Raw genomic sequence first — 57,671 nt, 5'->3', positions numbered from 1 at the left:
CTGGGCTGGCCTCTGCATGTCTGGATGCTGGATTCCGGCGGTTCGCTAACTGCTGTGATTGCCTCCCACGCGCTGGTTTTCCTGCTTCTGGCTGTGCCGCTGGGCTCTGCGCCTGCGCTCTTTGTGGAACTGTTCCCGGAGAGTGACCGTCTCTCCGGTTATTCCGTTGCCTTTAACCTTGGGCTGGGGGTGTTTGGTGGTCTTACCCCGATGATTGCGACTGCACTGATCGCGACCACGGGGATACTAACCACGCCGGCAATGTATTTGGCCCTGACAGCCTTTATTGCCGTGCTTGCCCTGATGATGATGCCGGATCGCAGCCGGGAGCCTTTGCGTTGATGGACAGGCGCCAGGGAAGTGGAAGTAAACTATGCTGTATCAATACAAGCCAACAGGGACTAATAACCTGATGTTTCCCGGTATGTTTTCTGCCAGAGTGTTTCGTTCGTTCCCTTCTTTTCTGCTCATCGGTTTATTGAGCCTGCTTGCCGGCTGTAGCCAGGATGCCGACGAGCGTCTTGTCCTGTCCGGCACGGTGGAAGCCCGGGAAATAACCCTGGCGTTCCAGGTTAATGGGCGTATTGGTGAGTTGTTGGTGGACGAAGGCGAGGCCGTCGAAAAGGGGCAGGAGGTGGCCAGACTGGTCCGCGACGATTATCAGGAAATGGTTGAACGGGCGCGGGCCGAGGTGGGAGTTGCCGAAGCCACACTGGCCAGCCTTCTGGCGGGCACCCGTAAGCAGGAACTGCAGGTGGCGGAAACCAACGTGCAGCAGGCCACGGCAGAGTTGCGTTTCGCCGAAGAAGAAATGCGGCGGATCAACAGCCTGGCGGAAAAACAATTGGCTTCCCGGGAAGTGCGGGACCAGACCCGGATTAAGCTGGACATCGCCCAGGCAACCTTGCGCCGGGCAAAGCAGCAGTTGCAGTTGCTTCAGGAAGGGCCGCGTCAGGAGGATATTGACCGCGCCCGGGCGGAGTTGAGTGCCCGGCGAAGTGCTCTGAAAACCGCTGAACGACAGCTGGCATACACCATTTTGGAGAGCCCCGCCGATGGCCTGATCACACTGCGCCAGGCAGAGGCGGGGGAGGTGGTTGGTATTGGTCAGCCCGTATTCCGGATGGCGAAATTGAGCCAGCCCTGGATTCGGGCTTACATCAATGAGACGGACTTGCCGGATGTGCGCCTGGGACAGCCGGTGACGGTCACCGTGGATGGTCTGCCGGACCAGACTTTTTCCGGAACACTCAGCTTTATTTCGCCAAAAGCGGAGTTCACACCGAAATCGGTCGAAACCCGTGAATTACGGGTGGATCTGGTTTATCGGGTTCGGGTGCAGCTGGAAGACCCGCAAGGGGTGTTGAAGTTGGGCATGCCAGCGGATGTCGTGTTTGAGGAACAATGAACGCACTTATTCAGGTGAACAACCTGCGTTTTGCCTACGGTGATGCCCCGGTGCTTGAGGACATCAGCCTGGACGTGAATGCCGGGGAAATCATTGCCCTGGTAGGCGCTGATGGGGCCGGCAAAAGCACCTTGCTGCAACTGCTGGTGGGGCAGCTTAAGCCCGACGAAGGGGAGCTTAGGGTACTTGGCCTGAACCCGACCAACCCGGACCTGCGAAGCGACCTGGCGTACATGCCCCAGGGCTTCGGTTTGTATCTGGATCTTTCGGTGCAGGAAAACCTGGCGTTCTTTGCGGATTTGCACGGAATGGACCGGGAACACTCAGCGACCAAAATCCGTGACCTGCTGGCCCGCACCGGGTTGAACGGTTTTGAGGACCGGCGTGCCGGCCAGTTGTCCGGTGGCATGATGCAAAAGCTGGCGTTGGCCTGTGCGCTGGTCACCGAGCCCAAGGTGATGTTTCTGGATGAACCCACCACTGGGGTGGACCCAGTCTCCCGCCGGGCTTTCTGGCGTTTACTTGAGGCGGTTCGTAACGACGGAGTCGCCATACTTTACGCCACGGCCAACATGGACGAAGCGGAACGCTGTGACCGGGTCACCATGCTGGATCAGGGCCAGGTGATTCGCCAGGACACGCCACTGGCCCTGGTGGCTGAGACGGAGGGCCAGCTGGTGTCGGTTCAGGGGAAGGGCGTGCGCGGGTATCGCGATGCGTTACGGGAGTTTCCCGGGGTTGCCTTCGTTTTTCCGGTTGGTCCGAGGCTTAACGTCTGGCTGCACTCGGGTATTCGCCTGGAGACCTTTCGTGAACAGTTGGCATCAAACTTCTCCGGGCTGGAAGTTCAGCCGTTGACGCCAACCCTGCACGATGCCGCGGTGCGACAATTGGCGTCGAGCGAAGAGGCCGGCCGTGGAAGCTGAAGAAAGATCCAGCCAAGCGTCTGCCCTGATTGATGCCCGGGGTCTGACCCGCCGTTTTGGCGATTTCGTGGCCGTTGATGGCATTGATGTCACCGTTGGCCCTGGTGAGGTCTTTGGCCTGCTCGGGGCTAATGGCGCCGGGAAAACCACCGCCATACGGATGTTGTGCGGCACCCTGGCGCCCACGGCAGGCAGCATTATGGTCGCCGGCCAGGATATGGCGCGCCACGCTCGTCGTGCACGGGGCCAGATTGGTTACGTGGCCCAGCGTTTCGCGCTTTATGGCGACCTGACGGTGCGTGAGAACCTTCGGCTGCAGGCCGGGTTGTACGGCCTGGCGGGAGGTCGGTCCCGGGAGCGCATCCAGTGGGCACTCACTCATCTGGCGTTGGCGGATGTGGCCGAGCGGATGGCCGGTATGCTTCCACTGGGTTATCAGCGGCGCCTGGCACTGGCAGCGGCCCTGCTGCACGAACCCAAGGTCCTGTTCCTGGATGAGCCGACTTCCGGCGTTGACCCCATGGCCCGGCAACAGTTCTGGGAGTTGATTTACGGGCTGGCCGATTCGGGCATTGCCATTCTTGTCACCACCCACTACATGAACGAGGCGCTGTTTTGTGACCGCATTGCGTTGATGGACGCTGGCCGCATTGTTGTCGAAGACGACCCGGCTGCGTTGGCGCACCGTTCACTATCCACACCCATCCTGTCGCTGAAGAGCGAGGGTGGTGGGACGCTGGTGCAGGAGTTGCGGCAATGGCCCGAGGTATTGGAGATGATCCCATCGGCCGGGCAGTTACGCATTCGCCTGCGCGGGGGGTGTGATGCCACGGCCCTGGCATCCCGGATTCGCGGACTGGCTGACGAATCCGGTGTGGCCCCTTTAAAACTCGAGCAGGTGGACCCTGAATTCGAGGATGTGGTGGTGGCGATTCTGGAAGCCAGCCAGCAGGAGCGAAGCGCATGAAGCTGCAACACGTACGGGCTATTGCCCGCAAGGAGTGGTGGCACCTGCTGCGGGATTCGCGCTCACTGATGCTGATTCTGCTGATGCCATCCATGCTGTTGTTCCTGTTTGCTTACGCGCTCAGCCTGGATATCACCAATCTGCCCATGGGCGTCTTGCAGGAGTCACACACGGCACGGAGCAATGCCATTGTCGCGCGGTTCGATGGCAGCAACGCCTTTGAGGTGGTTGCCGAGTACACGAACCGACAACAGCTACAGGCGGACATACAGAGCGGTAAGGTCGCCGCAGCCCTGGTGCTGCCTCGCAACCTGGACCAGGACCTGGCCAATCAGCGAGGGCAGATCCAGCTTATTCTTGATGGTGTGGATGCCAACAGTGCCCGCCTGGCAGAGAATTACGCACAGGCGATCATTAATGATTATCTGCGCACCGAAGGACTGGTGAACCTGCCCATCGAGATAGAGGACCGGGTCTGGTACAACGAAGCCCGGGAAAGCCGCATGGCCATCGTGCCGGGCGTGATTGCTGTGGTGATGGCGGTGATTGGGGCGCTGATGACCTCGCTTACCTTTGCCCGGGAGATGGAGCAGTCGAATCTGGTGATGCTGCGGACGACCGCTCTCACCAAAAACGAGTTCCTGCTGGGGAAGCTCATTCCGTACTTTGTGATTGGTATGGGGGACTTTCTGGTCGCGACCCTGGCGGCGGTTTATCTGTTTGATGTGCCTCTGCGAGGCTCGCCCATTGCGCTGACGCTGGTTTCAGCGTTGTTCCTGATTGTGGTGATGTTGCAGGGGGCGCTGCTCTCTTTGATTGCCGGTACCCAGATGCTGGCGGCGCAGATGTCTCTGGTATCCACTTTCCTGCCGGCCTTCCTGCTCTCCGGGTTTGTTTTCGCGATTGAGAATATGCCCCAGGTGCTGCAATACCTGACGTTGATTGTGCCTGCCCGCTACTACGTGGCGTTGTCCAAGCTGATTTTCCTCAAAGGGGTTTCACCGTTGGTGATCTGGGTTGAAGTGGTGTCGCTGTGCGCGATTTTGCTGGTGCTCCTGCGGGTGGTGACCCTGAAGGCCCGTAAGCTGGGGTTGCTATGAACGCGGTACGGCTGAGCCTGATTCGTCTTTGGGCATTGCTGGGCAAGGAGTTCCGGCAGATGCTGCGCGATCCGCGCATGCGTTTTTTTATCATTGTGCCACCGTTGGTTCAGTTGGTGATTTTTGGCTACGCCGCCACCTTCGATGTGCGGGTTGCCGATGTTGCGGTGGTGGATGAGGCGAACATTGCAGCCAGCCGGGAGTTGATCGACGCAGTGGCGGCCACGGGGCATTTCCGCCTGACTCATGTGGGTGATATGGACGCAGCCGAGCACTTGCTGGAGCGCAGTGACGTGCGCGCAATCCTGCGGTTTCCCTGGGATTTTGATGGCACCGGTCAGCTGCAGCTGATTGGTGATGGTTCCGATTCAAACAGCGCCCAGTTGGTGATGGGGCAGTTGAGTGCCACCCTGCGTGATCATTTGTTGCAGAATCGGCAGCCGCCTCTTGAGCTGATAACACGCGCCTGGTTCAACCAGAATCTGGAAGACCGCTATTACTTTGTGCCCGGCATCATGGCCAATGTGGTGCTGATCGCCACGATGATTCTGGTGGCCATGACGGTAGTTCGGGAGCGGGAACACGGCACGCTTGAGCGTTTGATGGTGACACCGCTGGCGAAGCTGGAATTCATTGTTGGCAAGCTGATTCCCGTTGCGCTCATTGGCCTGTTCGACGTGATATTGATCACCCTGGTGGCGGTTTACTTATTTGATGTGCCGTTTCGCGGAAGCTTTATGGCCCTGGTTGCCGGCACCATGCTGTATTTGATGAGCACTCTGGGCATGGGGTTGTTGATTTCCAGCTACGCCTCCACCCAGCAGCAGGCCATGCTTACCGCGTTCTTTTTCCTGATGCCCATGGTGATTCTTTCCGGCTTTGCCTTCCCCATTCGCAACATGCCCGAGTGGATTCAGTACGTTACTTATCTCGACCCCCTGCGGTATTACCTGGTGGTGGTTCGTGACCTGTTCCTGAAAGGCGGTGGCCTGGCCTCGCACCCGTTCCAGTTCGGAATGATGGGCCTGCTGGGCAGCTCCGCTTTGGGGCTCAGCCTGTTCCGGTTGCGGTAGGGGCACGGCTGCACGTCAGTGGGCTAATCGGTCCGGCTCTCCGGTCATCTCGAGGATCGCCTTGCGTGCGCGGTCCCGCAGTTGGACGGCGGATTTCCAGTCATCGCCTTCGGGTTCGATGGGGTCGCCGACGGTGACGTTTAATGGGCCAGGGCGGGGGTTCCATCGGTCTGCGGGCAGTTTCCGACGGGTGCCTTTGATGGCCAGGGGGATGACTTCTTGTTTCATCGCGGCAGCGGTCATGAAGGCGCCCATGTGAAACGGACGCAGGCCTGGGGCCGCGTCAAAGCTGCCTTCCGGGAAGAACAGGAGGCGACGACCTTTGGCGCTTTCGGCGATCCGGCGGGAATCGCCAACGCTGCTCCGGGCGTCGCCGCGCTCCACGGGTTCTATGCCCAGGCGCGTGAGGAAACGCTTCAGGAAGCGAACATTCATCAGTTCTGCCTTTGCCACGAAGCTCACCGGTTCAGGGATCGCGGCTGCCAGTGTCAGTGCGTCCAGATAACTTGAATGGTTGGCCACAAGGACGCAGCCCTCCGGGAGGTTGCGGAGCCGATCGCTGGTTTGTACGTCCAGCCGGGTGCCGGTAAGCAGGGCAAGCAACCGCCCGGCCCAATGGGCAATTCGCCAGCGCAATGAAAACCCGGGCAGGATGTTGATCAGCGCCCAGGCGGGCACTGCGATCAGCCCCAGCACGGCCCAGGCCCAACCGGAATAGAGCTTGCGGCCGATACTTCTGAGGTTCTGCGATGCCTGCTGGCGCCAGGTGCCCCTGGTCAGCCGGATCAGCTGCCGCCAGACGGGTTCGTTGTCGTTCTCCAGCTCCCCACGTTCGTAGCGCAACCGGCAGTCGTTGCGCCGCAGTTTGCCGCTGGATGTTTTCGGCACGGTGTGGGGGCGGACCATGAGCACTTCGTCCACTTCGATGTCCAAAGCGTCCATGGCGATTCGGTGGATTTTGTCTTTCACTTCGGCCAGTTTTTTCTCGTCTTTTTCCCGTGTTTCCGCCACTACAATCAGCCTTTCCCCGGAACTTTCCCCCAGCCCCGAGGCGAAGGCCGCTACGCAGCCCGAACGAACCAGGTCCAGCTCGCCCACGGCTTCTTCGATTTCGCTGGGGTAGATATTGCGACCGGCGCGGACAATCAGGTCCTTGTTGCGCCCGCTCAGGTAAAGTTCGCCGTTGGCGATGTAGCCCCGGTCGCCGGTGTTCAGCCATTGGCCGTCGAACAGCTCGTTGGTGTCGTCTTCATTCCGGTAATAGCCCCGGGTGGCCGAGGGACCGGTGAATTGCAGGTTGCCTTCCTGCCGTTCATCCAGTTCGTAACCATCGTTGTCCACAATGCGGATGTAATGGTGGGGGATGGCTTTGCCGCAGCAGACGATCCGGAGGGCGGTCGTGTCGTCGGGGGAAGCCGGCGTAGCTTCGCCGTCTTTCTGGAATCGTTCCCGGTCTATGGTGTCAATCACCGGTTCCCGGGTTTTTTCGGGAAAGACCAGGGCCACACAGTTCTCGGCCAGGCCGTAGACCGGTGCCATGGCATTGGCTTTGAAGCCCCATTGGCTGAAGCGTTCGATGAACCGATTGACGGTATCCGGGCTGACGGTTTCAGCGCCGTTAAAGGCGTGACGCCAGGAACTCAGGTCCAGCCCCTCCATCTCTTCGTCCTTGATGCGCTTAAGGCACAGCTCATAGCCAAAGTTGGGGGAGGGCGAGAGGGTGCCGCCAAAGCGGTCAATGGCCCACAGCCAGTAGTGAGGCCGGGTGAGAAACAGTAGTGGCGACATGATGACCAGGTGCATGCCGTACCAGAGGCTGGACAGGCAAGTGCCGATCAGGCCCATGTCGTGGTAAAGGGGCAGCCAGCTGACGAACACATCATGCTGGTCGGCGTTCAGCACTTCGTTGCCGGCCCCGATGTTGGCAAAGAGATTGGCGTGGCTGAGGATGACCCCCTTGGGATTGCCGGTACTGCCCGAGGTGTACTGCAGGAAAGCAATGTCGTCGCTCTTGGTGCCTGAGACGGGGCGGTCCAGGGGTTTTGCCCATAGCTCATCGAGGGTCAGCACATGTTCCAGTGAGGGCACCATGCCTTTGATGACGGCAGCCAGCTTCCGGGCCTCGGGTACGGTGATCATGATCCGCGCCTGGGCGTTGTTGAGAATGGCCGCTTGCCGTTTTAAATGTTCCTCGATGGCAGAAGCCCGCATGGGCGGGTACAGGGGCACGGGGATGGCATTGGCATAGAGCGCGCCCATGAAGCTGTAGAAGTAGTCGTGGCTGGTGGGCAGCATCAGGGCGATGGTGTCCCGTTGCTCGATGTCGTGCTGGAACAGGCCGTTGGCGACCCGCAGCGCGCCTTTGTGCAGGTCGCCAAAGGTCAGCGACTGGACGTCGTCGTAGCTTTTTACCCAGTGCAGGTAGGTGCGCTCGGGGTGCTCCCGCGCGTGCCAGCTAAGGGCTTGCTGGAAGGTGTCAAAATCGGGAACGGAGAAATGTTCGCGGTTTTGCTCGCCGGAATCGAGTGCGGTGTCCGGGTCCTGGTCTTGTATTTGGTCATCCTGGGCGGGCGTGGCAGGAGGTTCGCCCTTGAGGCGCATGACTTCCTCAAGAATATCGCGGGGGGTGTCCGCCTCGCTGAGTAGCTGTTCGGGTAGTTGAACCCCGAATTTCCGTTCCACGGATACCAGCAGTTCTGCCCGGGTCAGGCTGTCCAGGCCCAGATCGCTGTCGAGTTTGCTATCCATGGTGACTTCGGGGTGCAGCTCCCGGCTTTCCGGCATCGCCTCGGCCATGGTTTCTGAGACGGCGTTCACCATGTCTCGTTCCAGGCTTTGTTGATTTCCCGGTTTCGCCATGGACCCTCCAGACAAAGGATTCACTGACAGTTATAGTGAATAATCATGGGCTCCCCAAGTATAGGCTTACAAAATCACTTCGGCCCGTCGGTATCAACGGATTGTCTGTATGCAGCATCGGCAAGAACAGCAGGAGAAAGATGGCGCCACTTCGGCGGTACGCCCAAGGGCTTTGTGGTCCTGGGCACTTTATGACTGGGCCAATAGCGCTTTCTTTACCATCATTCTTACCTTTGTCTTTGCCCGTTACTTCAGCCAGGCGGTGGTAGGCGATGAAGTCGCCGGAACTGAGTACTGGGGCAATATTGTTGGCATCGCCGGTGTCGTGGTCGCGATTGGCGCGCCAGTGCTGGGTGCCATTGCGGACCGGTCCGGCCGGCGCAAGCCCTGGTTGATTGGTTTCACGCTGTTGTGCGTGGCCGCTTGTGCCATGCTCTGGTTTGTGCGCCCCACGATGGACGATTTCTGGTGGGCATGCATCTGGGTTGGCCTGGGGATTCTGGGCGCTGAATTCGCGTTTATTTTCTACAACACCATGCTGCCGGACCTGGCAGCCCCGGAGAAACTGGGCCGCTGGTCCGGCTGGGGCTGGGGGCTGGGTTACGTTGGCGGCGTAGTCTGTCTGGTGGTTGCGTTGTTCGGCTTTGTGGAGGCAGATCCGTCGTTCTTGGGGCTGAACCATGACGAGGCGGAGCATGTGCGGGCCACCTTCGTGCTGGTTGCGGTGTGGTACCTGGTGTTCGCGCTGCCGCTGTTTTTTCTGACCCCGGACCAGCCATCTACCGGCCTTTCCGCTGGCCAGGCGTTGCGGGCAGGATTGGGCCAGCTTCGTCAGTCACTGGCCCAGGCTCGGGAGTACGGTCATATCCTGCGCTTCCTGGTTGCCCGGATGCTCTATACCGATGGCCTGGCCACGGTGTTCACCTTTGGCGGGGTGTATGCCGCCGGCACTTTCGGTATGAGCCAGACCGAAGTGCTGCAATTCGGCATTGCCCTGAATGTGACTGCGGGCATTGGTGCACTTGGTTTCGCTTGGGTTGATGACGCCATTGGCGGGCGCAACACCATTTTCCTGTCTCTGGCGGGGCTGGCGGCTACCGCCACGGCCATCCTGCTGGTGGAAACCGAGCTCTGGTTCTGGGTCTTCGGCATGGCGCTCGGGATCTTCGTCGGCCCGTTGCAGGCGGCCAGTCGCTCTCACCTGGCCCGGGCCGCGCCGGAGCACCTGCGTAACCAGATGTTCGGTCTGTTTACCTTCTCGGGCAAGGCCACCGCCTTCGCCGGGCCGCTACTGGTGGGTGCCGTTACCGCAGCCACCGGCAGCCAGCGCTGGGGCATGAGCACGGTGCTGGTGTTTTTCGCGGTGGGTTTCCTGCTGATGTTGACGGTGCCGGATGCGGGGACGGGGCGGATGGAAAAAAACCGATAGAACAACAAAGGTGGCCGGGGTATATGGGCAGATTATCCAACCCTATGGGTGTCCTAAATCGGGTACTGGCGTTCGTTTTCTGTGTTCTCGGGCCTGCCGAAAGCTATGCAGATAGCCTGAGCCCGGAAAGCTACGGCGTGCGCAGCCGTATTTCTGAAAAGACCCTGCTTGGCAAAGATGCTCCCGAGGATTTTGAAGTACAGGATGTGTCTGCGAATTTTCGATGGCCATGGCTGAGTGGGGCCCGGTGGGGCTGGGAAACTGGTAGCCATTTGCTCGTAAGTGCGGGGCATTTGCGTGGCGCAGGAAAAAGTGCGCTCGTGGTTTCTGCCATTCCCGCATTTAACCTGACGCATAAAGGCACCCGTTTTAAGTTGGATGCAGGAGTTGGCGGCGCGCTGTTCAGCCGATATCAGTTTGGGACGCAAAATTTTGGTGGGCCTTTCCAGTTTGCGCTGACGGTGGGAATCGGCGTGCCTGTATACCACAGGCTGGGTATCGGCTATCGCTTTCTACATTATTCGGATGCCGGTGTTAATGGCACGGGCACAACCGGTGCCGATTTCCATATGATTGAGCTCAGTTATGGACTCTAGGTTCGGAGGTTGGCGTGAGCTTGCGCCGCACCCAGGCGGCACAAGCTCATTCTGAGTGGCTGATAGTGGGTTTTACAGGGAGCCTTCGTCTTCCAGTATCAGCTCGACTTCTTCAGGTTCCAGCAGTTGTGCCTCGTACGTCAGGCCCTGGTCTTCAATGACCTTTACGAAGGCCCGGAGGTGGCTTTTTGAGCCATCAAGCAGGTTGGAGTAGGCAAGGATTATCGGGCGTTCGTCCGTGCGGTTGATGGCGGCAAGGATATCGCGCATGTCCTTCTCTTCGATCAGGGCGCCGACATAGAGCGCGTTGATGAAGGAGTTTGCCCCTTCCGCAATCAGCTTGTCGTAAAGCGCCTGGAGCTCTTCGTTGGTGAACTCACCGATGGTGTCACTTACCACGGGATCTTCCACGCCAAATTTATCCAGCAGGTAGTCGACGGTACTGGTGTGGGTGTCTTCGGACAGGGCGATTTGCGCGAATACCAGCGTTTGGTTACCCCAGTATTCATCCATGGTCATATAGACGTCTCGCGCAAGCTTTTCTTCCTCGCGCATGTAACGGAGATCGTCGGTTTCTGTGCCGGTTAATTCGCTACTCACATCCAAGACAGAGTCGGTGGTTGAGCTGTCTGTTGTGTCTTGTCTGCCCTGACCAGGTGCTCCGGCAGCAATTACGGCACTGCTGGCAATGGTGGAAGTGATCAGTGTTGCGCAGAGAAGCGTTTTCACATTCATGGTTAATCTCTCTGGTATCAATAGTTAAGGGTCAGATTGACCTCCCTTCACGCTAGCCATGTTTGAATTTTTTGATTCCGTTTTCTGTATTGTCTCATTTGTGTCGATAAACGTCGCCATTATGGCTTGAAAATGCGGCAACGTGTCGCAGGTTGTCGGGTCTCAGTGTTTGCTGCCAGTGAGGGAGTTCAGTGGTTGATCACATCAGGCAACAGGTGAGCGGTTAGCCCGCAGCTGTTATTCTCATGAAACTCATGCGGTGAGGAAGGTAAATTTGTCCCTCCTCATGGTTTTTTGGTTAACAGATAAGTTCATAGGGCATGGTGATGGAACAGGTCATAACGAAAAAGGTGGAACCGGAAGAGGTTCACGAGCGCGTCGCCGCAGGCGCGGTCCTGGTGGACGTGCGAGAGCACGATTATTACAGCCGCTTCCACCTTCCCGAGGCTATCAACATCAGCGTGCGGGCCATCAATCTCCAGGCGCCGGACGTGCTTACCGACCGGGACCAGGAAATCATCTGTTACTGCAACGGTGGCACCCGCGGCCCTCGTGCAGCCAAGGCACTGATGGAGCTGGGGTATCGCAATGTGGCGGTACTGGAGGGCGGCCTGCGCCGCTACATGAGTATGTTTGAAGGGCAGTAATACGGGAAAACCAGATGACACCGGGAATCAACCTCGCCAGGAAACAGAAAATCACCCACACGGTGCATGAGTACACCCACGATCCGGACAGTGAATCCTACGGTCAGGAGGCGGCGGACAAGCTTGGCGTGCCAGCCTCGCGGGTGTTCAAGACTCTGGTCGTTAGCCTCGATAACAAAACGTTGGCGGTGGCGGTGCTGCCGGTTTCCGGCATGCTGAGCATGAAGCAGATTGCGCGCGCCGCCGGGGCAAAGAAAGCCACCATGGCGCCGCCGGCGGATGTGGAGCGGGCCACGGGCTATGTGTTGGGTGGTGTGAGCCCTCTGGGCCAGAAGAAACGCCTGAAGACCATCATTGATGTTTCCGCTGCGGATTACGACACTGTGTATATCAGTGCCGGGCGTCGTGGGCTGGAAATCGAGCTTAGCCCGGACGATTTGAAAAGCCTCACCAACGCTGTGTTGGCGGAGATCTGTCAGTAAGCCGTATCAGATCCTGTTGGCACGGTGGTTGGGTGAATGTTTGTCTGACAACCGCTCACAGGAGCCGACTCCATGGCGAAAACGCAGCAAGATCCCTCCGGTAACGGCGAATTCCCCACCGATCTGGCCGAGGCCCTGAAAGCCCGGGTGCGCGGTGATGTGCGGCTGGAGCCGGCGGATCGGGCGCTTTATGCCACCGATGCCTCCAATTATCGCCAGGTGCCGCTGGGCGTGGTGTTGCCACGGGATGATGCCGATGTGGAAACCGTGGTGGCCCTGGCCCGTGAATATGAGGTGCCACTCCTTGCTCGCGGTGCCGGCACCAGCCTGGCGGGGCAGACTTGCAACGCGGCCATCGTGCTGGACACCTCCCGCTACATGAACGACATCCTGCACCTGGACCCGGAGGCCCGCCACGCCGATGTCCAGCCCGGCGTGGTGTGTGACCAGCTGCGTAACGCCGCCGAAGAGCACGGCCTTACCTTTGGCCCGGACCCCTCTACCCATACCCATTGCACCCTGGGCGGCATGGTGGGCAACAACTCCTGTGGCGCCCATTCGGTGATGGCGGGCAAGACCGTCGATAACATCGAATCCATGGAGGTGCTGACCTACGACGGCCTGCGCCTGACCGTGGGCCCCACCTCCGAGCAGGAACTGGAAGAGATTATTGCCGCCGGAGGCCGCAAGGGCGAACTCTATGCCGGCATGAGAGACCTGCGGGACAAGTACGCCGACGCCATTCGCCAGGGCTTTCCGCAGATCCGCCGCCGGGTCTCCGGCTATAATCTGGAAGCCCTGCTGCCGGAAAACGGCTTCAACGTGGCCGAAGCATTGATCGGCACCGAAGGCACCTGCGCCATCACCCTGTCGGCGCGGGCCAAGTTGATTCCCAGTCCGCCGCACCGGGTGCTGGTGGTGTTCGGGTACGACGACATCTGCCAGGCCGGTGATGAAGGGCCTGCGATCATGGAGACCGGGCCGCTGGCACTGGAAGGTATCGACGACCAGATTGTCTCGGATATGCGCCGCAAGGGCTATGGCCTGAAAGCGCTGGAAGGGCTGCCGGAAGGCGATGGCTGGTTGCTGGCGGAGTACGGCGGCGACACCTTCGAGGAAGCCGAGGAAAAGGCGGAAAAGGCCCTGAAACGGGTGGGCGAGCGCTGCCGGGACAGCCGTATCTATACCGATACCGCTGAGGCCAACCTTGTGTGGTCGGTGCGCAAGAGTGGCGCGGCGGCTACCAACGCTTTCCCAGGTGAGCCCGAGACCTATCCCGGCTGGGAAGACGCCGCCGTGGATCCGGCCCAGGTGGGGCAGTACCTGCGCGACTACCGGGCATTGCTGGACCGCTACGGCTACCGCTCCTCCCTGTACGGGCACTTCGGCGATGGCTGTATCCACGGCCGGGTGACGTTCGACCTTTCCAGCCACGAGGGTGTGAAAAAGTGGCGGGCGTTTACCGAGGAAGCGGCCGATCTGGTGGTCTCCTACGGGGGCTCGCTGTCGGGCGAGCACGGCGATGGCCAGGCCAGGGCAGAACTCTGGCCGCGCATGTTCGGCTCGGAGCTGATGCAGGCGTTTGCCGAATTCAAAGCGTTGTGGGACCCGGGCCACCGGCTGAACCCCCACAAGCTGATCGAGCCCTACCGCATGGACGAGAACCTGCGGGTGGGCCCGGACTCTAGCCAGATGGACCCGAAGCCGTTGTACTTCACCTTTCCCAAGGACCTGGGCAGCTTCGCCCAGGCGGCTGGCCGCTGCGTGGGCGTGGGTAAATGCCGCAGCGGCTCGGGGGGCATCATGTGCCCGAGTTTCCGGGGCACCGGGGAAGAACAGCACTCCACCCGGGGCCGGGCGCGGCTGCTGTTTGAAATGCTGGAAGGCGACCCGGTGGACACCGGCTGGAACTCGCCGGCCGTGCACGATGCTCTGGAGATGTGCCTGGGCTGCAAGGCCTGCAAGCACGAGTGCCCCGTGCAGGTGGACATGGCCACCTACAAGTCCGAGTTCATGGCCCATTACTACGAGCGTAACCGCCGCCCCAAACAGGCCTGGACGTTTGGGCGAATCCACGAATGGTCCCGGCTGGCGGGGTATGCCCCGAAGCTGGTCAACACCCTGACGGGCCTTCCGGGCATTAACCAGGCCGTGCGTGCCGCCACCGGCATGTCTGAGCATCGGGAGCTGCCGAAGTTTTCCGACCAGCCGTTCACAAAAAATTATCAATCACCGGTGCCCGCCAGGGGCGATCGTCCAACTGTGATGCTCTGGCCGGATACCTTCAACAACTTTCTGGATGCCGGCGTGCCAGGCTCGGCGAAGCGGGTTCTGGAAGCGTTGGGGTACGAAGTGCAGCTGCCGGGCAAGCCCCTGTGCTGCGGTCGTCCCCTGTACGATTACGGGTTCCTGGATAAGGCCCGCAAGCGTCTGGAGCAGACCATGAGTGTGCTGGAACCGGCGATTCAGGCCGGTATTCCGGTGGTGGGCGTGGAGCCCTCGTGCATGAGTGTGTTCCGGGATGAACTGCTGAACTTCTTCCCGGACGATGAGCGGGCCAAGTGGCTTTCTGAGAACACCTGGCTATTGCCGGATTTTCTGAACACTCTGGAGCTGCGGGCCTGGCCAACGCTGGAAGGCGACGTGCTGTTGCACGGCCATTGCCACCAGAAAGCCTTCGATGGCATGGACGGTACCCGGGCGGTGTTCGAAAAGCTGGGGTTGACGGTCAGCACGCCGGATACCGGTTGCTGCGGCATGGCCGGCGGTTTCGGGTTTGAGGCGGACAAATACGAGGTCTCCCAGCGTATTGCCGAGGACGTGCTGCTGCCGGCGGTGCGTAATAGTGGGGAAGATACGTTTGTCGTTTCGGACGGCTTCAGCTGTCGGGAGCAGATCCAGCGGGGTACGGACCGTAACGTGCTTCACAGCGCCGAGCTGCTGGAAAAGGCGTTCTGCCCGCAACAGAGCTGATCGTGATGGCTGAGTGATTCAGCGGACGCGCACCCGGTCGCCGTCAGACAGTTCGCGGCCCGGGTGGCGGACCACCTGGTCACCCTCGCCCAGGCCGTCTGTGACCGCCGTGGTTAGGCCATTGCTCTGGCCGGTTGTGATGGCTTGTAGGTTCGCCACGCCATCGCGGACCACAAAGACCGATTGCGAACCGTTGCGCTTGAACACAGCGGAGGCGGGCACCTGCAGGGTATCGTCGCTCTGCCAGAGGATAAAGTCGGCATCCACCCGGTAGCCATCTCCCAGTTGTGCCCACTGTTCGCGGGGGCTGACCATGTCGGCAATCACCTGCACCCGTTGTTCCTCGACGCCCAGTGCTGAAATATCTTCAAAACCCACGGGTTCCACTCGGCGAACCACCGCCTCCAGTGTGGGGCCGCCCCAGCCGCTGAGCCGCGCCGGCGTTCCGGGAGATAGTTTTACCGCATCAAAACTCAGCACATCCACCACCACTTCCAGGGCGCCGGGATCACCTACTTCAACGATGGGCTCACCGGCCTGGATCACCCCTTCGCTTTCCCGGGAGAGGTTCAGTACCGCGCCGTTCACGGGTGAGCGCACGGCCACCCGTTCGGCCGGTTTTTCGCCATTTTCATTGGCGGCGGAGATGTCGAGACGGGTCTGGGCGGCGGCCAGTTCGTGTTTGGCCACTTCTTCATCGAAACGGGCGGATCTGAGAATCGCGTTGGCCCGCGAGGCTGTGGTCCGGGCCTGCTGCAGTTGTTCGGCAGAGACAAAGCGGGAGTCGGCCAGGCGCTGCAGGCGCTGGTATTCCGACTTGGCGAAGTCAGCCTCCGCCTCGGCAGCCGCGACTTTCTGGCGAATCGATTCCAGTCCCGCCCGTGCGGCCTCTACCCGAGCCACGGCCTCGGCACGGCTGCGGGCATCGAGAACGCCAACCGGCATGGGGTCTACCCAGGTAAGTAATTCACCGGGAATCACAGGGTCGCCCACCTCCAGTTGGGGGCGATGCAGGTAACCGGTGACTGGTGAGGAGACCTGGTAACGGTCCTTCACCTGGGTTTTGCCTTCCTCCAGCAGGGTAACTTCCATGGCGCCCCGTTCCACGGTGGCCAGGTCCACCCAGACCGGCTCCGGGCGCAGGACGAAGACAAACGCCGCGACGGCAAGTACAGCCAACACCGCCCAGAAGATCCGCTTTCCCGTGATTCGTTTTTCTTTTGCCATGGTCCGTTCCGTGAGAAGGATGTTTATTCCCGGGTTTTCAGTACCGCTACCAGGTCCAGTTTACGCAGCCTTAGCCAGGTTATGAAGCCGGACGCCAGCGCCGAGCCAATCACCACGCAGGCGGCCAGTGCCAGGGTTTGACCGGTGATGATCAGTGGCACCCGATAAAGCTCCGTTTGCAGGGCGGTGACCACCAGTTGGCCCAGAGCGGCGCCAATCAGCCAGCCCAGCGGAATGCCCAGTACCAGTAGCAGGGCCAGTTCGCCCAGCAGGATATGGGCCACTTCAGGCTGGTTGTAGCCCAGTACTCGCAGGCTGGCCAGATCCCGGGCGCGTTCGGCCAGGGAAATCCGGGCGGTGTTGTAGATAACGCCAAAGGCGATGACGCCGCCCAGCAGGCTGATGATGAACGTGTAGGTCAGGAAGGTTTTGGCCAGGGTGTCGAAAAAGCTGTCGAGCATGGCCTGGCGCTGGTTGGTGGCCATTACCCGAGGAGTGTCCCGCAGGCGCTGGTAGACCTCGTCCTCTGCCTCCGGCTGCAGATTCATCAACACCTGGTTGACCACCGGGCCTTCCCGCAGTGCCCTGTTCATGGCTTCAAGGTTCATATACGCACCCACGCCAATGAATTCACTGGTGATGCCGGCTACCGGGAGTGTCAGGGTGGGGCGATGTTGTTCAAGCACACGTACTTCCACCAGCTCGCCCGGCGCTACGTGCAGGCGCTGGGCCAGGAAATCGGTCAGCAGCAGGCCGCTGGTGGGAATGCTGACATTATTCAGTTCACTGTCCACCACGAACTGCAGGCGGGCGTTGTCGGGCAGGCCGGTCAGGCTGGTGCGCCAGTCACGGTGGCCGCTGACCAGTTCCACCGCCACCGTGCGGCGACCTTCGGTGTAGAGTACGCCGGGTTGGCGGGCCATGCTGTACAGGGCGGCCTGGTTGACCGGGTCGGTCAGGGTTGCGGTGAGATCCTGTTTCTGTACCCGGGCAAATTGTGTATACACCATCAGTTCCACGGAGTTGAACTGGAAATTGCCCACCACCACAATGGCGGTCGCCATGGCGATGCCAACGACTGACAGTCCGGTGCGGCCGGGTCGGCGTGCCAGTTGACGGACAATCATTCGTGAGGGCTGGCGGAAGTGTACCAGCGAGAGTAGTCGTTCAATCCGGGAAACGTTGTAGCGGGCCGGTCCTTCCGGCTGCATGGCTTCGGCCGGTGGCATGGATGCGGCCCGCCGGATCGCGCGCCAACCACCGAGCCAGGCCACGAAGAGACTGATTACCGCCAACATCAGAATCCAAAGGGGGTTAATGCGGAACAGCAGGGCCGGAAACCGATAGTATTCCATGTACAACTCACCCAGCGCGCGGCCCAGCCAAAGGCCGACGCCGTTGCCAATCACCAGGCCAATGGCGGCAATGGTCAGCACCAGTTGGGTGTAGTGCCAGGCGATCTGCCGGTTGCTGTAACCAAAGGCCTTGAGGACTGCGACGATATCGCGTTGGGTGCTGATCAGCCGGCCAATGACCACGTTCAGCAGGAACATGGCCACGCCCATGAAGATGGCGGGAAAAATGATCGCCATGACCTTGAGCTGTTCCAGCTCGTCACTCAGGAACCGGTGGGAAAATTGATCCGCGCGGGCGTAGGCCCCGGTACTGCCGTAGCGGCCGAGCAACCGGTCCAGGCGGTCGATTACATCAGCCACGGGGTGATTGGGCGCGGTCTGCAGCACCAGGCTGTTAAAAGCCCCCTTCAGATCCATGGCCGAGGCCAGGGCTTCCCGGGACAGCCAGAGCACGCCGAAGCGCTGGTAGTCCGGCAACATGCCGCCGGGCGGGATTACGTAGATGAATTCCGGGGATTCGGCGATGCCCACCACCGTCAGAGACTGTTTTCGGCCGTTGATTACGGCGCTTAGGGTGTCGCCCGGTTGCAGGTCGTGGGCGTCGGCGAAGCTGCCGATAATCACGGTTTCCTGATTACGACCGGGGTCGGGCAGCCGGCCCTGGCGCAGGTGAAGCCGGTTCACCTCTGGCTGGCCTGTGGGCGGCAGAGACACCAGACGGGCCGAAACCGGATCATCAAAACCGGCCACTTCCAGTTTGGCCGCACCTTCCACCCGGCCACTCAGCCGATGCACGCCGGGCATCTGCGCGACCTGTTGCAGTAAATGTCGGGGTGCCCGTTTCAGGGACACGAAGACATCGGCAAACTGCTGTTCCTGATAGTACTGCTGCCGGGTGGCATCCAGGGAGGTGTAATTCACGATCGATAGCAGGCACACCGCGATGCCTCCGGCAATTACCAGGGCAATGGCCAGTACCTGGCCCCGGATCTGCCAGAGTTCCCGGCGAAGTTTGGTGTGAAGGATGCTGTCGCCAAACCCGAACATGGTGTTACCAGCTCAGAGTATGCGGGGCCTGGCGGGTGGCGTTGCGGTGCTCGCCACTGATCAGACCGTCGGAGAGGGTGATCACTCGGTCCGCCATGTTGGCAATGGACGCGTTGTGGGTGATGATCACCGTGGTGGTGCCGGTTTCGCGGTTGGCCTTTTCCAGGGCCTCCAAAACCCGGACACCGGTGGCGGAGTCGAGCGCGCCGGTGGGTTCGTCACAGAGCAGGACATTGGGCTGCTTGGCAATGGCCCGGGCAATCGCCACCCGCTGTTGTTCACCGCCAGAAAGCTGTGCGGGAAAGTGGTCTGCCCGGCTGTCGAGCCCCACCAGCGCCAGGGCTGCCTCCGGTGTCATCGGGTTACGGGCGATCTCGGTCACGGCAATCACGTTTTCCCGGGCCGTGAGGGAAGGGATCAGGTTATAGAATTGGAACACGAACCCCACGTAGTCCCGCCGATACTGGGTTAACTCCTTGTCCGAGGCACCGGCCAGATCGGTATCCAGATAGGTGACCTCACCGCTGGTGGGCACATCCAGCCCGCCCAGGATATTCAGCAGCGTGGATTTGCCGGAGCCGGAGGCCCCAAGCATGACCACAAGTTCGCCGCTGTACAGGTCGAGATTGATGCCACGCAGGGCATGGACTTCCACTTCCCCCTGAAGGTAGGTTTTGGTAAGCCCGGAGGTATGAAAAACGGGGGTGCCGGGGGTTGTGCTCATGTTGACGGTTGGCCCTGTTTCATCCGTGTTCGGTCCTGGGTCGTAGTGGTTATCAAAACCACTGAACGGGAGGAAAAATGGATAATCTGCTGGAAGTATATACCACGGCACTCTGGGGTATAGCGGCTCTCATTGTCATCTGGTTGGCACAATGGTTTGTGGCGAGCCTTACCAAGGCATCTCAACCGGGTGCGGTGCCGGGTAAAATCGACCAGTCCCTGAGCCATGAATCCTTTGTTTTCCGTGCCCATCGAACCTTCATGAATTCACTGGAGAACCTGCCGGTGATGTTCGCAACGGCGTTTCTGGCGATTCTGTCGGGCGCCGATCCGTTCTGGACCGGAGTGTTGATCTGGACCTTTGTGGCGGCGCGGACTGTTCACATGGGGCTGTATTACGCCATTGCCACCGAGCGCAATCCCAGCCCCCGCTCGTATTTTTTCATGATCGGGCTGCTGGCTAACCTGGGGCTTTTGGGCGTGAGCCTGGCTGCACTTAGTTAGGCGATGGTGGTTTCAGAAACGAAAAAGGCCCCGGCGGGACGTCCGGGGCCTTCTGGGTTTAATGGCCGAAAACCATTACTCCATGGAAGTGGCGCCGATGTGGTGAATACTGAGGTCCGCGCCGTTGAACTCTTCCTCTTCGCTCAGACGCAGGCCGGATACCTTGGCGATAATGCCGTAGACAATCAGGCCGCCAACAAAGGCGACGATCACGCCGGCCGCTGAACCAATGATTTGAGACGCCAGGCTTACGCCGCCCAGACCACCGAGGGTTTCGCTGCCGAAGATGCCGGCCGCAATGCCGCCCCATACGCCACAAATACCGTGCAGCGGCCACACACCCAGTACGTCGTCCAGGCGTTCGATTTTGTCCTGCGCCCATTCGAACATGAACACGAAAATAGCGCCGGCGACGCCGCCGGTGATCAACGCACCAACCGGGTGCATCAGGTCAGAGCCGGCGCAGACGGCCACCAGGCCAGCCAGCGGGCCGTTATGGATAAAGCCGGGGTCTTTCTTGCCCAGGATCATGGAGACCAGGATGCCGCCGACCATGGCCATCAGACTGTTCACGGCTACCAGGCCGCTGATGCCGTCGAGGGTTTGTGCAGACATCACGTTAAAGCCGAACCAGCCAACGGTCAGGATCCAGGCGCCCAGGGCGAGGAAAGGAATGTTGGACGGCGCGAACGCGACCACCTTGCCATTCCGGTAACGACCTTTACGGGCATCGAGAAGAAGGATGGCTGCCAGCGCAACCCAGCCACCAACGGCGTGCACCACAACGGAGCCTGCGAAATCATGGAAGCCTGCCCCAAACTGGTTCTCCAGCCAGGCCTGGAACCCGTAGTTGCCGTTCCACACAATGCCTTCAAAGAACGGGTACACCAACGACACAATCAGGCCAGACGCAATCAGCATGGGATAGAAGCGGGCCCGCTCGGCGATGCCGCCGGAGACAATGGCGGGAATGGCGGCGGCGAAGGTCATCAGGAAGAAGAACTTCACCAGCTCGTAGCCATTGGCGTCGGTCAGTTGCGAGGCGCTGGTCAGGAAGTGAGTGTCGTAAGCGATGGTGTAGCCAACAAAGAAATAGCCGACGGCGGAAATGCCAAAGTCGGTCATGATCTTGACCACGGCGTTAACCTGGTTCTTGTGCCGGACCGTACCAACTTCCAGAAAGGCGAAGCCGGCGTGCATGGCCAGCACCATGATGGCACCGATAAGAATGAACAGCGTATTGGTGCTGTCGGTCAGGGTGTGAACTGCGCTCGTGATATCCACGGGTCTCTAACTCCTGTTTTTGTGTTTTGCCGCCTTCTGGGGCGGGGGTACGCACGAAGAGTGGTCACCTAAAGCAAGGAGTGTTCCAGAATGGTTCAATAACCCTTGTTATAGGCAGTTAGGGGGATGGTGAGCATTCAGGTGGATCATCTGGAGTGCGTTAATGCACCTGATGGGTGCGTTGGCCCGGTTTTGTGCACCAAAATGCACGGGCGTGTGCCAGTGCACGCCCGCGCCTGTTCCGTTAGAGTGGTTATTATAAGAAGGCCAATGAATCTGGAGGTGTTTGATGAGTGATCCGACCTATACCCCACCCAAAGTCTGGAAGTGGGAGCCTAACAACGGGGGCCAGTTTGCCAACATCAATCGCCCCGTGGCTGGTTCCACCCACGATAAAGAGCTGCCGGTGGGCAAGCATCCTTTCCAGCTCTATTCCCTGGCCACGCCCAACGGCGTGAAAGCTACGATCATGTTCGAAGAGTTGCTGGAAAAGGGTATTCAGGAAGCGGAGTATGACGCCTGGCTGATTCGCATTGGTGACGGTGACCAGTTTGCCAGTGGCTTTGTTGACGTGAATCCCAATTCAAAGATTCCCGCCATGCTTGACCGCAGTGTGGACCCGGCGATTCGGGTGTTCGAATCCGGCTCGATTCTTTTCTACCTGGCCGAAAAATTTGGTGAATTTCTGCCAACGGACCCGGCCAAACGTGCGGAGACCATGAACTGGCTGTTCTGGCAGATGGGCAGTGCACCCTTTCTCGGTGGCGGTTTCGGTCACTTTTACGTATACGCGCCGGAGAAATACGAATACCCGATCAACCGCTACACTATGGAAGTGAAGCGCCAGCTGGATGTATTGGATCGGCATCTGGCCGAGAACCGGTACATGGTGGGTGATGAGTATACGATTGCCGACATGGCGATCTGGCCCTGGTATGGCGCCGTGGTGAAGAACATTGTGTACGACGCCGCGGAATTCCTCGAGGCACACACCTACACCAACGTGATTCGCTGGGCCGACGAGGTGGCCCAACGCCCGGCGGTCAAACGCGGGCGTATGGTGAACAAGACCTGGGGAGAGCCGGCGACCCAGCTGCATGAACGGCACGATGCCAGTGACTTTGAGCTCCGTACCCAGGACAAGCTCGATACAGAGAAGTAAGGAGGCGCCATGGCGGTACCTGCAGCGTTGACCGAGGACCAGATTTACCACCGTTGCCCGATCGAGAAACTGGATTTCGAATCCACCGACGCTCTGGATGATCTGGAGTTGCCGGTGGGCCAGGAGCGCATGCTAAGGGCGCTGGAGTTTGGTGCCAGCATGAAGGCCAGTGGTTTTAACCTGTTTGTGCTGGGCCCCGCCGGGGCCGGCAAGCATGAGCTGGTAAAGCGTTTTCTCTCACAACACGCCGCAGGTTTGCCGGCCCCTGCCGACTGGTGTCATGTCTTCAACTTCAAGGTGCCCGACAAGCCTTGTGCCATCAAGATTCCCCCGGGGGAGGGGCGGTCGTTCAAGAATGACATGAACGATCTGGTCTCCGAGCTGAAAACCGCGATACCCGCCACCTTTGAAAGTGAGGAATACCAGGCCCGTATCCAGGAGCTTCAGGAAGAGGTGGCCAAGCGCCAGAGCGAGGGGCTGTTCGAAATCCAGGAAGAAGCCAATCGCAACAATATCGCTATGCTGGCAACCCACGCCGGTTTTACGTTTGCGCCGATGCGCAATGGCGAAGTGATTGATCCGGAGGAGTACAAGAACTTCTCAGACGATGAAAAAGAACTGGTTGAGAGCAAGGTTGAAGAGCTTCAGAAGAAACTGCAGCAGGCCATCCAGCAGGTGCCTCGCCTTCGCAAGGAAGTCCGCCAACGCATTCATGAACTGAATGAAGAGATGGTTCAGCTGACTCTCGGTGGCCCTATGGGTGAACTCCGGGAGAAATGGCGCCATGTGCCCGCCGTGGTGGAACACCTGGATGCCGTCCGTGAGGACATAGTGGAGCATGCAGAGGCCTTCCAGGACGGCGAAGACGGACCACCGGCTGGGCTATTGAACCGCTACCGGGTGAACCTTCTGGTCGATAATGCCGAAACCGAAGGGGCACCGGTGGTTTACGAAGATCTGCCCAGCCATCAGCATCTGAGCGGTCAGATTGAGCACCGTGCCCGGCAGGGTAATCTGTATACCGATTTCACCCTGATCCGGCCCGGCTCTTTGCACCGGGCCAATGGCGGTTACCTGATTATCGATGCCCGCCGCATTCTTACCCAGCCAATGGCCTGGGAGAGTCTGAAACGTATCCTGTTTTCCGGCGAGATCCGCATTGAATCGCTGGAACGGCTATACGGTCTGGCCACCACCGTGAGCCAGCAGCCTGAGCCCATTCCGCTTTCGGTCAAGGTGGTGCTGCTGGGTGACCGGATGCTGTACTACCTGCTGTCTCATTACGATCCGGATTTTCTTGACCTGTTCAAGGTGGAAGCCGATTTCGAGGACGATCTGGACCGGGACGAGAGCAGTTATGCGTTGTACGCCCGCATGCTGGCCACCATGGCTCGTTCTGCGGGTCTTCGCCCGCTGGACAAAACCGGGGTGGGGCGCCTGATTGAACACGCCAGCCGCCTGGCCAGCGATCAGAAAAAACTGACCGCCCATGACCGGGTGCTCAAGGACCTGCTGAGCGAGGCTGATCATTGGGCCGGCCAGGCGGGTAGTGAGCGGATTGAAGCCGCACACATTCAGCAGGCCATTGATGAGCGTGAATACCGCGCCAGCCGCATTCGCGAGCGCAGCCTGGAGCAGATCCAGAGAGGCGTGGTAATGATTGCCACCACCGGCGAGCACGTGGGGCAGGTGAATGGTCTGTCGGTGCTGCAAATTGGTGCTACCCGCTTCGGCCAGCCCACCCGCATTACCGCTACCGCCCGGCCCGGCAAGGGCCAGGTGGCCGATATTGAGCGGGAGGCCAAGCTGGGCGGGCCGATTCACAGCAAGGCGGTGATGATTCTGTCCCGTTTCCTGGCCAACCGATACGCGCCTATGGGCCAGCTTTCGTTGTCAGCCAGCCTGGCCTTTGAACAGTCCTATGGCGGTGTGGAAGGCGATTCCGCCTCGGTGGCTGAAACCTGCGTGCTGCTTTCCGCCATTACCGGCGTGCCCCTGAAACAATCGCTGGCGGTCACCGGTTCCATGAACCAGCATGGCGAGGTTCAGGCGGTAGGCGGCGTGAACGAGAAAATCGAGGGTTTCTTTAATGTCTGCCGGCAAGCGGGAGACGTGAACGGGCAGGGAGCCCTGTTGCCCGCCAGTAATGTCGAGCACCTGATGCTGAACGAAGCGGTGCGTGCGGTCGTTCGTGATGTGCGGTTCTCCATTTATCCGATAAGTCACATTGATCAGGCCATCGAATTGATGACGGGTCTGCAAGCCGGTGAGGCGGACAGCGAAGGGGTGTTTCCCGAGGGCAGCTTTAATCGTCTGGTGGCCGACCGTCTGGAGGCATTTGCCAAAGCGGCGGAGCATAAGGACGACAACGGCGATACCGACGGCCACGGAGACGGCGATGATGACTGAGCTGCCGTCAGGAGACTCCGGCCAACCGGCCGCCAAGGGTCGCATTCTGGTGTTACTGGATGGCTCAAGGGTGGGTTATGTGGTGCTGGATGTGGCTGCGGCGATTGCGGCCCGGACCGGTGCCGAGTTGCAGGGGGTGTTTGTGGAAGAGCAGAACCTGCTGCGCAGTGCCGGCTATGGCTTTGCCCGGGAAGTGGGCTCGGTATCGGGTGTGAGCCGACCGTTGGACGTGACAGCTCTTGAGCAGCGCATGCAGCGGCTGGCGGAACAGTCCCGACGGGCGTTGGCCGGAGCCGCCGGGCATTATGGTGGCCGTTATCAGCTCAGTATTGCCCGGGGCAGTGTGGTGGAGGAAGTACTGGCCCTGGCAGAGCCCGAGGATTTGCTGGTGTTGGGCCGCGCTCGATGGTCCACCATCCCCGCTGGCTGGCTGGGCTCCACGGCCCGGGCGTTGTTGCACCGCTCGCCAGGCAGACTGCTGTTGTGGAGCCACCAACAGCCCCCGAATCACGGTCGGGTGGTGGTGTTTCTGAACGAACACGAAGGGGCCAATCAGCGAGCTATTGCCGCTGCGGCCGAGGCCGCTGCCTACTCCCGGCAGCCGGTTACATTGCTGCTGTCCGGAGAGGCTGGCGTGGCGCCGGATGCGCTGGCAACCCTGAAACGAAATCTGGGTGTTCCCGAACCGGATGTCCGGGTGGTTCCTTTGCCTTCCAGTGATCCGGCCACGGTCGCGCGGGTGTTGCGCCAGGAAAAGGCGTCCCAACTTGTGCTCAGCCGGGACTGCTCTCTGTTTAGGGAGCCTGGTGCGGAAAATCTGCTGGCAGCCCTTCACCTGCCACTCACTATCACCCCTTAAAAGTTCATGATTTCAATTTAATACCGTCAGGAGTGAATTGATGGTTGTGCATATTCTTGTGATTGTGGGGCTGACTGTCGCCGCCGGTGCCTTCATTCCATTGGGAGGGCTGCTGGCCCGTGTTGAGAAGATTGGGTCCGACTGGCTGGAACAGGAGTTCCGGCACTTTCTCATTGCCTTGGGGGGCGGGATTCTGCTGGGTGCGGTGACGGTGGTGCTGATCCCGGAGGGCAAGGAGAGCATGGGGGACTCGCTGTTTGCGATACCCGCGATTGTCGCCGGTGGTATTTTGTTCTTCGTGGTCGAACGAATACTCGGGCTCAAGCGTCGTGAGTCGCCCCAGTTAATGGGCATGATGCTCGATTTTATCCCGGAAGCGATTTCTCTGGGTGGGCTGGCCGTATTGAGCCCCAAAACCGCCGTGCTCATGGCGGTGCTGATTGCCCTGCAGAACCTCCCGGAAGGCTTCAATGCCTATCGGGAGTTGATCAGTCAGGAGGGCCCCGGCCATTCACCTCGCAAGACGCTGACGTTTATGACATCGCTGGTGTTTACGGGGCCGATTGCCGGCTTGTTGGGTTTCTTCTTCCTCTCAGAGCAGCCGTTCATTCTGGGAGCTGTGATGCTGTTCGCCTCTGGCGGTGTGATGTATCTGATTTTTCAGGATATTGCGCCCCAGTCCCGGCTGGAGCATCATTGGGCACCGCCCCTGGGGGCGGTGGTTGGTTTTTGTGTGGCGCTGTTCAGCCATGATCTGGTAAATCACTTTTAATCGGTTTTGACGGCTCGGGCGCTTTGGGCATTTGCTCCAGAATGTCCCGAATTTCCTCGGCCGATAGTGTTTCCTGCTTGAGAACTGTCTTGGCGAGGGCTTCCAGCTGTTCGCGATGGCTCGCCAGGAAGTCCAGGGTGGCCTTTTCCAGGCTTAAGAGCTGGGACTGGATTTCAGCGTCAATCAGTTCCGCCATCTTTTCACTGAACTCCCGTGGCTGGCCCATTTCCCGCCCCAGGAACACATGTTCTTCACCAATATTCAGGCCCATGGGGCCAATTTTCTCGCTCATGCCCCACTGGCCAATCATCCGGCGTACCAGTGTGGTCGCCTCTTTCAGGTCATTTTGGGCACCGGTACTGACCTCGCCATAGACCAGTTTCTCAGCACAGCGGCCCCCGAGCATGACCTTGATGCGGTCTTTCAGGTAGCTTTCAGTGTAGGTGTAGTGGTCGTCTCGGGGCGTCTGTTCAGTGACGCCCATGGCCATGCCGTGGGGAATAATGGTGACTTTCGTGAGTGGGTCCGCATTGGGCATGTAATAGGCCATCAGGGCGTGGCCGCACTCGTGATAGGCGACGGCTTCGCGCTCCTGGGGTGGCAGTTGGGCCTCCCGGGTCTCACCAAGGATGATTCGGTCGCGAGCAATTTCAAAGCAGCGGGTGTTGACCTCATCCAGGCCCTCACGGGCGGCGGTCAGGGCCGCTTCGTTCACGAGGTTGTGCAGGTCGGCACCGGAGAAGCCGATGGTCCGGGTGGCAATCTGGTCCAGATCAACGTCATCGGATAGCGGCACCTTACGCGCGTGCACCTTCAGAATCGCCGCACGGGCTTCTTTATGCGGCCGCTCGAGGGTGATTTTTCGGTCGAATCGGCCGGGCCGGAGCAGGGCGGTGTCCAGCACATCCGGGCGGTTGGTGGCAGCGAGTACCAGCACGTTTTCATGGGCCTCGAAGCCGTCCATTTCAGTCAGGATCTGGTTCAGGGTCTGTTCCCGTTCGTCGTGGCCACCACCCAGCCCCGCGCCTCGGGAACGGCCAACGGCGTCCAGCTCGTCAATGAAGATAAGTGCCGGGGCATCTTTGCGCGCTTCCTTGAACATGTCTCTTACACGGGCTGCGCCCACGCCGACAAACATTTCGATAAACTCCGAGGCGCTGATGCTGAAGAAGGGGACTTCGGCTTCTCCGGCAATGGCACGGGCCAGCAGGGTCTTGCCCGTGCCGGGCGGACCCACCAGAAGAATGCCTTTGGGCATGATGGCGCCAAGCCGCTGGTATTTCTCCGGGGTCTTCAGGAAGTCGATGATTTCGGCGATTTCACGCTTCGCGGACTCAACCCCGGCCACGTCATCCAGGGTGACGGTGGAGGTTTCCTTGCGGGCTCTCCGGGCTTTTGAACGGCTGAAATCCAGCACGCCACCGCCCTGGCCAATGCGTTTTTGGGCATTGCCCCAGAACCAGAACATCAGGGCAAGAAACAGAATCCAGGGCAGGAAGCCGAGAATCAGTTCCTGCCACCAGGGGCGGCCGGAGCGGGCCCCCTGGATGGTTACACCGTGTTCTTCGAGGAGAGGCAGAAGGGCCGGGTCATCGGTTTGGGGGCGCAGGGTGATAAAGCGAGTGCTGGAGGGCTCGCTGGCGGCGCTGAACCGGGCGGCGCCGGATTCGGTGAAGTTGCCCTGGATGTCTTCCTGCCGGAGGGTCACCTCCGATACCTGACCGGCCGTGACTGCCTCCTTGAAGTCGGAATACGCTACTTCCTGTTGTTGGGGCTGATTGGCCCCCTGCATCCACAGCACCATCAGGAAGATGGCGGCACTCAACCAGAGGAACGAGTACTGGTTGGGAATGGCCGGCTGTGGGTTGGTGTCTGGCTTCTGTGGTGGCTCTGGCCGTTGCGGGTCGGTCATTTTGGTCTCCGGTCCCCTTCCATGATCTTGGCGACGAACACGGCTTTGCCGTAGGTTTCGAACGACCATTTCATGGTGTCGGAAAGTACCTTCATTACCTCATCATAGTCGCCAAAGATTTCCGTGCTCATGCGCCCGGGGTAAACCTCAAGTCCGGATTGCTCCAGGCGGGCGATAAGCTTGCGAATGGGATCCTTGTAGTCGTCTTTGAGTGGATAACAGCTCAACTGAACAGACAGGTACATAATGCCTCCGTCGGTTATGTGGGTTGCGGCGGTGGGGTCAGTACCCCATGGCCGCCGACGTGCTGCGCCGGGGATCGGCGCCGCCGTAAAGGGTGCCATCCTCGCCAATCAGGACGCTCTGGATGGCGCCCATGGCCCGGCTGATGCTGACCTTGTGACCAAGCCCTTCAAGCAGTTCGATGGTGTCGGGGCTGAAGCCCTGCTCCATGCGAATTTCGTCTGGTAGCCATTGATGGTGCATGCGTGGCGCGCTGACCGCACTCTGTATGTTCATATTATGGTCGATGACGTTCATCAGTACCTGCAGTGTGGTGGTGATAATGCGCGAGCCTCCCGGGCTGCCGGTTACCAGATAGTTGCGACCGTCCTTGCGCACGATGGTGGGCGACATGGAACTGAGCATGCGCTTGCCCGGTTCGATCTTGTTGGCTTCCCCGCCGATCAGGCCGTAGGCGTTGGGCACGCCGGGTTTGGCACTGAAATCATCCATTTCGTTGTTAAGCAGGAAGCCCGCGCCGGCTACGGTGATGCCCGAGCCATAGCTGAAATTGATGGTGTAGGTATTGGAAACGGCGTTGCCCCAGCGGTCCACGATGGAGAAGTGGGTGGTCTCATTGCTTTCCCAGGGGGCCGGATTGCCGGCGCTGATCTCACTGGAGGGCCGGGCCCGGTCCGGGTCGATGGTGGCCTGCAGGGCAGCAGCATAGCCCTTGCTGGTCAGGCCGGTTACGGGCACATCCACGAAGTCGGTGTCGCCCAGGTATTTCGCCCGGTCGGCGTAGGCCAGTTTCATGGCCTCGGCCATGCGGTGCACGGTGGCGGCTGAGTTATGGCCCAGCTCGGCAATGGGGTAGTGCTCCAGGATGTTGAGGATCTGCACGATGTGGGTGCCGCCGGAGGAGGGCGGCGACATGGAATAGATGTCGTGGCCACGGTAGGTGCCGTGCACCGGTTCGCGAATGGCGGGCTGGTAGGTTTGCAAATCCTCAAGGGTGATCAAGCCGTCGTGGCGTTGCATTTCCTCGACGATCAGGCGGGCGGTTTCGCCTTCGTAGAAGCCTTTCGGGCCCTGATCGGCGATGCGCTGCAGGGTATCGGCCAGTTCAGGTTGTCTGAAAACGCTGCCCGGCTGGGGTGCCGAGCCATCGGCATTGTAGAAAGTGGCTTTGGTGGCTGGCCAACGCTCCAGTCGCTCCCGGGCCTGTTCCAGGCCTTCGGTGAAACGGCGGGGCACTTCAAAGCCCTCCCGGGCGAGTTTGATGGCCGGCGCCAGAGCCTGTTCCAGGGAGATGGTGCCGTGGCGCTCCAGGGCCAGCGAAAGCCCTGCCACGGTGCCGGGCACGCCGGCTGCCTGGTGGCTGAAGCGGCTGCGCTGCTGGACGACTTCTCCGTCCGCATTCTGGAACATGGTTTCGGTCGCGCCCGCCGGTGCGGTTTCCCGATAATCGATGGCTTCCGGGGCGCCGCCATCGCCGGGAGCGTAGAGCATGAATCCGCCGCCCCCGATGTTGCCGGAGCGGGGCTGGGTTACCGCCAGGGCAAAGCCGGCGGTGACTGCCGCATCCACGGCATTGCCGCCATTTTCCAACACCTCCAGGGCGATTTCCGTGGCCAGGGTATGGCTGGTGGCCACCATGCCCTGAGTACCCTGGACGGGATGGAATCGTTCACCTTCCAGAATGGCCTGGGCCCTTGCCTGAGGGAGGCCCACCAGCAAGGTTATCAATAGCGCGGCCAGCAGGCTCCAGACGCACTTTCGGGAGATTTCCGGCTGTGGGTTACCCATCACTCTGTCCATGGCGTGCACTCCTCGTTTCTGGCTCTCAGATAGGCTATCATAGCCGGTCATTTTTACCGGTGCGTGCCGATCGTCACCGTAGCGAGTTGTCTGCGGTTCCCCGTCGCACCCGCTTTCCCGGATTCAAGTTAAGGAAAGGCTTCATGGAGCATACCTATCGTCTTGTTATTTCCTGCCCCGACCGGGTGGGAATTGTTGCCAAGGTGAGTAATTTCCTGTCCACCTACAATGGCTGGATTACCGAGGCGAGCCACCATTCAGATACCCAGTCCGGCTGGTTCTTCATGCGGCATGAGATCAAGGCCGAGTCGATCCCTTTCGGTCTGGAGCAGTTCCGCACGGCCTTTGAACCCATTGCCCGTGAGTTCAACATGAGCTGGCACATCGCCGATTCTGCTCAGCCCAAGCGGGTGATTCTGATGTGCAGCAAGGAGTCCCACTGTCTGGCGGATCTGCTGTACCGCTGGCACAGCAAGGATCTGAACGCGGAAATTGTGGCGGTGATCTCCAACCACGATGACCTGCGTCGGATGGTGGAATGGCACGACATTCCCTATCACCATATTCCAGTGAGCAAGGAAAACAAGGCCGAAGCCTTTCGTCACATCGAGGAGCTGTTCGAGCACTATGAAACCGACGTGGTGGTGCTGGCCCGCTACATGCAGATCCTGCCGGAAGCGCTTTGTGACAAGTACGCCGGTAAGGTGATCAATATTCACCACAGCTTCCTGCCATCCTTCGCGGGTGCCCGTCCTTACCATCAGGCATACAGCCGGGGTGTGAAGCTGATTGGCGCGACCTGTCACTACGTGACCCAGGATCTGGACGAAGGTCCGATCATTGAGCAGGACGTGATTCGCATCAGCCACAGTGACTCCATCGACGACATGGTGCGTCTGGGCAAGGATGTGGAGAAAAATGTGCTGGCCCGTGGTTTGCGCGCGCACATTGAAGACCGAGTGATTACCTACGAAAACAAGACTGTAGTGTTTGACTGATCCCTATCCGGTTCGCCCCGGGATGGGGCGAGCTGTGGTATGCTGAGCAGCTTGTTGAAGAATAAACCCGGTGCCTTTCGAGGCACACGGTACGACTTCCAGATAACGCAAAGGAACCTTTCTCGATGGGTGAGTTAGCCAAAGAGATCCTGCCGGTCAATATTGAAGACGAACTGAAGCAGTCCTACCTGGATTACGCCATGAGCGTAATCATCGGGCGGGCGCTGCCGGATGTGCGGGACGGCCTCAAGCCGGTGCACCGGCGGGTCTTGTTTGCCATGTCCGAACTAGGCAATGACTGGAACAAGCCGTACAAGAAATCGGCCCGTGTGGTCGGTGATGTTATCGGTAAATACCACCCGCACGGGGACTCTGCGGTCTACGACACCATTGTTCGTATGGCCCAGCCGTTCTCTTTGCGTTATCCGTTGGTAGACGGTCAGGGTAACTTCGGTTCCATCGACGGCGACAACGCCGCCGCCATGCGTTACACCGAAATCCGCATGGAGAAGATCTCCCATTCGCTGCTGGCGGATCTGGACAAGGAAACGGTGGACTACGTCGACAACTACGACGGCACCGAGAAAATTCCGGAAGTCCTGCCCACCCGGGTGCCCAACCTGCTGGTGAACGGTTCCTCCGGTATCGCCGTGGGCATGGCCACCAACATTCCGCCCCACAACCTGACCGAAGTGATCAACGGCTGTCTGGCACTGATCGACAACCCGGACCTGACCATCGATGAGCTGATGGAATACATCCCGGGGCCGGACTTCCCCACCCAGGGCATCATCAACGGTCGTGCCGGTATTGTGGAGGCCTACCGCACCGGTCGTGGCCGAATCTATATCCGTGCCCGCCACGAGATCGAACAGGACAAGAAAACCGGTCGTGAGTCCATCATCATTACGGAACTGCCGTACCAGCTCAACAAGGCGCGCCTGATCGAAAAAATCGCCGAGTTGGTGAAAGAAAAGCGTATTGAAGGCATCACCGAGCTGCGCGATGAGTCCAACAAAGAAGGCATCCGGGTGGTGATCGAGCTGCGTCGCGGCGAGAACCCGGAAGTGGTGGTCAACAACCTGTTTGCCCATACCCAGCTGCAGACCGTGTTCGGCATCAACATGGTGGCGCTGCTGAATGGCGAGCCCAAGACGCTGAACCTGAAGCAAATGCTGGATGCGTTCCTGCGTCATCGTCGGGAAGTGGTGACACGCCGGACTATTTACGAACTGCGCAAGGCCCGCGAACGTGGCCACATTCTGGAAGGCCTGACGGTAGCCCTGGCCAACATCGATGAAATCATCGAGCTGATTCGCCAGTCGCCTTCCGCCGCCGAAGCGAAAGAAAAGCTGATGGACAAGGGTTGGGCGCCGGGTGACGTACTGGCCATGCTGGAGCGTGCCGGCGAAGACGCCTGCCGCCCGGACGACCTGCCGGAGTACTTCGGCCTGCGTGACGGCCTGTACCACCTGTCACCGGAACAGGCCCAGGCTATCCTGGATCTGCGCCTGCACCGCCTGACCGGCCTGGAGACCGAAAAGCTCCAGAAAGAATACAAGGACATCATCGAGAAGATCGCCGATCTGATGGACATCCTGGGCGATCCCGACCGCTTGCTGCAGGTGATCCGCGAAGAACTGGAAGCCATCGTCAACGATTACGGCGATGAGCGCCTGACCGAAATCACCAGCTCCCAGCGCGACCTGACCATCGCCGACCTGATCGACGAAGAAGATCTGGTCGTGACCATCTCCCACAACGGTTACGCCAAGACCCAGGCGGTGGAAGACTACCAGGCCCAGCGCCGGGGTGGTCGCGGTAAGGCAGCCACTTCGATGAAGGACGAAGACTTCATTGAAAAGCTCCTGGTGGCCAACTCCCACGACACCATCCTGTGCTTCTCCGACCGGGGCAAGGTGTACTGGCTGCGGGTGTTTGAAATTCCCCGTGGCAGCCGTGGCTCCCGGGGCCGGCCGATGGTCAACATCCTGCCGCTGGAAGAAGGTGAGCGCATTACCACCTTCCTGCCGGTGAAGGATTACCCGGAAGACCAGTTCGTGCTGATGGCCACCTCCAACGGTGTGGTCAAGAAGACCCCGCTGCCGAACTTCTCCCGTCCACGCAGCAGTGGCCTGATTGCCCTGAACCTGGATGAAGGCGATACCCTGATCGGCGCCGCCATCACCGATGGCAACGCCGAGATCATGCTGTTCTCCTCCGCCGGTAAAGCCGTGCGTTTCGCCGAGGAGCAGGTACGCCCGATGAGCCGGACGGCTCGCGGTGTGCGTGGCATCAAGATGCCGGAGGGTCATCACGTCGTATCGCTGATCATCCCGCAGGAAGGCGGCGTGCTGTTGACCGCCAGTGAACATGGCTACGGCAAGCGCACCGAGATTGAAGAGTTCCCGGCTTACAGTCGTGGCAGCCAGGGCGTTATTGCCATGCAGTGCTCGGAGCGTAACGGCAACCTCGTGACGGCTCTGCAGCTGTTCGAGGGCGACCAGATGATGCTGATTTCCGACAAGGGCACGCTGGTGCGTACCGGTACCGATGAAGTTTCCGTTCTCAGCCGGAACACTCAGGGCGTGCGCCTGATCCGCCTGGCCCAGGAAGACGAGCGCCTGGTGGGCGTGGAGCGGATTGCCGAATCCGATGACGAAGACGAAGTAGAAGGCGAGGAAAGCGAAGAATGAGCAGGGCGTTTAACTTCTGTGCCGGGCCGGCCACCTTGCCGGAGGCGGTGCTGAAACAGGCGCAGTCCGAGATGCTGGACTGGCGGGGCACCGGTATGTCGGTGATGGAAATGAGTCACCGCAGCGACGAATTCGTGGCGATTGCGGAAACCGCCGAGCAGGATCTGCGTGAGCTGGCCGGTATTTCCGACGACTACGCCGTGCTGTTCATGCAGGGTGGGGCGTCCAGCCAGTTCGCCACCATTCCGCTGAACCTGCTGGGTGACAAGACCTCCGCCGATTACATCAATACCGGTATCTGGTCCAAGAAGGCGATTGCCGAGGCCAAGCGCTACGCGGATGTGAACGTGGCGGGCAGTTCCGAGGACAGCGGTTTCACCACCGTCCCGGACCCGGCCGGCTGGAACACCCGCGCTGACGCCGCCTACCTGCATTACACACCGAACGAGACCATCGGCGGTCTGGAATACTACTTCATCCCGGACAGCGGCGATGTGCCCCTGGTGGCGGACATGTCCTCCACCATGCTGTCGCGACCGGTGGACGTGTCCAAGTTCGGCCTGATTTACGCCGGCGCCCAGAAAAACATCGGGCCTTCCGGTCTGGTGGTGGTGATCATTCGCAAGGATCTGCTGGGCAAGGCCCGGAAAGAAACCCCGACAATGATGAATTACCAGGTCATCGCCGATAACGGCTCCATGTACAACACACCGGCGACCTATTCCTGGTACCTGGCCGGACTGGTGTTCAAGTGGCTGAAAGAGCAGGGCGGTGTCCAGGCCATGGGCGAGATCAACGCCCGCAAGGCCCGCAAGCTGTACGACTTCATTGACGGCAACGACTTCTACGCCAACCCCATTGAGCCGCGCTTCCGCTCCTGGATGAACGTGCCGTTCACCCTTGCAGATGATGCCCTGAACAGCGAGTTCCTCAAGGGCGCCGATGCCCGAGGCCTGCTGAACCTGAAAGGCCATCGCTCGGTGGGCGGCATGCGTGCCAGCATTTACAACGCCATGCCGGAAGAAGGCGTGGACGCGCTGATTGACTACATGGCGATGTTTGCGAAGGAGCGTGGCTGATCATGACGGATGAAGCGACCCGTCTGGGGGAACTGCGCGAGGAGATCGACAGTCTCGATCAGCAGATCATGGCGCTGATCAGCAAGCGCGCGGAATGTGCCCAGGAAGTGGCCCATGTAAAAATGGCCGCCAATCCCGGCGAAGACGTGTTCTTCTACCGCCCGGAGCGTGAAGCCCAGGTGCTGCGCCGGATCAAGGAGCAGAACCCCGGCCCCCTGCCGGACGAAGAAATGGCTCGGCTGTTCCGGGAAATCATGTCCGCCTGCCTGGCGCTGGAAAAGCCGATGCATATCGCTTTCCTGGGGCCCGTGGGCACCTTTACCCAGGCGGCCGCGCTCAAGCACTTTGGCCATTCGGTGGTCAGTGTGCCCATGCCCGCGATTGATGCCGTATTCCGGGAAGTGGAGTCCGGGGCTGCCCATTACGGCGTGGTGCCGGTGGAGAATTCCACCGAGGGCATGATCAACCACACCCTGGACATGTTCATGTCCTCGCCGCTGAAAATCTGTGGTGAAGTGCAGCTTCGCATCCATCACCACCTGCTGGTGAATCCCGCCCACGAAGGCCAGGAAATCACCCGCATCTATTCCCACCAGCAGTCGTTTGCCCAGTGCCGCAAGTGGCTCGATGCCAACCGTTACGGGGTGGAGCGCATTACCGTTTCCAGCAACGCCGAAGCGGCTCGCCGTGCGGCGGAAGAGCCGGGCACGGCAGCGATTGCCGGCGACATGGCGGCAGAGCTTTACGGCCTGGAAAAGCTGGCCAACAGCATTGAAGACCGGCCGGACAATACCACCCGGTTCCTCATTATTGGCCGCGAGGAAGTGCCGGCCAGTGGTCATGACAAGTCGTCGATCCTGGTGTCCATGCGCAACAAGCCGGGCGCGCTCTATCAGTTGCTGGAGCCGTTCCACAAGCACAACATCAGTCTGACCCGTATCGAGACGCGGCCCTCGCCGAGCGGTACCTGGGCCTATGTGTTCTACATTGATTTCGAAGGCCACATGGAAGACGACACCGTGCACCGCGTGTTGTCCGAGATTGACGATGATGCCGTTGAGCTGAAGCGCCTGGGTTCCTATCCCATTGGCGTGCTTTGAGTCTGACCGAACCCGATCCGAAGGAGTCTTCTATGGCAGTTGATTATCAGAGCCTGGCAGTGAAGGGGGTTCAGGCTCTGTCACCCTACCAGCCTGGAAAACCCATCGAAGAGCTGGCCCGGGAGCTGGGCATGAACCCGGCAGAGATCATCAAGCTGGCCAGCAACGAGAATCCGCTGGGCCCGAGCGAGAAGGCGCTCTCGGCTGCCCGGAAGGCGCTCGACTCCATGTGCCTGTACCCGGATGGCAACGGTTTTGACCTCAAGCAGGCACTGGCTCGCCGTTTCGGCATTGCCATGAACCAGATTACCCTGGGCAACGGCTCCAACGACGTTCTGGAAATCATTGCTCGGTGTTTTGCCGACGCCGACAGCGAAATCATCTACTCCCAGCACGCGTTTGCCGTGTACCCGCTGGCCACCCTGGCCATTGGCGCCAAGGGCGTGGAAGTGCCGGCGAAGGACTGGGGGCATGACCTGGACGCCATGGCCGAGGCGGTGACTGATCGCACCAAGCTGATTTTCGTGGCCAACCCGAATAACCCCACCGGCACCGTACATAAGGCCGACGCCATTGAAGCGTTTCTGGACAAGGTTCCGGAACACGTGCTGGTGGTGCTGGACGAAGCCTATTGCGAGTACCTGACCGGTGATGACTATCCCGATGGCATCGCACTGCTGGCCCGTTACCCGAACCTGATCACCTGCCGCACCTTCTCCAAGGCCTGGGGCCTGGCGGGACTGCGGGTGGGTTATGCTGTGAGTTCCCCGGCCATTGCCGACATCCTTAACCGGGTGCGCCAGCCGTTCAACGTGGATTCTGTGGCTTTGGCGGCCGCCACGGCGGTCCTGGATGATCCGGATTATCTGAAGCGCTCGCTGGAAGTAAACGCCGCCGGCTTGAAACAGCTGTGCGATGGCTTTGACCGCATGGGGCTGGATTACATTCCGTCCGCCGGCAACTTTGTGGCGGTGGAAGTGGGCCCGCAGGCGTTGGGCGTGTATCAATCCCTGCTTGAGCATGGCGTCATCGTTCGCCCAATTGCCGGCTACGGCATGCCGGATCACCTGCGGGTATCCGTAGGGCTGGCGAAGGAAAATGAGCATTTCCTTGATGTGCTGGCCGAAGCGCTCAGTGCTGGTGGCGAGGAAGGCTAAGGTGAGTAACGACGGCAAGCCGCTATTTGACCGTGTTGCCATCATCGGGCTTGGGCTGATTGGCGGCTCGATGGCCGCTGCCATTCGCAAGCATGGCCTGGCGGGTGAGGTGGTCGGCTTCGACCAGCGCCAGGATGAGTTGGCACTCGGTGCCGAGCTCGGTGTGATTGATACCGCCGCACAATCGTTGGAGCAGGCCGTGCGCGGCAGCGATCTGGTGGTGTTGGCGGTGCCCGTGCGCGCCATGCGGACGGTGCTGGAGAGCGTCCGGCCGTTTCTGGCGAACGACGCGGTGCTAACCGATGTCGGCAGCACTAAAAGCAGCTTCGTGGCTGATGTGGAGGCGGTGTTTGGTGAACTGTCTCCCTATGTGATTCCAGGCCACCCGATTGCCGGTTCCGAGAAAAGCGGGGTGAGGGCGGCCAACGCGGAACTGTTCGCCAACCACAAAGTGATTCTCACGCCGGCGGAAAACGCCAGCCAACTCCACGTTCAGCGTCTGAAATCCCTGTGGGAAGGCTGTGGTGCCACCGTGCTGACCATGTCGGTGGCCTATCACGACGAGGTGCTTGCCGCCACCAGTCATCTCCCGCATCTGATTGCCTTCTCGCTGGTGGACACCCTGGCGGGCGAAGACGAGAACATGGATATTTTCCGGTACGCTGCTGGCGGTTTTCGGGATTTTACCCGCATTGCCGCCAGTGATCCGGTGATGTGGCACGACATCTTTCTGTCAAACCGGGACGCCGTGCTCCGGGTAATCGACCATTTTACCAGTGACCTGGACCAACTCCGCTCCGCCATTGCCAGTGGCGATGGCGAAACATTGCTGCGGGTTTTCAGTCGCGCCAAGGCGGCGCGGGAACACTTTTCAAAAATGCTTTCAGGGCAGGCATACGTGACTAACAACATTGATAAGCAGGTAACCTTCCATCTTCAACCCGGCGGTACCGTGCGTGGCGATATCCGCGTGCCGGGCGACAAGTCCATGTCCCATCGCTCCATCATGTTGGGTGCGCTGGCCGAGGGAATTACCGAGGTAAAGGGCTTCCTGGAAGGGGAGGACAGTCTGGCCACCCTGCAGGCCTTCCGGGATATGGGAGTTACCATTGAGGGGCCGGAAAACGGTTTCGTGCGTATCCATGGCGTTGGCATGCACGGGCTGCAGGCGCCTCGCGGGCCGCTGTACCTGGGCAATTCCGGCACGGCGATGCGGCTGTTTACCGGTCTGCTGGCGGCCCAGCCATTCGATTCCGAACTGACCGGCGATACCAGCCTGTCCAAGCGCCCCATGGGCCGGGTGGCCGATCCGCTGCGCGCCATGGGTGCGGTGATTGATACAGCCGAGGGAGGCCGTCCGCCGCTGAAGATTCGCGGTGGCCAGAAATTGGCCGGCATTCATTACGACATGCCCGTGGCCAGCGCCCAGGTCAAATCCTGCCTGTTGTTGGCCGGGCTGTATGCCGACGGCGTTACCTCGGTCACCGAACCAGCAACTACCCGGGACCACACCGAGCGGATGCTGGAAGGTTTTGGTTACCACGTGCACCGGGATGGCGCCACAGCCAGTGTGACCGGTGGTGGCAAGCTTACCGCTGCCGCTATCGACGTGCCGGCGGACATTTCCTCGGCCGCGTTCTTCCTGGTGGCTGCAAGCATCGCGGAAGATTCCGACCTGACCTTGCGCCACGTGGGCATGAACCCCACACGGGTAGGGGTGATCAACATCCTGCGCCAGATGGGCGCCAACATTGAGGTGTTGGAAGAGCGCGTGATCGGCGGTGAGCCGGTGGCGGATCTTCGGGTTCGTTCCGCTAACCTGAAGGGTATTGATATTCCGGTCGACCAGGTGCCCCTGGCGATTGATGAATTCCCGGTCCTGTTCATTGCCGCCGCTTGCGCCGAAGGCCGCACCGTGCTGCGTGGTGCCGAAGAGCTACGGGTGAAGGAAAGTGACCGCATCCAGGTGATGGCCGACGGCCTGGCGGCGTTGGGCGTGGAAACCACCGTCACGCCGGACGGCATCGTGATCGACGGCGGCCAGAGCATCCAGGGTGGCACCGTTGAGAGCCACGAGGATCACCGTATTTCCATGTCGTTCGCCGTTGCCTCCCTGCGAGCCGCTGGTCCGATTAAGATTAATGATTGCGCCAACGTGGCCACTTCATTCCCTGGCTTTGTCGACCTGGCCCTGGAAACTGGAATTCGCATCAGCACCGAAGGCAGTGAATCATGAGTGAGCTTACCGTACCTGTAATCGCCGTTGACGGTCCCGGCGGCGCGGGCAAGGGCACCATTACCCAGATGCTTGCCCGTGAGTTGGGGTGGCACCTGCTGGATAGCGGGGCGCTGTATCGATTGACCGCGCTGGCGGCCACCCGCAAGGGTGTGTCGCTGGACGACGAAGCGGGTCTGGTAGCAGTGGCAGCGTCACTGGACGTTGCCTTTGAGCCCGGCGTTGAGGGCGAGCCCGTTCGAGTGTTGTTGGATGGTGCCGATGTGACCCGGGAAATCCGTACCGAGAGTTGCGGTAATAATGCATCTCTCGTGGCAGTCATGCAGCCGGTTCGGGATGCGCTGCTTCAGCGCCAGCGGGATTTCCAGAAATCACCTGGTCTTGTGGCGGATGGCCGGGACATGGGTACCGTGGTGTTCCCGGAGGCACCGGTCAAAATCTTCCTGACGGCCAGTGCCGAAGAACGTGCCCGGCGACGTTTTAACCAGTTGAAGGACGCTGGTGCCGATGTTACTATGCAGGATCTTTTAGACGAGATTCGGGCACGGGACGAGCGGGACATGAACCGCGCCGCGGCCCCTCTCAAGCCTGCGGATGATGCGCAAGTCATTGATTCAACAGGTTTGAGTATAAAAGAGGTGTTTGACAGGTGTATGGCCGTTGCGGGTCAGGCCTGACTGCACCTTTTTGTCGTTAGACGTTCGGAGCAGCGCTATTTGCCAGCCTGAGGCTGACTCCGGGCATCGTTAACAGACCGTGTTGCTGGCGACACGGAGTACACTTGCGTTGATCACATAGGACACATAATGAGCGAGAGCTTTGCGGATCTTTTTGAAGAAAGCCTAAAAGAAATTGACATGCAACCGGGTTCCATTGTTCAGGGAACCGTAGTTGACGTCGACAACGACTGGGTCACCGTTAACGCCGGACTGAAGTCCGAGGGCGTTATCCCCGCCTCCCAGTTCCTTAACGAAAAAGGCGAGTTGGAAGTAGCTGTCGGCGATGTTGTCGATGTGGCTCTCGATGCTGTTGAAGACGGCTTCGGTGCAACCCGTCTGTCCCGCGAGAAGGCCAAGCGTGCCGAAGCGTGGAAAGTACTGGAAAAGTCCTTCGAGGCAGAAGAAGTTGTCAAGGGCGTGATCAATGGCAAGGTCAAGGGCGGTTTCACTGTCGACCTGTCTGGCATCCGCGCCTTCCTGCCGGGTTCCCTGGTAGACGTTCGTCCGGTTCGCGACACTGCGCACCTGGAGAACAAAGAACTGGAATTCAAGGTTATCAAGCTGGACCAGAAGCGCAACAACGTGGTTGTTTCCCGTCGTGCCGTTCTGGAAGCCGAGAACAGCGAGCAGCGTGAAGCTCTGCTGGAAACCCTGACCGAAGGTCTGGAAATCAAGGGTATCGTCAAGAACCTGACCGACTACGGCGCGTTCGTAGATCTGGGTGGTGTTGACGGCCTGCTGCACATCACCGATATGGCCTGGAAGCGCATCAAGCATCCGAGCGAAATCGTGAACGTTGGTGACGAAATCAACGTTAAGGTGCTGAAGTTTGATCGCGAGCGCAACCGCGTATCCCTGGGTCTGAAGCAGCTGGGCGAAGATCCGTGGGTAGATATCAAGGGTCGTTACCCGGAAGGTACCCGTGTTACCGCACGCGTAACCAACCTGACCGACTACGGCTGCTTTGCCGAGCTGGAAGAGGGTGTTGAAGGTCTGGTACACGTGTCCGAAATGGACTGGACCAACAAGAACATCCATCCGTCCAAGGTTGTTCAGGTAGGTGACGAAGTTGAAGTGATGATCCTGGACATCGACGAAGAGCGTCGTCGTATCTCCCTGGGCATCAAGCAGTGCATCGCCAACCCGTGGGAAGAGTTCTCCACGAACTTCAACAAGGGCGACCGCATCACTGGCAAGATCAAGTCCATCACTGACTTCGGTATCTTCATTGGTCTGGACGGCGGCATCGACGGCCTGGTTCACCTGTCCGACATCAGCTGGAACGAGACTGGCGAAGAAGCCGTACGTGAGTACAAGAAGGGCGACGAAGTTGAAACCGTTATCCTGTCTGTTGATCCCGAGCGTGAGCGTATCTCCCTGGGCATCAAGCAGCTGGAAAGCGATCCGTTCGCCGAGTTTGTACAGCTGAACGACAAGGGCTCCATCGTTAAGGGCACCGTATCTGCAGTTGACGCCAAGAGCGCTACTGTTGCCCTGAACGACGAGGTTGAAGCGGTACTGAAAGCCTCTGAAATCAGCCGTGACCGTGTTGAAGACGCACGTAACGCGTTGAAGGAAGGCGAAGAAGTTGAAGCGAAGATCATCAGCATCGATCGCAAGAACCGCGTTATCAACCTGTCCATCAAGTCGAAGGACGTTGAAGACGACAAGCAGGCGCTGGACAGTGTTCGCGCCAAAGCTGCTGAAACCTCTGGTGCCACCACCATTGGTGACCTGATCAAGGAACAGATGCAGCAGCAGAATTCCGATAACGACTAAAAGTCGATCGGGATCAAAAAACGGGCTCTAAGAGCCCGTTTTTTTTGTGTTTTTTTCTGGTTTGGCTAAACTAGAGGCATTAGTATCCGGTAAACGACGGCTGAATAATAACGACAGAGGGAAGCACCTCATGACGAAGTCCGAACTGGTTGAACTGATTGCCTCGAAGCAGACCCAGCTGTCTGTGAAGGATGTTGAGCTTTCGGTCAAAAGTATCATCGAACATATGTCCCAGTCCCTGGCGGACGGCCAACGCATTGAAATCCGGGGATTTGGCAGTTTCTCCCTGCATCATCGGGAAGCCCGTGTCGGCCGTAACCCGAAAACCGGCGAAGCCGTGCAGTTGCCTGCCAAGTACGTACCTCATTTCAAGCCCGGCAAGGAGCTGAGGGAGCAGGTAAACGACAGCATGAAGAAGGGTTTCTGAGAGGCTTTAGCCTATTCAGAAACACTGGTTTAATGGGCTTGTTTGCCCGTCTGGAGCGTTGTAAGACATGGCAGGATTGCAGAAGATCCTTATCACCGTCCTGGTTCTGGTCCTGATACTTCTGGCGTTGGTGTTTTCCCTCAACAATCAGGAAGAAATCTCCCTCAATTTCCTGCTGTTTCAAACGCAGCCCCAGGGGGTTGCCGTCTGGGTGGTTATGGCGTTTGTGATCGGTGCGCTTGTCGGTCTGTTGCTGGCTTTGCTGGCAACCTTCCGTACATCAGTGAGTCGTCGCACCCTCAAGAAACGGCTAGAGCGCACTGAGAAAGCGTTGGAAAAAGCCAAGGCTGAAAACGACCGGACGCTTTGATGGATATGATCTGGAAATGGTTGCTGGTAACGGCAGCCGTTGCCGTGGGCTGGGCGGTAGGTCGCTATGGCCGCCGCGGCCGGTCGGAGGAGGTCATTTCTGACGAGGACTCCGTTCGAGACCGTCTGCAATTCCTGTTTACTAATTACTCCGACCAAGCGGTCGAGAATTTTGTGCAATCCCTGGCGGTTAACCGCGATACCGTCAATCTCCACCTTTCTATTGGCACTCATTTTCGCGACAAGGGCGAGAGTGATCGTGCCATCCTGATTCACCAAAACCTGCTGGCCCGTCCTGAACTGCCCGCCCGTTATCAACCGCAGGTAACGTTTGAGCTTGCCAGCGACTACCTGAAGGCCGGCCTGCTGGACCGGGCCGAAGCGTTGCTGCACCAGTTGATGGGGGACCGCGAATATGGGCAAAAAGCCTCGCGTACCCTGATCGAGCTCTATCAGCAGGAAAAAGAATGGGAGAACGCTGCCAATATTGCACGTACCCTGGCTCGCAATGAAGCCGACCCGGCCATGACCAAGACGCTGGCCTACCTTACGTGCGAGCTTTCCGAGGAAGCGCTGGCCCGCGATGACCGCTGGGCGGCCCAGAAGTTGGCTAAAGAGGCGCTGAACTACGACCGCGAGTGCGTGCGCGCGACGTTTATTCTCTCCAAGCTACAGCTTCGCCAAGGCAACTTTCGAGATGCCGGAAATCAGTGCCTGAAAGCCTTCGACCAGAACCCCGAGTTTGGCCCGGAAGCGGTGGACCGGTTGATGAAACTGGAACGCGAACACGGCAACGTGGGTCGGCTGGCGAAAAAGCTGCGCAAGCTGTATCAGCAACACCCCAGCACCAGTCTGCTGCTGGCTCTGGTGGAATGCGTGGAGCGCTCTTCCGGGCGGGTAGCTGCTATCGAGTTGCTGCGTGAAGAACTCGAAAGTCACCCTTCGGTGCGCGGCCTGTTAAGATTGGTGGAGATGGCTGGTTATGAGAAGGGTATGGCCTCCGACGAAGGCCGCCTGATCAGCCGGATCGGCCATCTTTTGCTGGCTAACCGCCCGATCTACCAGTGTGTGAGTTGCGGCTTTTCCGGCCAGCAGCTGCACTGGCTGTGTCCCAGTTGCAAACAATGGGAAACGATACGCCCGATCCAGGGCGTAGAAGCAGAATAATCCCTGAACCCGAATGTCGAACCTGATACCTGGACTGTAAAACGTGCAAACGCCCCACGACCCGAAGATCATTGTTGCCCTGGATTTCCCGTCCCAAGACCCGGCGCTGGCCCTGGTTGATCAGTTGGACCCGAAAAAGTGTCGCCTGAAAGTGGGCAAGGAGCTGTTCACTCGCTCCGGCCCACAGTTGGTGGAAGCACTGCAGGGCAGGGGCTTTGAGGTGTTCCTGGACCTGAAATTCCATGACATTCCCAACACCACGTCGGCGGCGGTGGCTGCGGCGGCAGACCTGGGCGTGTGGATGGTGAACGTCCACGCCTCCGGCGGCGAGAAGATGATGACCGCCTGCCGCGAACGCCTGGAGCCTTTCGGCAAGGACAAGCCGTTGTTGATTGCCGTCACGGTGCTCACCAGCATGACAGCCGAAGACCTGGCAGGTATTGGCATCCCTAACTCCCCTGAAGCCCAGGTGTCCCGCCTGGCCACGCTGACCCGTAACTGCGGCCTGGACGGTGTCGTCTGCTCGGCCCAGGAAGCGCCACGCCTGAAGAAAGAGCAGGGCGCGGAATTCCAGCTGATCACCCCGGGCATTCGCCCGCTGACCGCCGACAAAGGCGACCAGCAGCGCATCATGACTCCCACCGATGCCCTCAACGCCGGTTCCGACTACCTCGTCATCGGCCGCCCCATTACCCAGGCACCTGACCCTCTGGCTGCCCTGGAAGCCATTCATGCTGAGGTGATTTCGGTCTGACTTCGGTTGTGTCCGCCCGCTGGTTTCGGGGGTGTCCCAGCCTTTGGGGCTGCGCGGGAGACGGCCCGACGGGACACCCTTTCCAAAAACCGCTACAAGCACATCCCTGTGCGCTTATTTCGGGCCATCCTTGGCCCTCAAAATTTTTGGAAAGGGTGTCCCGCCGTGCCTTTCGGACCTCTGTAATATCTCCGGATGCAATTGCGGCTACTATTTTGGTGTTGGTCAGTGAGAATTTGAGCGACCGGGAGCTCTGTTAGCGTTCTAGGTCAAATATCTTTTGTGATTGGTGAATCGGAGGGGTTGGGAAAGCCGTTTATTTATTTGTGGCGATATTCCAGTGGTAAGAGCGGCGAGATGGGGAAGGCCTTTCCGAAAATTTCGAAGGCCATGGATGGCCTGAGAGAAGCGCACATGGATGTGCTCGTAGCGGTTTTCGGAAAGGCCTTCCCCATCTCGCCACCCACCCCAACTACCAGGCTAGGGCCCAAGCTAACGTGCAATGGGCCAAAACGAAAAAAGCCCGCTAATTCAGAGAACTAGCGGGCTTTCGAAATAGTGGCTCCCCGAGCTGGGCTCGAACCAGCGACAAACGGATTAACAGTCCGTTGCTCTACCAACTGAGCTATCGGGGAACATCGTCGTGTGACGAGGCGCGTATATTAAGTACCTTTACCGGCCTCGTCAACCCTCCGACAAAAACTTTTTAACCCAGGGCCTTCTGCAAACGCTCGATGGCTTTTTCCAGGTTTTCCATGCTGGTGGCAAAGCTCAAACGCATGTGACCCGGAGTGCCAAACGCAGAGCCTGGAACCAGGGCAACGCCAGCGTCGGTCAGCAGCTTCTCGGCGAATTCCACGTCAGTGCTCACGCCTTCAGTAGCGTCGATGGCGCCCTGGAAGCTCGGGAACACATAGAAAGTGCCGTCGCCATGCGGGCATTCCACGCCCGGCAGTTTGTTCAGGGCATCCACCAGCCAGTCGTGGCGTTCCTTGAAGGCTTTGACCATCTCACCCACGCACGCCTGGTCACCGTCCAGGGCGGCAGTGGCTGCGGCCTGGGAGATGGAGCAGGGGTTGGAGGTGCTCTGGGACTGGATCTTCTTCATGGCACCGATGATCTTGGCCGGGCCCGCGGCATAGCCGATGCGCCAGCCGGTCATGGAATAGGCCTTGGACACGCCGTTCAGTACGAACGTGCGGTCATACAGCTCCGGGCAGGCGTTGACGATGTTGGCGAACGGCTTGCCGGTCCACAGAATCGGCTCGTACATGTCGTCGGTGGCGATCATGATGTCCGGGTGCTTTTTCAGCACTTCGCCGATGGCCTGCATTTCCTCAAGGGAATAGGCCATGCCGCTGGGGTTGGACGGGCTGTTGATCACGAACAGGCGGGTACGCTCGGTAATGGCGTTTTCCAGCTGCTCCGGGGTGATCTTGAAGCGGGTGTCCACGGAGGTTTCGATGATCACCGGCTTGCCTTCGGCGACTTTCACCATGTCCGGGTAGGAGACCCAGTAGGGCGCCGGAATGATGGCTTCGTCGCCCGGGTTCAGTGTGGCCAATGCCAGGTTGAAAAAGCTCTGTTTGCCACCACTGCTAACCAGTATCTGGTTCGCTTCGTATTCCAGGCCGTTGTCCCGTTTGAACTTCGCAATAATCGCTTTCTTCAGGGCCGGCGTACCATCCACGGCGGTGTATTTGGTTTGACCGCTGTTGATGGCCTCAATGGCTGCCTGTTTGATGTGATCGGGGGTGTCGAAGTCGGGCTCGCCAGCGCCCAGGCCAATGATGTCCTGGCCAGCGGCACGAAGTTCTGCCGCTTTGTTGGTGACTGCGAGGGTGGGAGAAGGCTTGATAGCCTGCACACGGCTGGAAAGTTGAAGGTCCAAACTTGAGCTCCTTAAAGCTGCGTCTTGTTAGGCTGCGATCGGCCGGGGCAGGAGCCAGGTTGTTATGGCTGTTTGTTCACCCAGCCGTCGATCACAATGATGGTACCATGAAGCGGCCTGAACACTAAATTTCTTGTCAGTAGTGTCCGATAGGGTATTACCGTTTTGCGGAGGTTAATCGCCAGTTATGGCCAGTAAAGCATCAGAAGGGGTATTCCGGGTCGACTCGCCGTATGAACCGGCCGGTGACCAGCCGAAAGCCATTGCCGGGCTGGTGGATGGCATTGAATCCGGTCTGGCGCACCAGACGCTGCTCGGGGTGACCGGGTCCGGCAAGACCTTCACCATGGCCAACGTGGTGCAGGCAGTTCAGCGCCCGACCATCATCATGGCCCATAACAAGACCCTGGCGGCGCAGCTGTACGGTGAATTCAAGGAGTTCTTCCCGGACAACGCGGTGGAGTACTTCGTCTCCTACTACGACTACTACCAGCCGGAAGCCTACGTGCCGGCCTCGGACACCTTCATCGAGAAGGACGCGTCCATTAACGAACACATCGAACAGATGCGGCTGTCGGCCACCAAGGCGTTGCTGGAGCGGCCGGACGCCATCATCGTGGCCACGGTGTCGTCCATATACGGTCTAGGTGATCCCCAATCCTACCTGAAGATGATGCTGCACCTGGACCGGGGCGACCAGATCGATCAGCGCTCCATCCTGCGCCGTCTGGCGGAACTTCAGTACACCCGCAACGACATGGAATTCCACCGGGCCAATTACCGGGTCCGGGGCGATGTGATTGATGTGTTCCCGGCGGAATCGGAGAAAGAGGCCATCCGCATCGAGCTGTTCGATGATGAAGTGGAAAACCTGAGCTACTTCGACCCGCTCACCGGCGAGGTGCTGCGCCGGGTGCCGAGGGTGACCATCTACCCGAAATCCCACTATGTCACGCCCCGGGAAAAAGTCCTGGATGCCATCGAGCAGATCAAGGTGGAATTGGACGCCCGTTTGCAGCAATTGCGTGACAACAACCGTCTGGTGGAGGCCCAGCGCCTGGAAGAACGCACCCGCTACGACATCGAGATGATGCTGGAGCTGGGTTACTGCAACGGTATCGAGAACTACTCCCGTTACCTGTCCGGGCGCAACCCCGGCGAGGCGCCCCCGACACTGTTCGATTACCTGCCCCCCAATGCCTTGTTGATCGTGGACGAATCCCACGTGACCATTCCGCAGATTGGTGCCATGTACAAGGGCGACCGGTCGCGCAAGGAAACCCTGGTGGAATACGGTTTCCGTCTGCCCTCGGCGCTGGATAACCGACCCATGCGCTTCGAAGAATGGGAGCGCATGGCGCCCCAGATGATTTTTGTCTCCGCCACTCCGGCCCAATACGAAGCTGAGCATGCCGGCCAGGTGGTGGAGCAGGTGGTGCGGCCCACTGGCCTGCTGGACCCGGAAATCGAGGTGCGGCCTGCATCGACCCAGGTCGACGATCTGCTGTCCGAGATTCGCACTCGCGTGGAGGTCAAGGAGCGGGTGCTGGTGACCACGCTGACCAAGCGCATGGCGGAGGATCTGACCGACTTCCTGATGGAACACGACATCAAGGTTCGATACCTGCACTCGGACATCGACACCGTGGAACGGGTGGAGATCATCCGGGACCTGCGTCGGGGGGAGTTCGACGTGCTGGTGGGTATCAACCTGTTGCGTGAAGGCCTGGATATGCCGGAGGTGTCCCTGGTGGCCATCCTGGATTCCGACAAGGAAGGTTTCCTGCGCAGCGAGCGCTCGTTCATCCAGACCATTGGCCGGGCCGCCCGGAATGTGAACGGCAAGGCGATCCTGTACGGCGACAAGGTAACCGGCTCGATGCAGCGGGCCATAGACGAGACCGAGCGCCGCCGGGCGAAGCAGATCGCCTATAACGAGGAGCACGGCATTACGCCTCAGGCACTGAATAAGAAAGTGTCGGATATCATGGAAGGGGCGCCAGGTGGCAGTGGCCGGGGTCGCCGCAAGGCAGAACGCCCGGGGGAGAAAGCGGCGGAAGAAGCCGAACAGTATATGGCGAAGGCCGGCCATCGTTCTCCAGAGGAACTGCTCAAGGACATCTCGAAACTGGAGGACGAGATGTACAAGGCGGCGGCGGACCTGGATTTCGAGGCGGCGGCCCGCCTGCGGGATCAGATTTCCGAACTCAAGGAAGCGGCCATCCGCACCGGCTGACGCCGGTTATTCCGGCCGCTTCGGCCCCACAATCACGGCCGCCTGCAGCGGCTGGTTGCGGCCGTAGCGGGACATCTTTTCAAACCCCCGTCGGTCGATAGGCAGGTACTGCTTGTCGGCGACGGTTTCCCCTTCCTCGGTATCAATCTCCGGGTCGTGCAGGTAGACAAAATCGTCGTCCATGGCGCACACCGTGACCCAGTGGGGCACCCGGCTCCGGTTGAGCTGCCAGGTGCTGATCAGGATGACCGGAATCTGGCCCTGGTGCAGCGCGTTTTCCATGGCCTCGGGGGTTAACGGATCGTGGTGCAGTGAAATCTCGGTTTGGCCAATGTCGTGCAGGAAGCCTTCGTGCACCAGCTCCAATACCCGCTTTTTATCCTCGTTGCGCACCGTGTCCCGGAACAGGGGGCCTTCCTGGCTGATCCAGGCGCTGGCCTGGAATCCGCGTTTCCAGGCCGCCAGAGCCAGCCCGTGGGGGCCGCAGCCACCGTGGCCGGCGAGCATGAAAATGGTGGTGGCTTCCCGCCAGATGTGCAGTTCCTCAAGCGTGTTGAGGGGGCGCTGCTCGTCCAGCGCCGCCATGGCCATCAGCAACGCTGATGGCCCGCAGGTGAATTCGGTGGTCTGGGGGTAGTAGGGCACCGGCAGGAATTCGTGGTCCGGCTGGTAATAGAGAATGCGGCGCTCGAAACGCAGGGCGTTGCCGTGGTCCTCGTAATAGTCCCGGTAGGTGCCGAACTGGCGGTAGCCAAGGCGCCGGTACAGCGCAATGGCGCCAGTATTGTCTTCCCGGACTTCAAGGCGCATGACGATGCGATCGGCTTCGGCGGCTTCCTGTTCGGCCTGGCGGACCAGCTTCTCACCCAGGCCATGGCCCCGGGCCGCCGGTGATACGGCAATGGAGTAGATGCGTGCCATGCGGGTGGCGGCGCTCATCAATACCAGGCAGTAGCCCAGCAGTTCGCCATCACGTTCGGCAACAATCAGCCGGTCCCGGGGCATGTCGATAAACCGCCGGAAACTGCGCCGCGACAACCGGTCTTCGGCAAAGCACCGGTCTTCCAGCTGCAGCAGCGCATCCAGGTCACGGTGGGTGGCATGTCGGAGAGTGATGTCGGTCATGGGCTGGTAAATCCGGAAGAAGCCAGAATCGGGAACAGGGCAAACAGCGCCGTGGCCGCTATGATGGGGGAAGCACTGTGGCCGTCATTATGGGTCAAATTTGTGGTACACGCTTATGATTGTAGATGCGTAAAAGCACGCATGGGCCAGTGATTGTGCCGGTACAGGTTGCGTCGTATTGTTGCGCCACTGACCCCCGGCTGAACCTTCAGGGAGGAACGCCGCCTTATGTCCCGTTTACTGATTGTGGTGGATCGCGCAGCCGACTGGGCTCCGTATTATCCCAGCGAAGACGTGCTGACCTTTGACCAGTACCTGCAGTTCACCGCTCCGGCCAATAGCCGGGTAAGGGTCATCAACCTTTGCCAGAGCGCCAAATACCTGAGCCAGGGTTACTACTGCTCGTTGCTGGCCGAAGCCCGCGGGCACCATGTGGTGCCGTCGGTCATGACCCTGAACGACCTGAGCCGAAAAGGGCTGTTCTCCCTGCAGCTGGAGGCATTGGATGTCAGTGTCCTGCAGTGGCTCGATGCTGCGTTGCCGGCCGGCAGTGAACGGAAGGACAAAACCGTCCGTATTCGCAGCTTCTTTGGCCAGGTGGAGCATCCGGAGCTCAAGCCGGTGGCCCGGGCCCTGTTTGACCGCTTTCCGTGCCCGGTACTGGAAGTGGTATTCCGTTACCGTAAGCAGTGGCAGATTGACTCCTTAAAGCCGGCGGCTCCTGCGGATCTGAACGATCATGAGCAGGATGTATTTGCTGCCGCCCTAGACCGCTTTAGCAGCATGATCTGGCGCAAGCCCCGCACTCGGCGCCATTACCGGTTTGATCTGGCCATGCTCGTGAATCCGGACGAAGAGATGCCTCCGAGCGACGAAGCGGCGCTGAAGTGCTTTGAGAAGGCCGGGCGAAAGCTGGGCATCAACGTCGAGCGCATCACCCGCCGGGACTACATGCGCCTGCCCGAATACGATGGCCTGTTCATCCGGGAAACCACGGCCATCGACCATCACACCTACCGCTTTGCCCGTAAGGCCGAAGCCGAGGGGTTGGTGGTGATTGATGATCCGGTGTCCATCCTGCGCTGCACCAACAAGGTATTCCTGGCGGACCTGTTGAAGAACAATCGGGTGCCCACGCCCAGGACGCTGATTCTTTCGAAGGACCAGAAAGACGCCGTGACGCAGGTGGTTGAGCAGTTGGGGCTGCCGGCCGTCATCAAGATCCCGGACGGGGCCTTTTCCCGGGGCATTATCAAGGCCAAGGATGAGAGTGAGCTTCGGGCTGGTCTGAAGGACCTGTTCCGCCAGTCTGCCCTGGTACTGGCCCAGGAGTACCTGTACACGGAATACGATTGGCGCATCGGGGTATTGGGCGGGCGGGCCATCTACGCCTGCAAGTACATGATGGTGAAGGGCCACTGGCAGATCTACCAGCACGGCAGCGCCCAGGTGGAAAGTGGGGATTTCGAAACACTGCCCACCTATGAAGTGCCCCGCAACGTGATTCAGGCGGCGCTCAATGCGACTCGCCTGATCGGTAACGGGCTGTATGGCGTCGACATCAAGCAATCCGGCAAACGGGTGGCGGTTATCGAGGTGAACGACAATCCGAGCATGGATTTCGGCGTGGAAGACAAGTTCCTCGGCGGAGAACTGTACACCCTGGTGATGCAGGAATTCCTGTCCCGCATGGAGGCGAAGCGCCGGGGCTGAAGTCTGGCCTGCTCGCTTTTTAAGCAGGCCAGCTTCTGGTCAGTTGGCGGGTTGCCAGACCTTTACGCTGCCAAACCAGTCGAAACCTTCCAAAGCCTCACGCGCCGTTCTGGCAGTAAGGCCAGCGGGTGAGCCCGCTTCATCCAGAAAGATTTCCAGATGTACCCGGTTCTTGAGGTAGTGCAGGCGAAGGCGGCTATTGAGTGGGTAGCCGCCGATGGTATCAGCCAGAATGGTGCGGATTTCCTCCCGGCTGGGAAGGTGAGGCTGGGTAATATGGGGATTAACCTCGTCATTCTCGGCGTCGATGTGGAAATTGATGTCACGGATGTTGTCCAGCTTTTCACGCATGCTGGCCACCACTCTCGTTCCAATCTGGTGCCCCTCGGAGACACTGATATCAGGGCGCACCACCAGGTGGACGTCCAGCAGCACGTCGTGCCCCATTCGGCGGGTGCGGAGCTCGTGGACGTTGCGCACCCCATCGGTTTCCCGGGCGATGATCTGGAGTTCCTCTGTGTCTTCTTCGGACAGGCCCGTATCAATCAGTTCCTTGACGCTGTCCCAGGTGAATTTCCAGCCAATATGAATAATGATCCCTGCGATGATCACCGCAGCGAGCGCGTCCAGCCAGACAAGGCCGAGCATGGCCCCGGCAGTGGAGACCAGGACCACCACTGAAGAAAAAGCGTCGGTTCGGCTGTGCCAGGCATTGGCAATAATCAGGTCTGAGCGGATGCGCAGGCCTACACGGCGGGTATACCGGTAGATCCACTCTTTACTCGCGACGGACACCCCGGCAGCCACCAGAACTGGCCAGCCGGGCACGAACAGCTCCTCACCGGTGATCAGTCCCTGCAGATTCTCCCAACCCAAGGCACCGCCCACGGCAATGAGAAAGGACCCCAGAATCATTGTGCCCAGGGTTTCAATGCGCTGGTGGCCATAGGGGTGATCTGCGTCGGGCCCCCGGCGCGATAGGTGCATGGTACCCAGAACAACAAAATCAGAGGCGACATCGGTAAATGAATGCACGCCATCCACCACCAGGGCCTGGGAGTGGAACAGGGTGCCGGCAATCACCTTGATAATGCCAAGAACCGCATCCAGCACCATGCCGATAACCGTGACTTTTGCCGCCTCGGTCTTTTCCAGTTGGAGATTCTGTTCGTGACTTTCGCGAGCGTTGCTCGGCTGTTCCATGGGAACTGACTCCGGAGTGGGTGTTGCGGTGCATTATAACCGCTGAACAGCCAAAAAACAGGCCGTTTAATCGCAATTTGCTGATCGATTTATACACATGATGACAAATAGGTTGCCGGCTAACATTGATCATCGTCACTCGTCAATTTCTAATTTGACCTTTTTAAGGTGTTGACTTTAAAGGGCTTTTTCGTTGATCAAAAAATGATCAATCTGTAGGGCGGCGCGTTTATCAAGGGGTCCGGACGCTTGCCCCGGAATTTTCAACAGAGTTATCCACAGAAACCGTGGAAAAGCGTTCTGAGGCCTTTAATAGTGGGGATTTACAGCAATGAGATGATGCTCCGGGGAGATGGTATCGAAAACTTCCGGTATACTCCGGCCACCCTCGGCAAGGAGTTTTTCAATGTACGGCGTTCTTCGACATCTGCTTTTTCAACTGCCTCCGGAACAGGCACACAACATGGCGCTTAACGGGCTGGATTTCGTCAACAGAATGGGTGCGTTGAAGTTGGTGTCCAGACACCCGGCGCCGTGCCCCGTTACCGTCATGGGACTGGAGTTCCCCAATCCGGTAGGGCTGGCGGCAGGGCTGGATAAGAACGCTGATCACCTGGATGCTCTGGGCAATCTCGGTTTTGGTTTTATTGAGGTGGGCACCGTGACACCGCTGGCCCAACCGGGCAACCCGAAACCACGAATGTTCCGCCTGCCTGAGCACCAGGCCATCATCAATCGTATGGGGTTCAATAATGAAGGGCTTGACCACCTGATTGCCAATGTGAAAAAGCGACGTTACCGGGGTGTGCTCGGCATTAATGTTGGCAAGAACAAGGACACCCCCAACGAAGAGTCCGAGCAGGATTACCGCAAGGGCATCGCTGCTGTTTACCCCTATGCGGACTACATCACCGTGAACGTTTCATCGCCCAATACGCCGGGTCTGCGCGACCTTCAGTTCGGGGATTCGCTGAAGCAGCTTCTGCACGCCATCAAGGATGAACAGCTGAAATGCCAGGAATCATCCGGGCGCTACGTACCGGTGGCGGTGAAGATCGCCCCGGACATGGACGATGAAGGTATTCGCTTTGTCGCCGAGGCGCTGTTGGAAGCGGGGATCGATGGCGTGATTGCCACTAACACCACCATCAGCCGCGAAGCAGTGCAGGGCCATAAACACGAACAGGAGGCTGGTGGTTTGAGTGGTGCCCCGGTTCGGGACCCTTCGCTACGCGTGATTCGCGGGCTGTATGCCGAATTGGGGGACCGATTGCCGATTATTGGTGTGGGTGGTATCAGCGACGGCGAAAGCGCGGCGGAGAAGATCCGGGCCGGCGCCAAGCTGGTTCAGGTATACACAGGCTTTATTTATCGCGGGCCGGCATTGATTAATGAAGCGGTAGAGGCGATCCGGAAGGAGTTGGCGTAAACGGGGAAGCCTGAAAAAGAATGGGCCCGCCGAGCGGGCCCCTGCGGGGAACGAGCCCCGTTGCGCTGCTACGCATGGTCCGGGGCGGGAGGCCCCGTTTGGGTTGTTTCGTTGCGTGCTCTAAATTGTATTTGTTGGTGCGTGTTTGAAAAAAACAGATCAAGGTTAACGGGGATGGCCCCCGACCGGGTTTACGTTGCGGTCACGTTGGCCAATTTGTGAATACCGGAGACGCCGGTCATACCCTCCCAGTTATCTGTGCGGCCTTCTCGCCACCCGTTGAGCCATTCCTGGCGCGTTTCCTGGTTTTCCAGCGGGCAGCTGTCTTTGGATTTGCCAGATACACCGGCCAAATAGCCCCGCTTGAATGCACGAGCGTACATATCTCTTTTCTGTCTTTTCATGCCGTTCCTCACTGATGTATTAACAGAACAAGCGTGTACACATCTGCTATGACCATGGCAATGTGGTGCCTCTCCGGGGCAACCCCCTATTGCCAGCAATAGCCAGAGCAGTCAGGATCCTGTTAAACAGAAGCACTTTCGCACTTCTCGAACGACGCGTCAGTTACAAGGTAAGACGATTCCTCTGGCTCTGTACACTACTGTTTTCATCTATGTGAACCTATTTTTATAGTTTTATGACATAGCGCAATCATGGTCGATTCAGCTTTTTACTGCGTTTCCGGAAACTTAGCCGGTTCTACTCGAAACATCAGGAGTTCACTTTGTCCAAGCGTGTCTTTTTTGTAACTTGTCCCAAAGGCGTTGAGTATCTGTTGGCGGACGAACTCGCCACACTGGGGCTGGCGCAGGTGCGTAACGCGCCGGCGGGCGTCTGGGTAGAGGGCGATCTGGAAGCCGGCTATCGCGCCTGCCTGTGGTCCCGACTGGCCAACCGGGTGATCCTGCACGTGGCCGAGGTGCCGGCCGACAGCGCCGAGCAGCTTTACGATGGCGTGGTGGGACTGGACTGGCAGCCGCATATCCCGGCCGCCGGCAGTTTTCGGGTGACTTTTCTGGGTCACAACAATGCCATACGAAATACACAATTCGGCGCCCAGAAGGTCAAGGACGGTATTGTGGACAGCATTCGGGGTACGGGCGGTGCCCGGCCCAATGTGGCCCCAAAGGGCGCCGATGTGACCGTCTCGGCCCGGTTGAACCGGGGGCGCCTGTCGCTGGGTATCGATCTCAGTGGCCACAGTCTGCACATGCGCGGCTACCGCACCGACAAGGGCATTGCACCGTTGAAGGAAAACCTGGCGGCCGCCCTGCTGATGCGCTGTGGCTGGCCGGAGATTGCCGGCAATGGCGGTGATTTTGTCGACCCCATGTGCGGCTCCGGCACCCTGCTGATTGAAGCCGCCATGATGGCGCTGGATCTCGCGCCGGGCCGCAAGCAAGAGCATTTTGGCTTCGAGAAATGGCCGGGCCATCAGCCGGAATTGTGGCTGTCCCTGCGACAGGAGGCCGAACGCCGCGCCCATGACGGTAAACAGGGCAGGGTACCAGTATTCGCCGGTTTTGATCAGGATTCACGAGTCATTGCCACCGCATGGAGAAACATCCAGCGGGCAGGCCTGGAAGGTGTGGTGCATGTGGAAGCAAGACCGGTTCAGGACTTCGCCAAAGCGGAATCCTGGGGCGAGCAGGGCCTGGTGCTGACCAACCCCCCTTACGGTGAGCGGCTGAGTGAGCGCAAGGAGTTGTCAGGCCTGTACCAGAGTCTGGGCGAAGCCGTGCTGCGGGAGCTGCCCGGCTGGCGCATGGGCGTTTTCACCGGTGCTCCCGAATTTGGCAAATCCATCGGACTGCGCAGCTTCAAGCAGTACAAGCTGTTCAACGGCAAGCTGCCGGCCCAGTTGCTGTTGTTCGAAGTAAAACCTGAAAACGCCATGGTCGCCCGCGACCCCGAGGGCACCGGTGAAATCCAGCCGCGCATCGTCAATGCCGAACGGGCCGACATGCTGCGCAACCGCCTGAAAAAGAATTTGAAAATCGTCGGTCAGTGGGCCCGGAAGCAGGGCATTGGCTGTTACCGCCTGTACGACGCGGATATGCCCGAATACGCGCTGGCCATCGACATCTATGAAGGCCGAGTGCACGTGCAGGAATACCAGGCGCCGAAATCCGTGGACGAACGTGCCGCCCGCGAGCGCCTGGCCGAAGCCCTGGCGGTGATTCCGGAAGTGCTGGATATTGATCCGGCCAACATGATCTGCAAACAGCGCCAGCGCCAGAGTGGCGCCAGCCAGTACGAAAAGCACGAAGCGTCCGGTGAGTACTTCAACGTGCATGAACACGGTTGCGTGCTGAAGGTAAACCTGCGGGACTACCTGGATACCGGCCTCTTCCTGGACCACCGCCCTGTGCGTCAGTGGATTCAGCAAAATGCCCAAGGCAAGCGGTTCCTGAATCTGTTTTGCTACACCGGTGCGGCCACCGTGCACGCGGCGGTTGGCGGTGCGAGCCGTTCCCTGAGCCTGGATATGTCCAAAACCTACGTGAATTGGGCAAAGGACAATCTGGCACTGAACGGCGCTGATCCAAAGAAACACGTGGTGGAACAGGCGGACTGCCTGGCCTGGCTGGCGGATCGGAAAACGGCGAACCAGACCTACGACCTGATTTTCATGGACCCGCCGACCTTCTCCAACTCGGCCCGCATGAAGGGTGTTCTGGATATCCAGAAGGACCATGGCACCTTGATTCGTCAGGCGATGCAGCGGTTATCGAGTGATGGTTTGCTGGTGTTTTCCAACAATTTCCGGAAGTTCAAGCTCGACGAGGGTTTGTTGTCTGAGTTCGAGGTGAAAGAGGTGAGTGCCAGCACCATCGACAAGGATTTTCAGCGCAATCCGAAGATTCATCGGTGTTGGTATGTTCGGCATTTGGCCTGATGGCCTTGCAGCCTGATCGTTCTTGCGTGGCCCGCCTTGTAGTCTGCTGAGTTGGCGGGTGTGTTCAGTGCCGGAACCCTCTTTCTGAAACCGCTACAAGCACATATATGTAGACCTCTTGTTGTGCAAGCCCCGAAGCGCTCGGTGGAGTAAAAAGTTAATCAGGTAAAACTGCGCACGTATATCCGGCCTTTGCGTT

At 59.5% G+C, this 57,671-nt stretch carries 45 protein-coding genes and 1 tRNA gene (1 of these 46 running past the window's edge); 32 read left to right on the top strand and 14 right to left on the bottom strand.

What is annotated here, in order from left to right; all coding sequences use genetic code 11:
• The 6 genes from BY454_RS12775 to BY454_RS12750 form a co-directional block, all read left to right on the top strand.
• Positions 1-342 carry the 3' end of an MFS transporter gene (locus tag BY454_RS12775; protein ID WP_258075652.1) on the top strand. 954 nt of this gene lie to the left of the window's left edge, so the window shows 342 of its 1,296 coding nt (coding positions 955-1,296); the start codon falls outside the window, past its left edge; the stop codon is at positions 340-342.
• Between the two features lie 136 nt (positions 343-478).
• Positions 479-1,408: an efflux RND transporter periplasmic adaptor subunit gene (locus tag BY454_RS12770; RefSeq protein WP_181049705.1), complete on the top strand. Its 930-nt coding sequence runs from the start codon at positions 479-481 to the stop codon at positions 1,406-1,408.
• The gene (locus BY454_RS12765; RefSeq protein ID WP_104416920.1) at positions 1,405-2,334 is read left to right on the top strand and encodes an ABC transporter ATP-binding protein; all 930 of its coding nucleotides are present in this window, start codon (positions 1,405-1,407) and stop codon (positions 2,332-2,334) included. Before BY454_RS12770 ends, BY454_RS12765 begins: the two co-directional genes overlap by 4 nt.
• Positions 2,324-3,301, top strand: coding sequence for an ABC transporter ATP-binding protein (locus BY454_RS12760; protein WP_181049704.1), 978 nt, complete (start codon positions 2,324-2,326; stop codon positions 3,299-3,301). Before BY454_RS12765 ends, BY454_RS12760 begins: the two co-directional genes overlap by 11 nt.
• Positions 3,298-4,401: an ABC transporter permease gene (locus BY454_RS12755; protein WP_104416918.1), complete on the top strand. Its 1,104-nt coding sequence runs from the start codon at positions 3,298-3,300 to the stop codon at positions 4,399-4,401. Before BY454_RS12760 ends, BY454_RS12755 begins: the two co-directional genes overlap by 4 nt.
• Positions 4,398-5,474 (top strand): ABC transporter permease, encoded by a 1,077-nt coding sequence (locus tag BY454_RS12750; protein ID WP_104416917.1) that lies wholly within the window; start codon positions 4,398-4,400, stop codon positions 5,472-5,474. The genes BY454_RS12755 and BY454_RS12750 overlap by 4 nt, the downstream gene beginning before the upstream one ends.
• A gap of 15 nt (positions 5,475-5,489) precedes the next feature.
• Here the strand turns inward: BY454_RS12750 and BY454_RS12745 are convergent, their stop codons facing one another.
• Positions 5,490-8,333 carry an AMP-binding protein gene (locus tag BY454_RS12745; RefSeq protein WP_104416916.1) on the bottom strand — a complete coding sequence of 948 codons (2,844 nt, stop codon included), beginning with the start codon at positions 8,331-8,333 and terminating at the stop codon, positions 5,490-5,492.
• Positions 8,334-8,442: 109 nt separating this feature from the next.
• On the opposite strand from BY454_RS12745, the gene BY454_RS12740 reads away from it, so the two are divergent.
• Together BY454_RS12740 and BY454_RS12735 are read left to right on the top strand one after the other, a co-directional pair.
• Positions 8,443-9,762, top strand: a complete 1,320-nt coding sequence (locus tag BY454_RS12740) for an MFS transporter (protein ID WP_104416915.1) — start codon at positions 8,443-8,445, stop codon at positions 9,760-9,762.
• A 23-nt stretch (positions 9,763-9,785) separates the two neighbouring features.
• Positions 9,786-10,358 carry an acyloxyacyl hydrolase gene (locus tag BY454_RS12735; protein ID WP_104416914.1) on the top strand — a complete coding sequence of 191 codons (573 nt, stop codon included), beginning with the start codon at positions 9,786-9,788 and terminating at the stop codon, positions 10,356-10,358.
• Positions 10,359-10,430: 72 nt separating this feature from the next.
• Here the strand turns inward: BY454_RS12735 and BY454_RS12730 are convergent, their stop codons facing one another.
• A complete protein-coding gene (locus tag BY454_RS12730) occupies positions 10,431-11,093 on the bottom strand; it encodes a DUF2202 domain-containing protein (protein ID WP_104416913.1) in 663 nt (220 codons plus the stop codon).
• A 326-nt stretch (positions 11,094-11,419) separates the two neighbouring features.
• Between BY454_RS12730 and BY454_RS12725 the strand changes: the two genes are divergently transcribed.
• From BY454_RS12725 to BY454_RS12715, 3 genes are all read left to right on the top strand, one after another.
• Complete coding sequence (locus tag BY454_RS12725) at positions 11,420-11,740, top strand: rhodanese-like domain-containing protein (protein ID WP_181049703.1); 321 nt, start codon at positions 11,420-11,422, stop codon at positions 11,738-11,740.
• A gap of 14 nt (positions 11,741-11,754) precedes the next feature.
• A complete protein-coding gene (gene ybaK, locus BY454_RS12720; RefSeq protein WP_104416911.1) occupies positions 11,755-12,222 on the top strand; it encodes a Cys-tRNA(Pro) deacylase in 468 nt (155 codons plus the stop codon).
• Positions 12,223-12,294: 72 nt separating this feature from the next.
• Positions 12,295-15,195: an FAD-binding and (Fe-S)-binding domain-containing protein gene (locus BY454_RS12715; RefSeq protein WP_104416910.1), complete on the top strand. Its 2,901-nt coding sequence runs from the start codon at positions 12,295-12,297 to the stop codon at positions 15,193-15,195.
• 18 nt (positions 15,196-15,213) lie between these two features.
• On the opposite strand, the gene BY454_RS12710 is transcribed toward BY454_RS12715, so the two are convergent.
• The 3 genes from BY454_RS12710 to BY454_RS12700 are packed head-to-tail and all read right to left on the bottom strand — an operon-like array spanning position 15,214 to position 19,548.
• Positions 15,214-16,422, bottom strand: coding sequence for an efflux RND transporter periplasmic adaptor subunit (locus tag BY454_RS12710; protein ID WP_104416909.1), 1,209 nt, complete (start codon positions 16,420-16,422; stop codon positions 15,214-15,216).
• A gap of 23 nt (positions 16,423-16,445) precedes the next feature.
• Positions 16,446-18,824, bottom strand: a complete 2,379-nt coding sequence (locus tag BY454_RS12705) for an ABC transporter permease (protein ID WP_104416908.1) — start codon at positions 18,822-18,824, stop codon at positions 16,446-16,448.
• Positions 18,825-18,828: 4 nt separating this feature from the next.
• On the bottom strand, positions 18,829-19,548 hold the full coding sequence (locus BY454_RS12700) for an ABC transporter ATP-binding protein (RefSeq protein ID WP_104416907.1): 720 nt from the start codon (positions 19,546-19,548) through the stop codon (positions 18,829-18,831).
• Positions 19,549-19,625: 77 nt separating this feature from the next.
• Between BY454_RS12700 and BY454_RS12695 the strand changes: the two genes are divergently transcribed.
• Positions 19,626-20,051, top strand: a complete 426-nt coding sequence (locus BY454_RS12695) for an MAPEG family protein (RefSeq protein WP_104416906.1) — start codon at positions 19,626-19,628, stop codon at positions 20,049-20,051.
• A 75-nt stretch (positions 20,052-20,126) separates the two neighbouring features.
• Here the strand turns inward: BY454_RS12695 and BY454_RS12690 are convergent, their stop codons facing one another.
• Positions 20,127-21,335 carry an ammonium transporter gene (locus BY454_RS12690; RefSeq protein ID WP_104416905.1) on the bottom strand — a complete coding sequence of 403 codons (1,209 nt, stop codon included), beginning with the start codon at positions 21,333-21,335 and terminating at the stop codon, positions 20,127-20,129.
• A gap of 289 nt (positions 21,336-21,624) precedes the next feature.
• On the opposite strand from BY454_RS12690, the gene yghU reads away from it, so the two are divergent.
• Genes yghU through BY454_RS12670 form a run of 4 tightly spaced genes read left to right on the top strand, consistent with a single transcriptional unit; the run spans position 21,625 to position 26,537 of the window.
• Positions 21,625-22,497 (top strand): glutathione-dependent disulfide-bond oxidoreductase, encoded by an 873-nt coding sequence (yghU, locus tag BY454_RS12685; RefSeq protein ID WP_104416904.1) that lies wholly within the window; start codon positions 21,625-21,627, stop codon positions 22,495-22,497.
• Between the two features lie 9 nt (positions 22,498-22,506).
• Positions 22,507-24,906, top strand: coding sequence for a Lon protease family protein (locus BY454_RS12680; RefSeq protein WP_104416903.1), 2,400 nt, complete (start codon positions 22,507-22,509; stop codon positions 24,904-24,906).
• Positions 24,896-25,765, top strand: coding sequence for a universal stress protein (locus tag BY454_RS12675; RefSeq protein WP_258075651.1), 870 nt, complete (start codon positions 24,896-24,898; stop codon positions 25,763-25,765). Before BY454_RS12680 ends, BY454_RS12675 begins: the two co-directional genes overlap by 11 nt.
• 40 nt (positions 25,766-25,805) lie before the next feature.
• Positions 25,806-26,537, top strand: coding sequence for a ZIP family metal transporter (locus BY454_RS12670; protein WP_104416902.1), 732 nt, complete (start codon positions 25,806-25,808; stop codon positions 26,535-26,537).
• On the opposite strand, the gene ftsH is transcribed toward BY454_RS12670, so the two are convergent.
• From ftsH to ggt, 3 genes are read right to left on the bottom strand one after another with little or no spacing between them, the layout of a single operon-like run.
• Positions 26,509-28,449, bottom strand: coding sequence for an ATP-dependent zinc metalloprotease FtsH (gene ftsH / locus BY454_RS12665; protein ID WP_104416901.1), 1,941 nt, complete (start codon positions 28,447-28,449; stop codon positions 26,509-26,511). The two genes, BY454_RS12670 and ftsH, sit on opposite strands and share 29 nt — an antisense overlap.
• Entirely contained in the window at positions 28,446-28,694 is a 249-nt protein-coding gene (locus BY454_RS12660) for a YkoF family thiamine/hydroxymethylpyrimidine-binding protein (RefSeq protein WP_104416900.1), read from the bottom strand. Before BY454_RS12660 ends, ftsH begins: the two co-directional genes overlap by 4 nt.
• A 37-nt stretch (positions 28,695-28,731) precedes the next feature.
• Positions 28,732-30,492 carry a gamma-glutamyltransferase gene (gene ggt / locus BY454_RS12655; protein WP_104416899.1) on the bottom strand — a complete coding sequence of 587 codons (1,761 nt, stop codon included), beginning with the start codon at positions 30,490-30,492 and terminating at the stop codon, positions 28,732-28,734.
• A gap of 143 nt (positions 30,493-30,635) precedes the next feature.
• Between ggt and purU the strand changes: the two genes are divergently transcribed.
• The 12 genes from purU to pyrF all read left to right on the top strand — a co-directional run bounded on the left by purU (position 30,636) and on the right by pyrF (position 44,973).
• On the top strand, positions 30,636-31,490 hold the full coding sequence (purU, locus tag BY454_RS12650) for a formyltetrahydrofolate deformylase (protein WP_104416898.1): 855 nt from the start codon (positions 30,636-30,638) through the stop codon (positions 31,488-31,490).
• A gap of 125 nt (positions 31,491-31,615) precedes the next feature.
• Positions 31,616-34,186 (top strand): DNA gyrase subunit A, encoded by a 2,571-nt coding sequence (gyrA, locus tag BY454_RS12645; RefSeq protein ID WP_104416897.1) that lies wholly within the window; start codon positions 31,616-31,618, stop codon positions 34,184-34,186.
• On the top strand, positions 34,183-35,265 hold the full coding sequence (serC, locus tag BY454_RS12640) for a 3-phosphoserine/phosphohydroxythreonine transaminase (protein WP_104416896.1): 1,083 nt from the start codon (positions 34,183-34,185) through the stop codon (positions 35,263-35,265). Before gyrA ends, serC begins: the two co-directional genes overlap by 4 nt.
• A 2-nt stretch (positions 35,266-35,267) precedes the next feature.
• Positions 35,268-36,365 carry a prephenate dehydratase gene (gene pheA / locus BY454_RS12635; protein WP_104416895.1) on the top strand — a complete coding sequence of 366 codons (1,098 nt, stop codon included), beginning with the start codon at positions 35,268-35,270 and terminating at the stop codon, positions 36,363-36,365.
• Positions 36,366-36,397: 32 nt separating this feature from the next.
• Entirely contained in the window at positions 36,398-37,522 is a 1,125-nt protein-coding gene (gene hisC / locus BY454_RS12630; RefSeq protein WP_104416894.1) for a histidinol-phosphate transaminase, read from the top strand.
• Positions 37,479-39,758, top strand: a complete 2,280-nt coding sequence (locus BY454_RS12625) for a bifunctional prephenate dehydrogenase/3-phosphoshikimate 1-carboxyvinyltransferase (RefSeq protein ID WP_104416893.1) — start codon at positions 37,479-37,481, stop codon at positions 39,756-39,758. The genes hisC and BY454_RS12625 overlap by 44 nt, the downstream gene beginning before the upstream one ends.
• The gene (gene cmk / locus BY454_RS12620; RefSeq protein ID WP_104416892.1) at positions 39,755-40,435 is read left to right on the top strand and encodes a (d)CMP kinase; all 681 of its coding nucleotides are present in this window, start codon (positions 39,755-39,757) and stop codon (positions 40,433-40,435) included. Before BY454_RS12625 ends, cmk begins: the two co-directional genes overlap by 4 nt.
• A 129-nt stretch (positions 40,436-40,564) precedes the next feature.
• The gene (rpsA, locus tag BY454_RS12615; protein ID WP_104416891.1) at positions 40,565-42,256 is read left to right on the top strand and encodes a 30S ribosomal protein S1; all 1,692 of its coding nucleotides are present in this window, start codon (positions 40,565-40,567) and stop codon (positions 42,254-42,256) included.
• A 130-nt stretch (positions 42,257-42,386) separates the two neighbouring features.
• Positions 42,387-42,683: an integration host factor subunit beta gene (locus BY454_RS12610; RefSeq protein WP_104416890.1), complete on the top strand. Its 297-nt coding sequence runs from the start codon at positions 42,387-42,389 to the stop codon at positions 42,681-42,683.
• Positions 42,684-42,750: 67 nt separating this feature from the next.
• Positions 42,751-43,053: a lipopolysaccharide assembly protein LapA domain-containing protein gene (locus tag BY454_RS12605; protein ID WP_104416889.1), complete on the top strand. Its 303-nt coding sequence runs from the start codon at positions 42,751-42,753 to the stop codon at positions 43,051-43,053.
• Positions 43,053-44,219, top strand: coding sequence for a lipopolysaccharide assembly protein LapB (gene lapB / locus BY454_RS12600; RefSeq protein WP_104416888.1), 1,167 nt, complete (start codon positions 43,053-43,055; stop codon positions 44,217-44,219). Before BY454_RS12605 ends, lapB begins: the two co-directional genes overlap by 1 nt.
• A 43-nt stretch (positions 44,220-44,262) precedes the next feature.
• Positions 44,263-44,973, top strand: a complete 711-nt coding sequence (gene pyrF, locus BY454_RS12595) for an orotidine-5'-phosphate decarboxylase (protein ID WP_104416887.1) — start codon at positions 44,263-44,265, stop codon at positions 44,971-44,973.
• A 559-nt stretch (positions 44,974-45,532) separates the two neighbouring features.
• Here pyrF and BY454_RS12585 read toward each other — a convergent pair.
• A tRNA-Asn gene (locus BY454_RS12585) sits at positions 45,533-45,608 on the bottom strand.
• Between the two features lie 71 nt (positions 45,609-45,679).
• The gene (locus BY454_RS12580; protein WP_104416885.1) at positions 45,680-46,864 is read right to left on the bottom strand and encodes a pyridoxal phosphate-dependent aminotransferase; all 1,185 of its coding nucleotides are present in this window, start codon (positions 46,862-46,864) and stop codon (positions 45,680-45,682) included.
• Positions 46,865-47,051: 187 nt separating this feature from the next.
• Here BY454_RS12580 and uvrB point away from each other — a divergent pair, with 187 nt between their 5' ends.
• Positions 47,052-49,100 carry an excinuclease ABC subunit UvrB gene (gene uvrB / locus BY454_RS12575; RefSeq protein WP_104416884.1) on the top strand — a complete coding sequence of 683 codons (2,049 nt, stop codon included), beginning with the start codon at positions 47,052-47,054 and terminating at the stop codon, positions 49,098-49,100.
• Positions 49,101-49,106: 6 nt separating this feature from the next.
• On the opposite strand, the gene rimI is transcribed toward uvrB, so the two are convergent.
• On the bottom strand, positions 49,107-50,225 hold the full coding sequence (gene rimI, locus BY454_RS12570) for a ribosomal protein S18-alanine N-acetyltransferase (protein ID WP_104416883.1): 1,119 nt from the start codon (positions 50,223-50,225) through the stop codon (positions 49,107-49,109).
• A gap of 228 nt (positions 50,226-50,453) precedes the next feature.
• Here rimI and BY454_RS12565 point away from each other — a divergent pair, with 228 nt between their 5' ends.
• A complete protein-coding gene (locus tag BY454_RS12565) occupies positions 50,454-51,938 on the top strand; it encodes a RimK family protein (protein ID WP_104416882.1) in 1,485 nt (494 codons plus the stop codon).
• A 39-nt stretch (positions 51,939-51,977) separates the two neighbouring features.
• Here BY454_RS12565 and BY454_RS12560 read toward each other — a convergent pair whose 3' ends face one another.
• Complete coding sequence (locus BY454_RS12560) at positions 51,978-53,141, bottom strand: cation diffusion facilitator family transporter (protein ID WP_104416881.1); 1,164 nt, start codon at positions 53,139-53,141, stop codon at positions 51,978-51,980.
• A 406-nt stretch (positions 53,142-53,547) separates the two neighbouring features.
• Here BY454_RS12560 and BY454_RS12555 point away from each other — a divergent pair, with 406 nt between their 5' ends.
• Positions 53,548-54,570, top strand: coding sequence for a quinone-dependent dihydroorotate dehydrogenase (locus BY454_RS12555; protein WP_104416880.1), 1,023 nt, complete (start codon positions 53,548-53,550; stop codon positions 54,568-54,570).
• A gap of 191 nt (positions 54,571-54,761) precedes the next feature.
• On the opposite strand, the gene rmf is transcribed toward BY454_RS12555, so the two are convergent.
• Entirely contained in the window at positions 54,762-54,974 is a 213-nt protein-coding gene (gene rmf, locus BY454_RS12550) for a ribosome modulation factor (RefSeq protein ID WP_104416879.1), read from the bottom strand.
• Positions 54,975-55,297: 323 nt separating this feature from the next.
• Between rmf and rlmKL the strand changes: the two genes are divergently transcribed.
• Positions 55,298-57,472: a bifunctional 23S rRNA (guanine(2069)-N(7))-methyltransferase RlmK/23S rRNA (guanine(2445)-N(2))-methyltransferase RlmL gene (rlmKL, locus tag BY454_RS12545; RefSeq protein ID WP_104416878.1), complete on the top strand. Its 2,175-nt coding sequence runs from the start codon at positions 55,298-55,300 to the stop codon at positions 57,470-57,472.
• Positions 57,473-57,671: the final 199 nt, after the last annotated feature.

This window comes from Marinobacter persicus, from assembly GCF_002934325.1.
Classification (GTDB): Bacteria; Pseudomonadota; Gammaproteobacteria; order Pseudomonadales; family Oleiphilaceae; genus Marinobacter; species Marinobacter persicus_A.
This window is presented reverse-complemented; position numbering and strand designations above follow the sequence as displayed.

Excerpts from the sequence above, each read along its gene's own strand:
- BY454_RS12765 (WP_104416920.1), top strand. The coding sequence starts at position 1,405 with ATGAACGCACTTATTCAGGTGAACAACCTGCGTTTTGCCTACGGTGAT.
- BY454_RS12755 (WP_104416918.1), top strand. The coding sequence starts at position 3,298 with ATGAAGCTGCAACACGTACGGGCTATTGCCCGCAAGGAGTGGTGGCAC.
- BY454_RS12750 (WP_104416917.1), top strand. The coding sequence starts at position 4,398 with ATGAACGCGGTACGGCTGAGCCTGATTCGTCTTTGGGCATTGCTGGGC.
- BY454_RS12745 (WP_104416916.1), bottom strand. The coding sequence starts at position 8,333 with ATGGCGAAACCGGGAAATCAACAAAGCCTGGAACGAGACATGGTGAAC.
- BY454_RS12740 (WP_104416915.1), top strand. The coding sequence starts at position 8,443 with ATGCAGCATCGGCAAGAACAGCAGGAGAAAGATGGCGCCACTTCGGCG.
- BY454_RS12735 (WP_104416914.1), top strand. The coding sequence starts at position 9,786 with ATGGGCAGATTATCCAACCCTATGGGTGTCCTAAATCGGGTACTGGCG.
- BY454_RS12730 (WP_104416913.1), bottom strand. The coding sequence starts at position 11,093 with ATGAATGTGAAAACGCTTCTCTGCGCAACACTGATCACTTCCACCATT.
- BY454_RS12725 (WP_181049703.1), top strand. The coding sequence starts at position 11,420 with ATGGAACAGGTCATAACGAAAAAGGTGGAACCGGAAGAGGTTCACGAG.
- ybaK (WP_104416911.1), top strand. The coding sequence starts at position 11,755 with ATGACACCGGGAATCAACCTCGCCAGGAAACAGAAAATCACCCACACG.
- BY454_RS12715 (WP_104416910.1), top strand. The coding sequence starts at position 12,295 with ATGGCGAAAACGCAGCAAGATCCCTCCGGTAACGGCGAATTCCCCACC.
- BY454_RS12710 (WP_104416909.1), bottom strand. The coding sequence starts at position 16,422 with ATGGCAAAAGAAAAACGAATCACGGGAAAGCGGATCTTCTGGGCGGTG.
- BY454_RS12705 (WP_104416908.1), bottom strand. The coding sequence starts at position 18,824 with ATGTTCGGGTTTGGCGACAGCATCCTTCACACCAAACTTCGCCGGGAA.
- BY454_RS12700 (WP_104416907.1), bottom strand. The coding sequence starts at position 19,548 with ATGAGCACAACCCCCGGCACCCCCGTTTTTCATACCTCCGGGCTTACC.
- BY454_RS12695 (WP_104416906.1), top strand. The coding sequence starts at position 19,626 with ATGGATAATCTGCTGGAAGTATATACCACGGCACTCTGGGGTATAGCG.
- yghU (WP_104416904.1), top strand. The coding sequence starts at position 21,625 with ATGAGTGATCCGACCTATACCCCACCCAAAGTCTGGAAGTGGGAGCCT.
- BY454_RS12680 (WP_104416903.1), top strand. The coding sequence starts at position 22,507 with ATGGCGGTACCTGCAGCGTTGACCGAGGACCAGATTTACCACCGTTGC.
- BY454_RS12675 (WP_258075651.1), top strand. The coding sequence starts at position 24,896 with ATGATGACTGAGCTGCCGTCAGGAGACTCCGGCCAACCGGCCGCCAAG.
- BY454_RS12670 (WP_104416902.1), top strand. The coding sequence starts at position 25,806 with ATGGTTGTGCATATTCTTGTGATTGTGGGGCTGACTGTCGCCGCCGGT.
- ftsH (WP_104416901.1), bottom strand. The coding sequence starts at position 28,449 with ATGACCGACCCGCAACGGCCAGAGCCACCACAGAAGCCAGACACCAAC.
- BY454_RS12660 (WP_104416900.1), bottom strand. The coding sequence starts at position 28,694 with ATGTACCTGTCTGTTCAGTTGAGCTGTTATCCACTCAAAGACGACTAC.
- ggt (WP_104416899.1), bottom strand. The coding sequence starts at position 30,492 with ATGGACAGAGTGATGGGTAACCCACAGCCGGAAATCTCCCGAAAGTGC.
- purU (WP_104416898.1), top strand. The coding sequence starts at position 30,636 with ATGGAGCATACCTATCGTCTTGTTATTTCCTGCCCCGACCGGGTGGGA.
- gyrA (WP_104416897.1), top strand. The coding sequence starts at position 31,616 with ATGGGTGAGTTAGCCAAAGAGATCCTGCCGGTCAATATTGAAGACGAA.
- serC (WP_104416896.1), top strand. The coding sequence starts at position 34,183 with ATGAGCAGGGCGTTTAACTTCTGTGCCGGGCCGGCCACCTTGCCGGAG.
- pheA (WP_104416895.1), top strand. The coding sequence starts at position 35,268 with ATGACGGATGAAGCGACCCGTCTGGGGGAACTGCGCGAGGAGATCGAC.
- hisC (WP_104416894.1), top strand. The coding sequence starts at position 36,398 with ATGGCAGTTGATTATCAGAGCCTGGCAGTGAAGGGGGTTCAGGCTCTG.
- BY454_RS12625 (WP_104416893.1), top strand. The coding sequence starts at position 37,479 with ATGTGCTGGCCGAAGCGCTCAGTGCTGGTGGCGAGGAAGGCTAAGGTG.
- cmk (WP_104416892.1), top strand. The coding sequence starts at position 39,755 with ATGAGTGAGCTTACCGTACCTGTAATCGCCGTTGACGGTCCCGGCGGC.
- rpsA (WP_104416891.1), top strand. The coding sequence starts at position 40,565 with ATGAGCGAGAGCTTTGCGGATCTTTTTGAAGAAAGCCTAAAAGAAATT.
- BY454_RS12610 (WP_104416890.1), top strand. The coding sequence starts at position 42,387 with ATGACGAAGTCCGAACTGGTTGAACTGATTGCCTCGAAGCAGACCCAG.
- BY454_RS12605 (WP_104416889.1), top strand. The coding sequence starts at position 42,751 with ATGGCAGGATTGCAGAAGATCCTTATCACCGTCCTGGTTCTGGTCCTG.
- lapB (WP_104416888.1), top strand. The coding sequence starts at position 43,053 with ATGGATATGATCTGGAAATGGTTGCTGGTAACGGCAGCCGTTGCCGTG.
- uvrB (WP_104416884.1), top strand. The coding sequence starts at position 47,052 with ATGGCCAGTAAAGCATCAGAAGGGGTATTCCGGGTCGACTCGCCGTAT.
- rimI (WP_104416883.1), bottom strand. The coding sequence starts at position 50,225 with ATGACCGACATCACTCTCCGACATGCCACCCACCGTGACCTGGATGCG.
- BY454_RS12565 (WP_104416882.1), top strand. The coding sequence starts at position 50,454 with ATGTCCCGTTTACTGATTGTGGTGGATCGCGCAGCCGACTGGGCTCCG.
- BY454_RS12560 (WP_104416881.1), bottom strand. The coding sequence starts at position 53,141 with ATGGAACAGCCGAGCAACGCTCGCGAAAGTCACGAACAGAATCTCCAA.
- BY454_RS12555 (WP_104416880.1), top strand. The coding sequence starts at position 53,548 with ATGTACGGCGTTCTTCGACATCTGCTTTTTCAACTGCCTCCGGAACAG.
- rmf (WP_104416879.1), bottom strand. The coding sequence starts at position 54,974 with ATGAAAAGACAGAAAAGAGATATGTACGCTCGTGCATTCAAGCGGGGC.